At 50.5% G+C, this 42,311-nt stretch carries 38 protein-coding genes and 1 rRNA gene (1 of these 39 running past the window's edge); 24 read left to right on the top strand and 15 right to left on the bottom strand.

The window, feature by feature from the left end:
* Positions 1–129, top strand: the 3' end of a protein-coding gene (gene degQ, locus A1SC_RS08615; RefSeq protein WP_016262601.1) for a serine endoprotease DegQ. The gene continues 1,239 nt to the left of window position 1, outside the view; only the last 129 of its 1,368 coding nucleotides appear in the window; its start codon lies off the left edge, out of view; the stop codon is at positions 127–129.
* Positions 130–218: 89 nt separating this feature from the next.
* Complete coding sequence (degS, locus tag A1SC_RS08610; protein WP_000497718.1) at positions 219–1,286, top strand: outer membrane-stress sensor serine endopeptidase DegS; 1,068 nt, start codon at positions 219–221, stop codon at positions 1,284–1,286.
* 62 nt (positions 1,287–1,348) lie between these two features.
* On the opposite strand, the gene mdh is transcribed toward degS, so the two are convergent.
* Positions 1,349–2,287, bottom strand: coding sequence for a malate dehydrogenase (mdh, locus tag A1SC_RS08605; RefSeq protein WP_001517183.1), 939 nt, complete (start codon positions 2,285–2,287; stop codon positions 1,349–1,351).
* Between the two features lie 434 nt (positions 2,288–2,721).
* On the opposite strand from mdh, the gene argR reads away from it, so the two are divergent.
* Together argR and yhcN are read left to right on the top strand one after the other, a co-directional pair.
* On the top strand, positions 2,722–3,192 hold the full coding sequence (gene argR, locus A1SC_RS08600) for a transcriptional regulator ArgR (protein WP_001257843.1): 471 nt from the start codon (positions 2,722–2,724) through the stop codon (positions 3,190–3,192).
* A 361-nt stretch (positions 3,193–3,553) separates the two neighbouring features.
* Positions 3,554–3,817: a peroxide/acid stress response protein YhcN gene (gene yhcN, locus A1SC_RS08595; protein WP_000695690.1), complete on the top strand. Its 264-nt coding sequence runs from the start codon at positions 3,554–3,556 to the stop codon at positions 3,815–3,817.
* A gap of 55 nt (positions 3,818–3,872) precedes the next feature.
* On the opposite strand, the gene A1SC_RS08590 is transcribed toward yhcN, so the two are convergent.
* The 4 genes from A1SC_RS08590 to aaeX form a co-directional block, all read right to left on the bottom strand.
* Complete coding sequence (locus tag A1SC_RS08590) at positions 3,873–4,145, bottom strand: barstar family protein (protein ID WP_001028998.1); 273 nt, start codon at positions 4,143–4,145, stop codon at positions 3,873–3,875.
* Between the two features lie 264 nt (positions 4,146–4,409).
* Positions 4,410–6,377: a p-hydroxybenzoic acid efflux pump subunit AaeB gene (aaeB, locus tag A1SC_RS08585; RefSeq protein ID WP_000510989.1), complete on the bottom strand. Its 1,968-nt coding sequence runs from the start codon at positions 6,375–6,377 to the stop codon at positions 4,410–4,412.
* 5 nt (positions 6,378–6,382) lie between these two features.
* Positions 6,383–7,315, bottom strand: a complete 933-nt coding sequence (gene aaeA, locus A1SC_RS08580; RefSeq protein WP_000854025.1) for a p-hydroxybenzoic acid efflux pump subunit AaeA — start codon at positions 7,313–7,315, stop codon at positions 6,383–6,385.
* Between the two features lie 7 nt (positions 7,316–7,322).
* A complete protein-coding gene (gene aaeX, locus A1SC_RS08575) occupies positions 7,323–7,526 on the bottom strand; it encodes a p-hydroxybenzoic acid efflux pump operon protein AaeX (protein WP_000051841.1) in 204 nt (67 codons plus the stop codon).
* Between the two features lie 182 nt (positions 7,527–7,708).
* Here aaeX and aaeR point away from each other — a divergent pair, with 182 nt between their 5' ends.
* Entirely contained in the window at positions 7,709–8,638 is a 930-nt protein-coding gene (gene aaeR, locus A1SC_RS08570) for an HTH-type transcriptional activator AaeR (protein WP_000440306.1), read from the top strand.
* Positions 8,639–8,719: 81 nt separating this feature from the next.
* Here aaeR and tldD read toward each other — a convergent pair whose 3' ends face one another.
* The 8 genes from tldD to csrD form a co-directional block, all read right to left on the bottom strand.
* A complete protein-coding gene (gene tldD / locus A1SC_RS08565) occupies positions 8,720–10,165 on the bottom strand; it encodes a metalloprotease TldD (protein ID WP_001517185.1) in 1,446 nt (481 codons plus the stop codon).
* 155 nt (positions 10,166–10,320) lie between these two features.
* Positions 10,321–14,121: an AsmA2 domain-containing protein YhdP gene (gene yhdP / locus A1SC_RS08560; protein WP_016262602.1), complete on the bottom strand. Its 3,801-nt coding sequence runs from the start codon at positions 14,119–14,121 to the stop codon at positions 10,321–10,323.
* Positions 14,122–14,188: 67 nt separating this feature from the next.
* A complete protein-coding gene (gene rng, locus A1SC_RS08555) occupies positions 14,189–15,658 on the bottom strand; it encodes a ribonuclease G (protein WP_000123205.1) in 1,470 nt (489 codons plus the stop codon).
* On the bottom strand, positions 15,648–16,241 hold the full coding sequence (gene yhdE / locus A1SC_RS08550; protein WP_001517187.1) for a nucleoside triphosphate pyrophosphatase YhdE: 594 nt from the start codon (positions 16,239–16,241) through the stop codon (positions 15,648–15,650). Before yhdE ends, rng begins: the two co-directional genes overlap by 11 nt.
* 8 nt (positions 16,242–16,249) lie before the next feature.
* Complete coding sequence (mreD, locus tag A1SC_RS08545) at positions 16,250–16,738, bottom strand: rod shape-determining protein MreD (protein ID WP_000135266.1); 489 nt, start codon at positions 16,736–16,738, stop codon at positions 16,250–16,252.
* Entirely contained in the window at positions 16,738–17,808 is a 1,071-nt protein-coding gene (gene mreC / locus A1SC_RS08540) for a rod shape-determining protein MreC (protein WP_000802529.1), read from the bottom strand. The genes mreD and mreC overlap by 1 nt, the downstream gene beginning before the upstream one ends.
* A 65-nt stretch (positions 17,809–17,873) precedes the next feature.
* Positions 17,874–18,917, bottom strand: coding sequence for a rod shape-determining protein MreB (gene mreB / locus A1SC_RS08535; protein ID WP_000913396.1), 1,044 nt, complete (start codon positions 18,915–18,917; stop codon positions 17,874–17,876).
* Positions 18,918–19,221: 304 nt separating this feature from the next.
* Entirely contained in the window at positions 19,222–21,162 is a 1,941-nt protein-coding gene (gene csrD, locus A1SC_RS08530) for an RNase E specificity factor CsrD (RefSeq protein WP_016249262.1), read from the bottom strand.
* A 151-nt stretch (positions 21,163–21,313) separates the two neighbouring features.
* On the opposite strand from csrD, the gene A1SC_RS08525 reads away from it, so the two are divergent.
* From A1SC_RS08525 to A1SC_RS08470, 12 genes are all read left to right on the top strand, one after another.
* Complete coding sequence (locus A1SC_RS08525; RefSeq protein ID WP_001148445.1) at positions 21,314–22,288, top strand: acrylyl-CoA reductase (NADPH); 975 nt, start codon at positions 21,314–21,316, stop codon at positions 22,286–22,288.
* Between the two features lie 97 nt (positions 22,289–22,385).
* Positions 22,386–23,390: a protein-methionine-sulfoxide reductase catalytic subunit MsrP gene (msrP, locus tag A1SC_RS08520; RefSeq protein WP_016249263.1), complete on the top strand. Its 1,005-nt coding sequence runs from the start codon at positions 22,386–22,388 to the stop codon at positions 23,388–23,390.
* Positions 23,391–23,990 carry a protein-methionine-sulfoxide reductase heme-binding subunit MsrQ gene (msrQ, locus tag A1SC_RS08515; RefSeq protein WP_001240070.1) on the top strand — a complete coding sequence of 200 codons (600 nt, stop codon included), beginning with the start codon at positions 23,391–23,393 and terminating at the stop codon, positions 23,988–23,990.
* A 398-nt stretch (positions 23,991–24,388) separates the two neighbouring features.
* A complete protein-coding gene (gene accB / locus A1SC_RS08510; protein ID WP_000354618.1) occupies positions 24,389–24,859 on the top strand; it encodes an acetyl-CoA carboxylase biotin carboxyl carrier protein in 471 nt (156 codons plus the stop codon).
* 10 nt (positions 24,860–24,869) lie between these two features.
* The gene (gene accC / locus A1SC_RS08505) at positions 24,870–26,219 is read left to right on the top strand and encodes an acetyl-CoA carboxylase biotin carboxylase subunit (protein ID WP_000884623.1); all 1,350 of its coding nucleotides are present in this window, start codon (positions 24,870–24,872) and stop codon (positions 26,217–26,219) included.
* A 108-nt stretch (positions 26,220–26,327) separates the two neighbouring features.
* Entirely contained in the window at positions 26,328–26,570 is a 243-nt protein-coding gene (locus A1SC_RS08500) for a YhdT family protein (protein WP_000381177.1), read from the top strand.
* The gene (gene panF / locus A1SC_RS08495; RefSeq protein WP_001175693.1) at positions 26,560–28,011 is read left to right on the top strand and encodes a sodium/pantothenate symporter; all 1,452 of its coding nucleotides are present in this window, start codon (positions 26,560–26,562) and stop codon (positions 28,009–28,011) included. Before A1SC_RS08500 ends, panF begins: the two co-directional genes overlap by 11 nt.
* 11 nt (positions 28,012–28,022) lie before the next feature.
* Complete coding sequence (gene prmA / locus A1SC_RS08490) at positions 28,023–28,904, top strand: 50S ribosomal protein L11 methyltransferase (RefSeq protein WP_001517191.1); 882 nt, start codon at positions 28,023–28,025, stop codon at positions 28,902–28,904.
* A gap of 328 nt (positions 28,905–29,232) precedes the next feature.
* The gene (gene dusB, locus A1SC_RS08485) at positions 29,233–30,198 is read left to right on the top strand and encodes a tRNA dihydrouridine synthase DusB (protein ID WP_001219652.1); all 966 of its coding nucleotides are present in this window, start codon (positions 29,233–29,235) and stop codon (positions 30,196–30,198) included.
* A gap of 25 nt (positions 30,199–30,223) precedes the next feature.
* On the top strand, positions 30,224–30,520 hold the full coding sequence (gene fis / locus A1SC_RS08480; protein WP_000462905.1) for a DNA-binding transcriptional regulator Fis: 297 nt from the start codon (positions 30,224–30,226) through the stop codon (positions 30,518–30,520).
* An 85-nt stretch (positions 30,521–30,605) separates the two neighbouring features.
* Positions 30,606–31,490 (top strand): adenine-specific DNA-methyltransferase, encoded by an 885-nt coding sequence (gene yhdJ, locus A1SC_RS08475; protein ID WP_001258882.1) that lies wholly within the window; start codon positions 30,606–30,608, stop codon positions 31,488–31,490.
* 83 nt (positions 31,491–31,573) lie between these two features.
* Positions 31,574–31,753, top strand: a complete 180-nt coding sequence (locus A1SC_RS08470; protein ID WP_001517193.1) for a DUF2556 family protein — start codon at positions 31,574–31,576, stop codon at positions 31,751–31,753.
* Positions 31,754–31,755: 2 nt separating this feature from the next.
* On the opposite strand, the gene envR is transcribed toward A1SC_RS08470, so the two are convergent.
* Complete coding sequence (envR, locus tag A1SC_RS08465; protein WP_001129527.1) at positions 31,756–32,418, bottom strand: acrEF/envCD operon transcriptional regulator; 663 nt, start codon at positions 32,416–32,418, stop codon at positions 31,756–31,758.
* A gap of 395 nt (positions 32,419–32,813) precedes the next feature.
* On the opposite strand from envR, the gene acrE reads away from it, so the two are divergent.
* The 7 genes from acrE to A1SC_RS08430 all read left to right on the top strand — a co-directional run bounded on the left by acrE (position 32,814) and on the right by A1SC_RS08430 (position 42,143).
* Positions 32,814–33,971 carry a multidrug efflux RND transporter periplasmic adaptor subunit AcrE gene (acrE, locus tag A1SC_RS08460; protein WP_001517194.1) on the top strand — a complete coding sequence of 386 codons (1,158 nt, stop codon included), beginning with the start codon at positions 32,814–32,816 and terminating at the stop codon, positions 33,969–33,971.
* 11 nt (positions 33,972–33,982) lie between these two features.
* Positions 33,983–37,087: a multidrug efflux RND transporter permease subunit AcrF gene (gene acrF / locus A1SC_RS08455; protein WP_016249267.1), complete on the top strand. Its 3,105-nt coding sequence runs from the start codon at positions 33,983–33,985 to the stop codon at positions 37,085–37,087.
* Between the two features lie 251 nt (positions 37,088–37,338).
* On the top strand, positions 37,339–37,560 hold the full coding sequence (locus tag A1SC_RS08450) for a lipoprotein (RefSeq protein WP_000825670.1): 222 nt from the start codon (positions 37,339–37,341) through the stop codon (positions 37,558–37,560).
* Between the two features lie 429 nt (positions 37,561–37,989).
* On the top strand, positions 37,990–39,015 hold the full coding sequence (locus A1SC_RS08445; protein ID WP_000738562.1) for an amino acid ABC transporter substrate-binding protein: 1,026 nt from the start codon (positions 37,990–37,992) through the stop codon (positions 39,013–39,015).
* 67 nt (positions 39,016–39,082) lie between these two features.
* Complete coding sequence (locus tag A1SC_RS08440) at positions 39,083–40,264, top strand: amino acid ABC transporter permease (protein WP_000019641.1); 1,182 nt, start codon at positions 39,083–39,085, stop codon at positions 40,262–40,264.
* Between the two features lie 9 nt (positions 40,265–40,273).
* Positions 40,274–41,377 carry an amino acid ABC transporter permease gene (locus tag A1SC_RS08435; RefSeq protein ID WP_001517195.1) on the top strand — a complete coding sequence of 368 codons (1,104 nt, stop codon included), beginning with the start codon at positions 40,274–40,276 and terminating at the stop codon, positions 41,375–41,377.
* A gap of 7 nt (positions 41,378–41,384) precedes the next feature.
* On the top strand, positions 41,385–42,143 hold the full coding sequence (locus A1SC_RS08430) for an amino acid ABC transporter ATP-binding protein (protein WP_000078317.1): 759 nt from the start codon (positions 41,385–41,387) through the stop codon (positions 42,141–42,143).
* A gap of 63 nt (positions 42,144–42,206) precedes the next feature.
* Here the strand turns inward: A1SC_RS08430 and rrf are convergent.
* Positions 42,207–42,311 (bottom strand): 5S ribosomal RNA (rrf, locus tag A1SC_RS08425).

Consider the following 42,311-nt stretch of genomic DNA (forward strand, 5'->3'; position numbering starts at 1 on the left):
ATCATTGGCGTAAACCGCGATCGGGTGAACTCAATTGCTGAAATGCGCAAAGTGCTGGCAACCAAACCGGCCATCATCGCCCTGCAGATTGTACGCGGCAATGAAAGCATCTACTTACTAATGCGTTAATGTCGCAAACCGGGCATCAGGCTGACGTGTGATGTCCGGTTAACTCGTGGTATGCTGCTGCCGTTCCCTTTATTAACGACGCCTCCATCATGTTTGTGAAGCTCTTACGTTCCGTTGCGATTGGATTAATTGTCGGCGCTATTCTGCTGGTTGCCATGCCTTCGCTGCGCAGCATTAACCCGCTTTCCACGCCGCAATTCGACAGTACCGATGAGACGCCTGCCAGCTATAATCTGGCGGTTCGCCGCGCTGCGCCAGCAGTAGTCAACGTCTATAACCGTGGTTTAAATACGACCTCACACAATCAGCTTGAGATCCGCACGCTGGGATCTGGTGTGATCATGGATCAACGCGGTTATATCATCACCAACAAACACGTGATCAACGACGCCGATCAGATCATCGTCGCCTTACAGGATGGTCGTGTTTTTGAAGCGTTACTGGTGGGATCTGACTCTCTGACCGATCTGGCAGTGCTTAAAATTAATGCCACTGGCGGTTTACCCACTATCCCAATTAATGCTCGTCGCGTACCGCACATTGGCGATGTGGTGCTGGCGATCGGTAACCCGTACAACCTCGGACAAACCATTACTCAGGGGATTATCAGCGCCACGGGTCGAATCGGCCTGAACCCAACCGGACGGCAAAACTTCCTGCAAACCGATGCCTCCATTAACCACGGTAACTCCGGCGGCGCGCTGGTTAACTCGCTGGGCGAATTGATGGGCATCAACACGCTGTCGTTTGATAAGAGTAACGATGGCGAAACGCCGGAAGGTATCGGCTTTGCAATTCCCTTCCAGTTAGCGACCAAAATTATGGATAAGTTGATCCGCGATGGTCGCGTGATCCGTGGCTACATTGGTATCGGTGGACGCGAGATTGCTCCTCTGCACGCCCAGGGTGGCGGCATCGATCAACTGCAAGGGATCGTGGTTAATGAAGTGTCACCTGATGGCCCGGCAGCTAACGCGGGTATCCAGGTCAACGATCTGATTATCTCTGTGGATAACAAACCGGCCATCTCTGCTCTGGAGACGATGGATCAGGTAGCAGAAATTCGCCCTGGTTCGGTGATCCCGGTTGTAGTGATGCGTGACGATAAGCAGTTAACGTTGCAGGTTACGATTCAGGAATATCCGGCGACCAATTAAGGCCGGAGTTAAGCACAAAAAACCGGAGACGTTGCTCCGGTTTTTTATTATCTACTAATCAATTATTTATTAACGAACTCTTCGCCCAGAGCGATATCTTTCTTCAGCGTATCGAGCATACCTTCCAGCGCGTTCTGTTCAAATGCACTCAGAGTGCCGATAGATTTACGCTCTTCCACGCCGTTTTTACCCAGCAGCAGCGGTTGAGAGAAGAAACGTGCGTACTGACCGTCACCTTCAACATAGGCACACTCTACTACGCCTTTTTCGCCCTGCAGCGCACGAACCAGAGACAGACCAAAACGTGCAGCCGCCTGGCCCATAGACAGAGTTGCAGACCCGCCACCGGCTTTCGCTTCAACCACTTCAGTACCCGCGTTCTGGATACGTTTGGTCAGATCAGCCACTTCTTGCTCGGTAAAGCTGACGCCAGGAACCTGCGACAGCAACGGCAGAATGGTAACGCCAGAGTGACCGCCAATAACCGGCACTTCTACATCACCCGGTTGTTTGCCTTTCAGTTCCGCAACAAAGGTGTTGGAACGAATGATATCCAGCGTAGTGACGCCAAACAGCTTGTTTTTGTCATAAACACCGGCTTTTTTCAGCACTTCTGCAGCGATAGCCACAGTGGTATTAACCGGGTTAGTGATAATACCAATGCACGCTTTCGGGCAGGTTTTCGCGACTTGCTGTACCAGGTTTTTCACGATCCCAGCGTTAACGTTAAACAGGTCGGAACGATCCATACCCGGTTTACGCGCTACGCCAGCGGAAATAAGAACAACATCCGCACCTTCCAGCGCCGGAGTCGCATCTTCACCAGAAAAACCTTTGATTTTCACAGCAGTAGGGATATGGCTCAGATCGACGGCCACACCGGGAGTGACTGGAGCGATATCATACAGGGAGAGTTCTGAACCTGAAGGCAGTTGGGTTTTTAACAGTAATGCAAGCGCCTGGCCGATACCACCAGCAGCGCCGAGGACTGCGACTTTCATCCTAAACTCCTTATTATATTGATAAACTAAGATATGTTGCTCCGCTGCCGCGACCTTAATCCACAAATTCACAGTTTACAATGACCACTTCTCAAGAATGTGTAGTCACGCAAATTTGGCGTTTATGCATTTAATTGACGTAATCAGGGAGCTAACTTACGTAATTAACAGCCGCTTATGCATCAGAGCTACATTCCAACAGGTGGTGACAATATACCCTACCGTTCAGCCAAAACAATATCAATTTGATAACAATTAATTTACTTTTAAGCGAAATTTACGCGCCGTGACACAGGCATGTTTCTCAATAACGAAATTTGATAAAATCCCGCTCTTTCATAACATTATTTCAGCCTTCTCCAGGGCAGACTGTTTGCATAAAAATTCATCTGTATGCACAATAATGTTGTATCAACCACCATATCGGGTGACTTATGCGAAGCTCGGCTAAGCAAGAAGAATTAGTTAAAGCGTTTAAAGCGTTACTTAAAGAAGAGAAATTTAGCTCCCAGGGCGAAATCGTCGCCGCATTGCAGGAGCAAGGCTTTGACAATATTAATCAGTCTAAAGTCTCGCGGATGTTGACCAAGTTTGGTGCTGTACGTACCCGCAATGCCAAAATGGAAATGGTTTACTGCCTACCTGCTGAACTGGGCGTACCAACCACGTCCAGCCCGCTGAAAAATCTGGTGCTGGATATCGACTACAACGACGCTGTTGTGGTGATTCATACCAGCCCCGGCGCGGCACAGTTAATTGCGCGTCTGCTGGACTCTTTGGGCAAAGCAGAAGGTATTCTTGGCACCATTGCTGGTGATGACACCATCTTTACCACCCCTGCCAAAGGTTTCACCGTCAAAGACCTGTATGAAGCGATCTTAGAGCTGTTCGATCAGGAGCTTTAATCTCTTGCCCCGTCGCTTCTGGCGGCGGGGAAAATGTTGCAGTCCCCTGTCCCCCTTGTTTTCCCTGCCATTTATTTAACGAATAGTGCGTTTCTTGAGACAAAAAATTCACACATCGAATACATAAAGTAAAAAACGCACATTATGCAAAAAACATATCTTATTGAAATTAATGCCATTTACTATAAATCACCCTATTTTTAATTCCAATTTGTTATAAAGGTTAAAATTTTTAACAATTTACATTCAATAGAAACAGTTAGCGTGGTATTAATTAGCTCAATAATTAGTGTATACTTGATTTTGTGATATGGGTCACGAAACAAAGACCCAACTAAAAGATTATGTCGAGGTAAAAATCATGAAAATCAAAACCACTGTTGCTGCATTAAGCGTACTTTCTGTTCTCTCTTTCGGTGCATTCGCTGCCGATTCCATTGATGCTGCACAAGCACAAAATCGTGAAGCTATCGGTACTGTATCCGTAAGTGGCGTTGCCTCTTCACCGATGGATATGCGTGAAATGCTGAACAAAAAAGCGGAAGAGAAGGGCGCAACGGCCTACCAGATTACTGAAGCTCGTAGCGGTGATACCTGGCACGCCACGGCTGAACTGTACAAATAAACCCTCATCGTCTTGTCCGACGAGATTGCCTCCGGTTCGGAGGCTTTTTTTTGCGCTAATGGCGAACATTAAAACGCAAATGTCCTTCCAGCTCTTCTTCTGCCTCATCAAACAACAGTATTAACGCGCCAAAACGGCGACGCGTTTTCTCTCCCAGATGAACAAACTCAATCTCCAGCGGTAGTGGCAGGACATCGTTCATTAACACATCCCACAGAGAGTCGAGATCGCGTACCTTATCTTTCGCCAGACCAAAGGTTTGGCGAAAGTCGCGATAAAAGTCCTCCTGACTCTCAATCTCATCAAAATCAAAGCTATAGATATTCATCTGTTGCCACCATCACGTTTCGCGGCGAGTTCTGCCGATCATCGCTAAGTATAGCCATGAAAAAACCGACGCTTTTGGCGTCGGCTCAGATGATTGACAAAGTGCGCGTTGTTGATGTCGGATGCGGCGTGAACGCTTTATCCGGCCTACCAGGGTGTGCAAATTCAATATAATGCAATTTTGTAGGCCTGATAAGCGTAGCGCATCAGGCAATTTGGAGTATATCAGCAATATCAACTGACACCTTTTGCCGTCGGTTTTGACTTAACTATCGGTCAGCGCATGTTGATACTTATGGAGCATACTGGTAAGCCGATACACCGGTTCTGTAACCTGCGGCGGTGCTTGCCAGATGCGTAACTTTTCCTGGTAAATCTCCAGTTCTTCCAGCAACTGCCCGAAGTAACGACGGCGTTTGTCATCGCTACGGGCAGAAATAACGTGGTCCGCGGTACGTCGCATTTGTCGGTGGAATGCCGATAAATCATCGTTAACCGGGATCGGCGCATCGCGCAGGCGCTGGTGTGCGATAATCATCGTCAACGCCAGGCGAAATTTCGGTAAATCGCCGGGAAATTTATTCATCAGCAAAAACAACTGCTGATAAAGCGCCGGCAGATGGTTCTCTTTACGACGCGCAACATTGGTGGTCATTGCGGAAACAGCAGCAGAAACAAACTGATTAAGCAGTACGCGTCCGGTTCGATCACGCGATTTATCCCGCACTAAAAGAATGACAATAAACGCCAGCACACAGCCGACAATTTGCCCCAACGCGCTGTCGAGAAACTGGCTGAACTGAAAGGTCATCGGGTTATCCAGCACAATAATGTTAATGGTACTGGCTAACGCTCCCATCGATCCCAGCCGCCGTTTCTGCACTTCGATACCGAGGAAGAATCCCAGCACCGCCAGACTAAGGCAAAGCAGCAACATACTCTGTTGGGTATTGGGGATAATCACCAAAAAGTAGAGCAGCCCTAACGGCAGCGCCGCCAGCGTCCCGTAGATAAAGTCGATCGCTACCATGCGTGGATTAGGCAAACGCATTGCCAGCGAGGTCACTACTGCGATCATTACCATTGCACCACTGCCAGAGGTCCATCCGGTCCACAGCCAGAACAGCGTCCCCAGAATGCAGGAAAGTGTTGTGCGCCAGAAATTGACCATCGCATGATGACGCTCGGCTGACTCTACTTTTACTTCCGGCTCGCCTTGCAGGATCTCTTCTTCGGTCGCGTTGATTTTGGTGTTGCTGATGACGCCTCGCTTGAGCAACTGATAGCGCGTTGCCGCCGCGACCCAGCTATAAATGGTGATGGGCGTTTCGCGCTCCCCGGTCCAGGCAATAACTCTCCGCAGGCGCTTTAGCTGCTTATGGACGTCCTGCGCAGTTTCTACCGGCGTGTCAAAAAATTCGCGGAAAGTATCTGTGATCAATTCCGGGCGCGAATTCTGAATCAGCCAGGTTTCGCAAGACTGAGTGATCAGCGTCAGCGACAGCGTATTGATCGCTTTTAAACGTCGATTGGCGCGTGCCCAGCGGGAAGATTCCATATTCAGGTTGCTGCGCATTCCTTGCAGCGCCGTGGTGCGTCGAACCAGGTCACCCCAGGCTTTATCGACGACTTCACCATCGCCATGTTTGATACACAGTTGCATTAACTGATATTGCGCCACCAGCAAACTTTCCAGTTCACGATCCACCTCTTGCTTAATCGATCGCGGAGAAAAGAGCAGATCCGCCACAATAGCGCACACAATACCCATGACGATTTCGCTGCAACGTTCAACAGCAAACTGCGGCGTAAGTAGCGGTTCCGGCTGAATGGTGATCACAATGATCAGCGCGGTGTAACCCGCCAGCCCCCACGCATAGGAGTTTTCTACTCGTACCAGCGAAGAAATCCAGGTACAAAAACCGGCCCAGATACAGCACACCAGAATCATCAACAATGGCGCGCGGATCATCGCAATAATGATCACCAACCCGGCAATACAGCCTATAAATGTGCCGATGATGCGCAAAAAGCCGCGATAGCGAATAGCGCCCGAGTACGGTTCTCCACCGGCTGCAAAGGCCGGACCTGCGGCAACAATCGCCGCTGTCAGTACCGCCCAGCGTGGCGTTTCAAGCTGAAAATGAAAACCAACAAACAGCGCCAGCACAATGGCGGTCGCCAGTTTTACCGCGAAGCGAATATGTTGGTTAGCAATGGAGAAAATACCCATCGTGATTAACCAAACTCGCGCAGGCGATGAGCCATTTTTCGGAAGAACGAATCCTGACTTTCGTCGCGATCTTGTTTACCCGTAACCACCACAGTGGCGGTAGTCCCGGCAGGCCAGATGTTATCTTGCTGGTTGTCGAGACGAATACGTACCGGAACACGCTGCGCCAGACGCACCCACTCCAGGTTAGAGTCGATAGTCGCCATACCTTTGTCATCACGCGTGCTGCTGGCGTTAGTGACTCCGGCAGCAACGCTATCGACCGTACCTTTCAGCACTTTATTGCTACCAAGCGGCGTGATCTCTGCGCGATATCCTGGATGTACACCTTCCAGTTTGGTTTCTTCCATATAGGCCAACACATAGAAGGAGTTCTGTTTCACCAGTGCAACGGCCGTTGATCCCCGCGTAATAAATTCACCGGTATAGACGTTGAGGTTGGTCACCCAGCCATCTGCTGGCGCGCGGATCACTGTGCGTTCAAGATCCAGTTTTGCCAGATCGCGGGTCGCCTGCGCTTTCGCTAACTGATGCAGGACCGTTTGCAGCACGTTGTTGGCCTGGTCGATCTCTTCGCGAGACATCGCCTGTATGCCGAGACGGTTACGACGTCCGGCCTCCTGGCGCTTTTCCTGTGCCAGCACCTGATAATAAGCAACGTCGGCTTGTGCTTCCTCGAGCGCCTTTTGATAGCGCGGCTGGTCGATGGTGAACAGTACCTGCCCTTTTTTCACCAACTGGTTATCATGAACATTCACTTGGGTAATGAGACCGGAGACATCCGGCGCAATTGCCACCACGTCGGCGCTAAAGCGCGCGTCACGCGTCCACGGAGATTCGGTGTAATAGACCCAGGCATTAAAAATCGCGATGAAGGCCAGAATGACTAATACGACCGTAATGGCCGTACGGGAGAATTTTCTTATTAGTGTTTTCACTTCAACCTCAAACGAACAGTCGCGATATCAAATAAAACAAACAGCAATAGAGCGCGGTGTTGAACAACGCCGGATGCCAGACAAAGTCGTAGATACCTGTTGGCACAAGTACCCGGCGCACTAGCCAAAAAATCGCCAGTGATAAAAGCAATTCGAAAAATATCGGTGGGAAGGACAGCCCAAACACCACGATAACGGGAAACAGACTCATGTTGACCTTGGTTGTATAGAGAGAGCAGGCGTCATTATTTTCAGCATCTGTCGCCGCAGAGAAGGGCATGGAAAGCCGGGCGAGAGCAACATTGCTGTAGATTAATATTTAATATATTAGCGTAACTGTTATGCTGTTATCTATATTATGTGATCTAAATCACTTTTAAGTCAGAGTGAATAATGGAACGACTAAAACGCATGTCGGTTTTTGCCAAAGTAGTTGAATTTGGCTCTTTTACCGCCGCCGCCAGGCAGTTACAGATGAGCGTATCATCCATCAGTCAGACGGTATCTAAACTGGAAGATGAGTTGCAGGTTAAGCTACTAAACCGCAGCACGCGTAGCATTGGCCTGACCGAAGCGGGTAAAATTTACTATCAAGGCTGTCGCCGGATGCTCCATGAAGTGCAGGATGTTCATGAGCAACTGTATGCTTTCAATAACACGCCCATCGGCACGCTACGTATTGGCTGTTCTTCAACTATGGCACAAAATGTTCTCGCGGGGCTGACGGCAAAAATGCTGAAAGAGTACCCGGGCTTAAGCGTAAATCTGGTCACGGGCATTCCTGCACCTGATCTGATTGCCGATGGCCTTGACGTGGTGATCCGCGTTGGCGCATTACAAGATTCCAGCCTGTTTTCCCGCCGCCTGGGCGCGATGCCAATGGTGGTGTGCGCCGCCAAAAGCTATCTCACACAGTATGGCGTACCGGAAAAACCAGCCGATTTAAGTAGTCATTCATGGCTTGAATACAGTGTGCGCCCGGACAATGAATTTGAACTGATCGCTCCGGAAGGGATCTCAACGCGCCTCATCCCACAAGGGCGATTTGTCACTAACGATCCGATGACGCTGGTTCGCTGGCTAACTGCTGGGGCGGGGATCGCCTACGTGCCGCTGATGTGGGTGATCAATGAGATCAATCGCGGGGACCTGGAGATCCTGCTGCCGCGTTACCAGTCAGATCCTCGCCCGGTTTATGCGCTATATACCGAAAAAGATAAGTTGCCGTTAAAGGTGCAGGTAGTGATCAACTCATTAACGGATTATTTTGTCGAGGTAGGAAAACTTTTTCAGGAGATGCACGGGCGTGGGAAAGAGAAGTAATTCCTTAGCGCAGGTCGAATAAGGCATTCACGCCGCATCCGGCAACCGATGCCTGATGCGACGCTTACCGTCCTGGACAGATTACGCTGTACCACCAACAGTCAGGTTATCGACTTTCAGCGTCGGCTGACCTACGCCAACCGGCAGGCTCTGCCCTTCTTTACCGCAGACACCCACGCCGTTATCCAGTTTCAGGTCGTTGCCCACCATCGAAATCTGCTGCATGGTTTCGATACCGGAACCAATCAACGTTGCGCCTTTCACCGGCTTCGTCACTTTACCGTTTTCAATCAGATACGCTTCTGAGGTGGAGAAGACAAATTTACCAGAGGTGATATCTACCTGACCGCCGCCAAAGTTCGGCGCATAGATACCGTACTCAACGGATTCAATGATTTCCTGCGGTGTCGATTTACCCGGCAGCATGTAGGTGTTGGTCATACGCGGCATTGGCAGGTGAGCGTAAGATTCACGGCGACCATTGCCGGTCGGCGTCATACCCATTAAACGCGCATTGAGTTTATCCTGCATGTAACCTTTCAGGATCCCGTTCTCAATCAACACGTTGTATTGACCTGGTGTGCCTTCGTCATCAATCGCCACCGAACCACGGCGATCAACCATCGTACCGTCATCAACCACGGTACACAGTTCAGAAGCCACCAGCTCACCGAGCTGGCCACTAAAGACCGATGTACCACGGCGGTTGAAGTCGCCTTCCAGACCGTGACCGACCGCTTCATGCAACAACACGCCCGGCCAGCCAGCGCCGAGAACAACCGGCATAGTCCCCGCAGGCGCGGCAACGGCGGAAAGATTGACCAGTGCCATACGCACTGCTTCTTTCGCCCATGCATCAGCGCGAACTTCACCATCGAGGTCAGCAAGGAAGAACTCATAACCGAAACGACCGCCGCCGCCGCTGGCACCACGTTCGCGTTTACCATCTTCTTCGACCAGAACGCTCACGGAAAGACGCACCAGAGGGCGGACATCCGCCGCCAGGGTTCCGTCAGTCGCCGCGACCAAAATTAATTCATAGACGCCGCTCAGGCTGGCAGTCACTTCCTGTACGCGCTTGTCCGCTTCGCGGGCAACTTTATCGACGCGGCGCAGGATATCCAGCTTCTCTTCGCGGCTCATGCTTTGCAGCGGATCAAGCGAGGTATACAGCGGGCTATGCTCTACCGCGCCCAGTGTTTGTACTTTGCCATCGCCACTATCACGGACGATGGTGCGCGCCGCTTGCGCGCTCTGCTCCAGCGCCAGCAGGCTGATTTGGTCTGCGTAAGCAAACCCGGTTTTTTCACCGCTGATTGCACGCACGCCAACACCCTGATCGATGTTGTAAGAACCATCTTTGATAATGCGGTCTTCTAAAACCCAGGACTCGTGATAGCTCGACTGAAAATAGAGATCGCCATAATCAAGGCGACGTTCGGCCAGTTGACCGAGGATCGCGAACAAGTCCTGATGTTTCAGGCCGTTCGCCGCTAGCAATTGTTCACTTACCAGGTTCAGACTCATCGTTTTTGCTACTCGTTAGTTACTGCGGTAGAGGATTTTTTACGGCTGCCGGGTGCGGCGTAAACGCCTTATCCGGCCTGCGGTTTGTTCCGGTTCGTTGGTTTTATGGCAACGATTATCTTATGAGATTGGGGCAATTACATGCCCTCGTCAAATCATTGCGCTTTTTCTTTACGCGGCTGACGCAACACTTCGTTGATTTGCGGAGCATCCAGCGGACCAGAAATGCGATAGCGCAAAATGGAGACCTTACTCCACAGCGGCCCCAGCACTTTACTGGCGGCAAACACTGCCGCGCCGACAATCGGGTTAACCGCAAAGGCCGCAGCCACACCCACTGTCGCAGAAATCTCTGGCGCGACAACCGCTTCCATATTGAGATCGCGACGCACCAGATTTACCGATCCTTTCATGGCGATATCCGCTTCCAGGCCATCCACCAGCGTGTCGTCAGTGTGCATAACGCCGTCTTTAATCCACGCGGTGCTGCGAATGGAGTCAAAATAGAACCCTTCGCCAAAGGTATCCCTGAAATCAAAGCGCAGCTTACGCATCAGGGCATCAACACTCAATAAGCGCAGCAACTGTCCGGCATGTCCGGTGCTAATTTCGGTAATTTCACCTTTGCCCAGTTGTGTATGAATGATGCCGTTCAATGTCGCCTCGTCTGGCTGCCACGGCGATTTACGCCAGTGCAAATCGTAATCCACATTAAATGATGACTGGCGTATTGGCGTCGTAACACCAAAAAATTCTGCGGCAGCATCAATTTTCTGTCCGCGCAGTTTTCCTTTCAGCGATGTCCGTTGATTTCCGGGATTATTAACCCATTCACCATCAGCAGTGAGCCGCGAGAAACCGGTATCAATCAGCCCGTTGGTCAGGGTTAACGTATCGCCGGAAATGGTGATATCACTGTCGATGCGGCCGAATTTTTGCCCCCATAACCAACATTCTGCGCAACGTATTTGCGCATCCGGCCAGCCACGGAAGCTGATACGCTCCGTTGTCGGGAAAGGTGATGACGGCGTTGAATCACCACGAGTTTTTGCCACGCTCGGGTTGTAATAGAGATATTTGATATTCGCTAACCACGGTGCGTTATTACGCATCGCCAGCGTAGCGTTGATTTCACGCCCTTGCGCCTCGACCTGCGTACCATTTGCCATCGGTTGCGAAACAATGCTCAGGTTATTCCATTGCTGATTTCCCAGCGACAACATCGGTGTACGTAGCGTAATGTGCTGAGGGAAACTCGCTGCGCTGCCAACTTTTTCCGTTGCGCCTTTCTGGAACAAGGCCAGCCACTCGGCACCGTTCATCGGCGGCATATTGAGTTCAACACCACTTTGCTCCGGTAACGGAGGGAGCGTTTTGCTGTCTGCCGCCCAGATGGCGCGATCGAGCGTCAGCTTTTGACCGAGCAACCAGCGGCTATTGAAATGGTTATCCGCGCCTGCCTGTCCGGTTAATTCAAAGCTGTTGAGATTGCCGTTGACCTTAACGTTAATTGGCAACGGTTCGCCAGCAGGTTTGGCTAACGGTGAAGGTAAGTGACTGCTCACATTCTTCAGATCGCCGTTCAGTTCAACGTTATACGTTGCGCCAGCTTGATAAGGTAGCTCAATGCCCACTTTACCATCCCATGCCATACTGCCGCTTAACGCTTCATTCAGCGCTTCAGGCAGAACGCCAGTTTTCGCTGGTTGCCAGTTGCCGTTGAGATTCACCGCAACCTGGTAGGCTTTCGCCCCTTCTTTGGTGGAAAAATCCACGTTCAGTGGCTGGTTAAACCAGTTTGCGGTTAGTGATTCGCTTTGTAGATCGCCATTGATAAAGCTGAATTTGCCGCTCAAATTTTTCAGAGTGCTATCAAGCGGTTTGATAAACAGACTGTTGTTACGCAGCGTCACTTCGCCTTTCGCTGTAACCAGCTCGCCGTCCAGCGGGATATCGAGATGTAAGCGAGCATTCACATCGCCGTCGAGCTGGAGTTCTTGCAGGGTCGCCCCCAGCGAATCCTTCAGCGGCGTCTCATCAAAATAAGGGCCAACAGCTTTGCCCGGACCTTTTATGTCAGCATCAATCAGCAACTTTTCTTTCGAGTAGTCAGGGATCACTGCGGTGAGATTGCTGGCACGCACGCCACCCAGATTAACGCCATCGGTTTTCATCCATAAACCGTCGTTAATAAAGTCCAGTTCAATATCGAGATTAGTTAATGCTGGCCAGTCCGGCTGGAAAGCAAACTTCGCATTACGCAGCGGCACCAACACCTCAAACTGACCTTCGTTGTGTTTGTATGGAAAAAGATGCGGATTGCCGCCATAAACCAGCGTCGCGTTCTCCGCCTCACCACCCTGAATCGCCCCACTTAAGTAATCAACCAGGTCTTTACCCATCAGGTTTTCCGGGAAATAGCGCCAGGCTTGCGAACCATCATCGGTACTGATGCCAGCCAGAATGCCAAGCCAGGGTTCATCATTAGCCGGTTGCAGGTAGCGGAAACCACCACGCGCATGGACGGCTTTGGCTTTGACATCAATATTGCGGCCATCGAGCTGAAAACCCTTATCGTTATTCAGCCAGCTTAAGGCCGCCTTGCCGTCGACAATTTCCAGCGGCGCACGAAATACCGTTTCGTAAGGCATTTTCGCCTGCTTCATGGAAGCGGTAAGCAAACCATTTTCTACGCTACCGGAAAGCGTCCCGGAGAAATGTTCCGCCCCCGGTAGTAATTTCCATTGCTTCCAGGCCAGATCGCTCCACGATGCCTGAAAGCGGGTCTTTTCTGCAGCCTGAAGCGGGATATCCAGCGCCAACGTGTTGATCTTGCCGCTCGGTTGCGTGGAACGCCAGATATCCCCCAAAGCAGGTGAAAGTTTCGCTGCCAACGGGCGTATGCCTTCCAGCCCAGCCAGTTCCAGATTGCTGGCGCGAATACGTAGTTCGTCACTGCGTTTATTATTTTTCCCACCAACGTCCTGTTCCGGTATCCAGGCCAGCGTCAATGCCCCGCTTGGCCAGGGTTTGCCGTCCATAGTGATACGAGTATCAGGAATAGAAAACTGCCAGCCCGGATTTTCACGCGTAATATGTGCGGTCAGATTATCCACCGACAGCGAATGCGTTTTCTTCTCACCCAACCAGCTTGCGCCGCCCTGTTTCAGCCAGACGTCGCCACCGGTCACATCGCCTTTGTCGATCGTCATCCAGCCTTCCAGCGAGAACTGCGCCGTTTCCAGCGAAATGTTGTCCTGCATCCATTTACCCAGCCACGGTTTCAGGTCGATATCATCAGCCTGTAGCCATACGCGACCGTTGCTTAACAACCCCTCGTCATCACGCAGATCCATCCGCACCTGCATCACGCCGTGCTGTCCGGTAAGACTGGAGAGACTTACCTGGCCTTCCGCACGGTGCCGACGCGGATCGTTAAGCCAGGTAAGTTGCGGGATCGCCAGTTCAGCACGCTGGCCTGATGGCGTCAGAAAGCTGACTTCGCTATCGCGGAGATCGAAGTGATCGAACTGGCGTAGAAAAAGATCGCTGATGTGGCTGGCTTCCAGGCTGTCATTACCGCTGTCGCTGGAAATTGGTGTATTGGTGCGAAAGCGCAGTTGCCAGAAAGTGAGATCGCGAAACTGCCAGCGCATATGCAGCAGGCTCTGCCAGACATCCAGCGCCAGGGTGACGCGTTTAACCGAAAACTCACCGCCATCTTTTAGCTCTGCACGAATGTCGCGTGCTTCAAGCGTCGGACCAAAATTCTGCCAACTGGCAGAGAGTTGACTGGCAGCCACCGGCATTCCGGTAGCAGATTCTATTTTGTTGAGGATTTCCGGACGCCAGGCATCGAGGTACGGTAAAGCAATACGCAGGCCGCTGACCAGCAGCGCAGCGATCACAACGAGCGCGGCTCCAGTAAGCAGTAAAATCCCCGGCAATCGCCTCACCCGTCACTCCTTGTCTGCTAAAAATGTGACTCAAAAACCCTTTGCCGGATGGCGACCCAGCATCTGTTTACATCATAACGACATCAAACTGCTCCTGGTTATAGAGCGGTTCAATTTGTACTTTAACCTGTTTGCCAACGAAAATTTCCACTTCCGCCAGTGAGTGCGACTCTTCGCCTTTCAAGGCTTCGGCTACTGCCGGAGAAGCATAGACCAGGAAACGGTCAGAGTCGTAAGCATGGTGCACACGAACGATTTCTCGCATGATTTCATAACATACGGTTTCCACCGTTTTCACCGTTCCGCGACCGTGGCAGGTTGGGCATTCATTACACAGTACGTGCTCAATACTTTCGCGGGTTCGCTTACGCGTCATCTCCACCAGTCCCAGCGCCGAGAAACCGTTAACGCTGGTTTTTACCCGGTCTTTGCTCAACGCCTGTTCCAGTGAATGAAGCACGCGACGACGGTGATCTTCATTATTCATGTCAATGAAATCAATGATGATAATCCCGCCCAGGTTACGCAACCGTAACTGGCGAGCAATAGCCTGCGTCGCTTCAATATTGGTATTGAAAATGGTGTCGTCCAGATTGCGATGACCGACAAACGCCCCGGTATTAATATCCACAGTAGTCATTGCTTCGGTCTGATCGATAATCAGATAGCCACCGGACTTCAGCTCAACTTTGCGCTCCAGCGCCCGCTGAATTTCATTTTCTACATCAAAGAGATCGAAAATCGGCTGGCGGCCCGTGTAATGCTCCAGCTTGCTGGTCATCTCAGGAATGTATTCCGAGGTAAACTCCAGCAATGCTTCGTAAGTCAGACGCGAGTCAACGCGAATACGGTCCAGTTCGGCATCAGCAAAATCACGCAGGACACGCTGTGCCAGCGCCAGTTCGCCATACAGTTGATAACGAGTCTGTGGGCGCTTTTTACGCTCCATCACTTTAGTCCACACGCGCTTCAAATAAGCGGCATCGGAAGCCAGTTCTGCTTCGCCAACACCTTCCGCTGCGGTACGGATGATAAACCCACCCTGCTCGTCACAATACTCTGCGACCACTTTTTTCAGGCGTTCACGTTCGGATTCACTTTCAATGCGTTGGGAAACCCCAACGTGGGATGCGCCAGGCATAAACACCAGATAGCGAGACGGCAGCGTGATATCTGTGGTCAGGCGCGCGCCTTTGGTGCCCAGAGGGTCTTTCACCACCTGTACCATCAGATCTTGCCCCTGGCGGACCAGTTCCGAAATGTCGCGTACCGTGAACTGCTTTTGTTCCTCGCCCGCCACACATTCGGTGTGCGGCATAATGTCAGAAGCGTGTAGAAACGCGGCTTTCTCCAGCCCAATATCTACAAAAGCCGCCTGCATACCCGGAAGTACACGACTTACACGACCCTTGTAGATATTGCCTACGATTCCGCGTCGCGCCTCACGTTCAATATGAATTTCCTGCAGAATGCCGCCATCAATATACGCCACTCGCGTTTCCGAAGGCGTTACGTTTACCAACAATTCAGCCGTCATGTTTATCCCTTTTCTCACGCAGTGCGTTAAAATTACTTAATAATTCATACGTTTCAACCAGCGGTAAGCCGACTACGGCGTGATAGCTGCCATTTATCTTCCTGACAAAACAACCACCCAGCCCCTGAATACCGTATGCACCTGCTTTATCTAACGGTTCACCGCTGGCGACATAGCCCGCGATGTCTTCACCTGTTAACATTCTGAAAGTCACATCGGTAACCACCAGGCAATCGAGAATGTGCTGGCTGTCGGCCAGCGCCACTGCTGTCATTACCTGATGGGTCTGTCCCGATAATTTGCGTAACATCTGCGCCGCATGTTCTGCGTCGCGCGGTTTCTCTAACACTTCTCCGTTCAGGATCACGATAGTATCCGCCCCCAGCACAGGCAAATCCTGCGCTGCTTGCTCGACGCCCGCTTGCGCTTTTTCGCGCGCCAGACGCACAACATACTGCTGCGCGCTCTCCTGCGGATGACGCTGCTCCTCAATGCCCGTAACAATACGTTCGAAAGTGAGGCCAAGTTGCGCAAGTAACTCCTGACGACGTGGAGAACCGGAAGCTAAATACAGAGAAGTCATAGAAACCTTTATTGCACTGCAAACTGCTGACGGATTTTGCGCATCAGCAAGAAAATCCACGGCCAGAGCACACCATTGACTACACTACTCCAGAACACTTCGGGTCTGAAAGAGACGTTGATCACCAAAAACTCTGACCAGAAAACAATAATATCCACTACCAGCGAAAGCAACATGACGACCAGCGCCTGCTGCCATAATGCCAGGTTGCGGAAAAGCTGGAATTTCAGCGCTACCAGATAAGCAATGATACTCATCGACAACGCCCGTACACCGAGCGTAGAACCGCTGATCAGATCCAGTATGGCACCCATCACAAAACCTGTGCCCACATTTACGCGATGGGGCAAGGCCAGGATCCAATACAATAAAATGAGTAATACCCAGTTTGGCCGGAAAACGATGAGGTTATCCGGCCAGGGCATAATTTGTAGTAACAACGCGATGAGGAAAGAGAGCCAGATAACCCAGCGTCCCTGGCTACGATATCTCGCCACTATTGCCCTCCCGGCGCACGTGCAGGCGGTTGAGCACCACTTTGCGGCGGCGTAACCCCTTGTGGAGAGCGGTTAGTGGCAGTACCCGTTGCTGGTTGCTGCGGATCTGGCTGGGTAATTCCCGTTGCCGGTTCCGGAAGTTTTGGTCCCATTGCATCTGGCGAAGGCAACACCTGCGGCATCATTTGCATCAGGCGTTCATTAGCAACGCGATGCACTTCTTCCGGCGTCATTGGATTAGCGCCGTTACGATCCGCGCCCCACAGCAGCAACAGATAACGCAAACGTTGCAGACCCGCAGTCGGACGAGCCTGAATCACGGTATAAGCGCGCTGGGTATCGAGCTTCACGGAAGAGACGACCGCCACCGGATAACCTTCCGGGAAACGACCACCAAGACCAGATGTCACCAATACATCACCAACACGAATATCAGTATTCGCTGGCAGATGCTCAAGTTGTAAATCATCAGTACAACCGTTACCCGCTGCAATTACGCGGATATCGTTACGAAGTACCTGAATTGGCAGCGCATGGGTCGCGTCACAGATCAGCAGCACGCGGCTGGTCAGTTTTGCGACCGCTACCACCTGACCAACAACACCTTTATCGCTGATGACCGGCTGACCTTCATAAACCCCGTTAACGCTGCCTTTGTCGATAACAACCTGATCGCTGTACGGATCGTTAACCGTAGAGATAACCTGGGTCACCATCTTCTGCTCATCCTGACGCAGCGGAGAACCCAGCAGCTCGCGCAGACGCGCGTTCTCCTGTTTGTATTGTCCAAGCATCAGCAGCTCGCTGTTTTTCAACAGCAGTTCTTGACGTAACGCCCGGTTTTCAAGTTCTAGTTGATCGCGCGAGGCCAGCGTCTGCGATACGCCATCCAGCAATTCTCGAGGAGCATTAGAAATAAAGTAGAAAGGACTGACGGCGGTATCCATATAAGTACGGATTTGACTAAACGTCCCCAGGCGACTGTCGGCAATAATAACGCCGAGCGCCACCAGCACCGCCAGAATAAGGCGAATCTGTAGCGACGGGCCACGGCTAAAAATTGGCTTCATAAGTTATGCGTATTCTCGTATCAGATCAGGCAGGGTAAACAGACGCTTCCCCTGCCTGCATCCGATTACTCTTCGCTGAACAGGTCGCCGCCGTGCATGTCGATCATTTCCAGCGCCTTGCCGCCACCACGCGCCACACAGGTCAGCGGGTCTTCAGCAACAACAACTGGAATGCCGGTTTCTTCCATTAACAAACGGTCAAGGTTACGTAGCAACGCACCACCGCCAGTGAGCACCATTCCGCGCTCGGAGATGTCGGAAGCGAGTTCCGGCGGACACTGTTCCAGCGCAACCATCACCGCGCTAACGATGCCGGTCAGCGGCTCTTGCAGCGCTTCAAGGATTTCGTTGGAGTTCAGCGTAAAGCCGCGTGGCACACCTTCTGCCAGGTTACGGCCACGAACTTCGATTTCACGGACTTCATCGCCCGGATAAGCAGAACCGATTTCGTGTTTGATACGTTCTGCGGTCGCTTCACCGATCAAAGAGCCATAGTTACGGCGAACGTAGTTGATGATCGCTTCGTCGAAGCGGTCACCACCGATACGTACAGAAGAGGAGTAAACCACGCCGTTCAGAGAAATAACGGCAACTTCAGTAGTACCGCCACCGATATCAACCACCATTGAACCGGTTGCTTCAGATACCGGCAAGCCTGCACCGATTGCTGCGGCCATCGGTTCTTCAATCAGGAAGACTTCGCGGGCACCTGCGCCCTGCGCGGATTCACGAATAGCACGGCGCTCAACCTGGGTAGCACCAACCGGCACACAAACCAGAACACGCGGGCTTGGACGCATAAAGCTGTTGCTGTGCACTTGTTTGATAAAGTGCTGGAGCATCTTTTCAGTCACAAAGAAGTCAGCGATAACGCCATCTTTCATTGGGCGAATGGCAGCGATATTGCCCGGCGTGCGGCCCAGCATCTGCTTCGCGTCATGACCTACTGCAGCTACGCTTTTCGGTGAACCGGCACGATCCTGACGAATGGCCACCACGGAAGGCTCATTCAATACGATGCCTTGTCCTTTTACATAAATAAGGGTATTCGCAGTACCCAGGTCAATGGACAAGTCATTGGAAAACATGCCACGAAATTTTTTCAACATACTAAGGGATAATCCTGAAAGCTGGGGCGGAAAAGAAAATCCGCTTACTTTACCAACCACACGCAGCAGCGACAAGGCGCAAAAATCATCTGCTGCGGTGAAAATTAGTGCAGTTTGTTTCCTTTGTTACAAATCTCTACCTGAGTCCAGAGAGGCTAAATGCATCAGTAGCATTCCTCGCCTGTTTGCAACTGCGTAAGGTCATTCATCTGCATATGTGCTGCAACAATCTGGCGAACAGACAAGCACGCTCCCGTGAAACGCAGCGCGCATTATTCTACGTGAAAACGGATCAAACGGCAGGTTAAACCGAGTATCTTTGTGAATATTTTTTCACGTTAGTATCAAGTGGCTGTGAGGACGCGAAAAAATCCCCCTGTCCACCTAAAACCCCGCGCTGAATCAGGGTCTGCCACTCGCTTCGCGAACGTACGCCCGTAGCGTAAACCTGAGTGTTGGTCCCGGAACACGCTTCTACCATGCTCTGAACCAACAATTGATTCTCTGTTCGCTTCTCAATGTTTCTTACCAGCCCCGGATGGAGCTTGAGTAATTCAACATTAAGTTCTTTGATCCAACGGGTACTTACCAGCGTCAATCCGGCCTGGTTGACGGCGACCCGAACCCCTAAAGCATTCACTAAACGAATAACAGGTTGCAAGCGACCGATATGTTGACCAACATCAGCCTCTGCAAGTTCAATAATTATGCGTTTTCGTTGCGATTTTTCACATTGCATCAACGTATCGCGTAGCCAACGCTGGAAACGTGGACGAATCAACGACTCAACGGTGACCTGAATCGCCAGATTTTCTTGCGGCCAATAGCGTAGCAGCGGGATGAGGCGACTGACTTGCAGGCGGTCATACTCTTCCGATAAGCCAAACTGCAACACCATCGGCATATATTCCGCCGAGCTGACCTCTTCATTACCATCAAAGATGCGGCACATCAGCTCGCGGTGATGAACCTGCCCCTCACGGGTAACCGCCGGTTTCTGATAAAGACGCGGGCCGCCGCGGCTAAGCATTTGCTCAATGAGCGTACGCCAACGAACGTTACCGCGCCCTTTTTCAGGTAACGAGTCATCGTAAATGGCCCAACTGTTGCCGCCTTGTAATCCCGCATTGCGCGTAGCGGATTCAGCATGTTCCATCACCTGTTCGGTATCCTGCCCACTACGCCAGGCACAGATGCCGATGTGAATCATATCATCACGATCGAGCATTTTATTACTCGGTAAGGTATCAACCGCCTTGATCAATTGCCCGGCAATGCTCTCCGCCTCTTTTAATGTCCGGTGTGGCAACAGCACGGCAAAATCGCTACGGTGATAACGTGCCAGCAGCGACCCCGGATAGCGCATCATAAATGTCGATAACAAATTTGTCAGGGTAAAGAGTTGTTCTTCAACCTGACTGTGCCCCCAGGTGTCGCTCAACATATTGAAATCCGGCAGGCGGATCATCATCACGATCCCGTGAGTCCCTACTTTCTCCTGATCTTCCAGTAACGTTGCCAGTTGGTTGTCGAAAAAGAGGCGGTTATTGAGGCCAGTTTTAATATCCTGCGCAGCATAGGAACGAATCAGCGTATCGAGACGACTGTGCTGTTCGCGCGCATTCTGAATTTCGCAAAGCAGCGTATCCAGTGCACTGCTGGCCCCTGGCGGCCATTCATAGATGGTGCCCAGCACATTCGTGCCGCGCTCACCGTTTAAGATACGAGTGGCGCGGGTTTCCAGCAGTTCTTGCCCGGCAAGTTGCCGTTGCAACCAGCGTACAGCCAGGAAGAGCATAATAATGATAAATCCAATCGCACCAGTGAGCGGTGCAGTGGTCATCAGCGAGTGGAAATAGTTGCCCATCGGGTCCTGATACACCAAATGCAGAGACATCCCTGGATGTTTAATCAACGGTACAGTCAGCTCGCGAAACAGATCGCTAGTACCAACCGGACGGTAGCTGCCATTGCGGGACTGGGTATAAACCTGTTTTTTATCGTGCAAAAGATCCACGCGAACGATATCCGCCGACATCATCAGTTCGCTGATTTGTGGCCTCAATGTGCTGAAGTCATTCGACACAAGATGGGTATCGATCGCCGTCGCCACTGCCTGAACACGATGACTAAACTTATACTGAATGGCGTTGTAGAAACTAAGCGAGCAGCCCAGCAGAGTCACAAAAATTGTTAACCCGGTGAGCAGCGTGACAAAGGCCGAAAATTTCGTCGTTAATCTCATCCTTGTGTTAACTCCGATAGTGAGGACGCGGGCATACCAGCAAATCAGATTTATCTCGCAATTTATTGCGCTTCATCGGCTTTGCTTTTCCATTAGCGAGTATAGTCTTCAGAAATTATTTTCCAATCCATCATGCACATGAGGACCTCTTATGCAGGCGTTACTTTTAGAACAGCAGGACGGCAAAACCCTCGCATCTGTACAGACTCTGGACGCAAGTCGCCTGCCGGAAGGCGATGTGACGGTCGATGTCCACTGGTCGAGCCTGAATTATAAAGATGCGCTGGCGATTACCGGTAAAGGAAAAATCATCCGCAATTTTCCGATGATTCCTGGCATAGACTTCGCAGGAATCGTACGCGCCAGTGAAGATCCTCGTTTTCATGCCGGTCAGGAAGTGTTACTCACCGGTTGGGGCGTTGGTGAAAACCACTGGGGCGGGCTGGCACAGCAGGCGCGCGTGAAAGGTGACTGGCTGGTTGCCATGCCGCAAGGTCTGGACGCGCGTAAAGCGATGGTTATCGGTACTGCCGGGTTTACCGCCATGCTGTGCGTAATGGCGCTGGAAGATGCCGGTATTCATCCGCAGGATGGCGAAATTGTCGTTACGGGCGCCAGCGGCGGCGTCGGCAGTACGGCCGTAGCACTGTTGCATAAGTTGGGTTATCAGGTCGTTGCCGTTTCTGGTCGTGAAAGTACCCATGAATACCTGAAAAGGTTAGGTGCCAGCCGTATTTTGCCGCGCGATGAGTTTGCTGAATCCCGTCCACTGGAAAAACAGCTTTGGGCTGGCGCGATTGATACTGTTGGCGACAAAGTGCTGGCGAAAGTACTGGCACAAATGAACTACGGTGGCTGTGTGGCAGCCTGTGGTCTGGCGGGTGGCTTTGCCCTGCCAACCACGGTAATGCCGTTCATTCTGCGTAATGTCCGTTTACAAGGGGTGGATTCAGTCATGACGCCACCAGAACGCCGCGCGCAAGCCTGGCAGCGTCTGGTCGCAGATCTACCGGAATCATTCTATTCGCAGGCAGCAAAAGAAATTTCGCTGGCAGATGCTCCGAAGTTTGCTGAAGCCATTATTAATAACCAGGTGCAAGGGCGCACATTGGTAAAAATAAGCTAAGATTTCGCACAAAATAATTTACATATCGTTAACGAATTTTAGCAGCACTTTGACATTCTCCCTGCCATAGTAATCAGGAGCATACCGGGAGTCTGTTATGAAAAAAATTCGTCAACTTACAGAAGCCGATGTCACTGCCGAATCGGCTTTTTTTATGCAACGTCGGCAGATTCTGAAAACGTTAGGCATCAGCGCTGCTGCACTTTCTCTACCAACCACTACTCATGCCGACCTGCTTAGCTGGTTCAAGGGTAACGATCGCCCGCCCGCACCAGCCGGAAAGCCATTAGAATTCAGCAGGCCTGCCGCCTGGCAAAATAACCTGCCACTGACGCCGGAAGATAAAGTTTCCGGCTATAACAACTTCTATGAGTTCGGACTGGATAAAGCCGATCCAGCGGCAAATGCCGGCAGTCTGAAAACTGATCTGTGGACGTTGAAAATCAGCGGTGAAGTCGCTAAACCGTTAACCCTCGATCATGATGCACTGACCCGTCGTTTCCCGCTGGAAGAGCGGATTTATCGTATGCGTTGCGTAGAAGCATGGTCGATGGTGGTGCCGTGGATTGGTTTTCCGCTGCACAAATTGCTGGCACTGGCAGAACCGACCAGTAACGCGAAATACGTCGCCTTCGAAACCATTTATGCGCCGGAACAGATGCCAGGCCAGCAGGACCGGTTTATTGGCGGCGGCCTGAAATATCCTTATATAGAAGGATTACGTCTCGACGAAGCGATGCATCCGCTCACACTGATGACCGTTGGTGTTTATGGCAAGGCGTTACCGCCGCAAAATGGCGCACCGGTACGGCTGATTGTGCCGTGGAAATATGGCTTTAAAGGGATTAAATCGATTGTCAGTATTAAGCTGACCCGGGAGCGTCCGCCAACCACCTGGAATCTGGCTGCGCCCGATGAATACGGCTTTTATGCCAACGTCAATCCGCATGTTGATCATCCCCGTTGGTCGCAGGCTACCGAACGGTTTATCGGTTCAGGTGGCATTCTTGATGTACAACGTCAGCCAACGCTGTTGTTTAACGGATACGCCGATCAAGTGGCGTCGCTTTATCGTGGACTGGATTTACGGGAGAATTTCTAAGTGCGACTGACAGCAAAACAAGTGACATGGCTGAAAGTTTGCCTGCATCTTGCCGGATTTTTGCCGTTTGTCTGGCTGATGTGGGCAATTAACCACGGTGGATTAAGTGCCGATCCGGTGAAAGATATTCAGCATTTTACCGGTCGGACTGCGCTGAAATTCTTGCTGGCGACCTTGTTGGTTACGCCGCTGGCGCGCTACGCTAAACAACCATTATTGATTCGCACTCGCCGCCTGTTGGGTTTATGGTGTTTCGCCTGGGCAACGCTGCACTTAACCAGTTATGCCTTGCTGGAGCTGGGAGTGAATAATCTGACGTTATTGGGTCAGGAATTAGTCACCCGACCTTATTTAACGCTCGGAATTATCAGTTGGCTGATTTTACTGGCTTTAACATTCACTTCCACGCAGGCGATGCAGCGAAACTTAGGCAAACGCTGGCAACAATTGCATAACTTCGTCTATCTTGTCGCGATCCTGGCCCCCATACATTATCTGTGGTCAGTAAAGATTATCTCACCACAGCCAATCATCTACGCTGGGCTGGCTTTACTGCTTTTAGCCTTACGTTATAAGAAGTTCCGTCAATGGTGGCGCTAATTTCATGAACTGTGCGGCTTGTTGCAAAATACGCGGCGTTGAAAGTTATTTACATGTTAGCTGTTGATTATCTTCCCTGATAAGACCAGTATTTAGCTGCCATTTGCTACGAAATCGTTATAATGTGCGACCTCGTTCTCCCTGACGCAGTTTTTGAGCTGCGGAAAAGGTGACAATGGCGAAACGAAGGTATATTTTGTTTTTTGCCGGAGAATGGCAGCAGATCGCTGCACAATGTCCGTCAAGTCTCACATTGACACTCTGGGGCAAAATAGACCGGCGTCCCGGCTGGCTGGAATTTATCGCTATGCATACAGCTACTGTCGGGGCATACGCTTTACAGACGGCGGTGAAACGCCTGTCACAATCACACTAAACAAAGAGTACGGAACCCACTCATGGATATTCGTAAGATTAAAAAACTGATCGAGCTGGTTGAAGAATCAGGCATCTCTGAACTGGAAATTTCTGAAGGCGAAGAGTCAGTACGCATCAGCCGTGCAGCACCTGCCGCAAGTTTCCCGATGATGCAACAAGCTTACGCTGCACCAATGATGCAGCAGCCAGCTCAGTCTAACGCAGCCGCTCCGGCGACCGTTCCTTCCATGGAAGCGCCAGCAGCAGCGGAAATCAGTGGTCACATCGTACGTTCCCCAATGGTTGGTACTTTCTACCGCACCCCAAGCCCGGACGCGAAAGCGTTCATCGAAGTGGGTCAGAAAGTGAACGTGGGCGATACCCTGTGCATCGTTGAAGCCATGAAAATGATGAACCAGATCGAAGCAGACAAATCCGGTACTGTGAAAGCAATTCTGGTCGAAAGTGGACAACCGGTAGAATTTGACGAGCCGCTGGTCGTCATCGAGTAACGAGGCGAACATGCTGGATAAAATTGTTATTGCCAACCGTGGCGAGATTGCATTGCGTATTCTTCGTGCCTGTAAAGAACTGGGCATCAAGACTGTCGCAGTGCACTCCAGCGCGGATCGCGACCTAAAACACGTATTACTGGCAGATGAAACGGTCTGTATTGGCCCTGCTCCGTCAGTAAAAAGCTATCTGAACATCCCGGCAATCATCAGCGCCGCTGAAATCACTGGCGCAGTAGCAATCCATCCGGGTTACGGCTTCCTTTCCGAAAACGCCAATTTTGCTGAGCAGGTTGAACGCTCTGGCTTTATCTTCATCGGCCCGAAAGCAGACACCATTCGCCTGATGGGTGACAAAGTGTCGGCAATTGCCGCGATGAAAAAAGCTGGCGTCCCTTGTGTACCGGGGTCTGACGGCCCGCTGGGCGACGATATGGATAAAAACCGCGCCATTGCTAAACGCATTGGTTACCCGGTAATTATCAAAGCTTCCGGCGGCGGCGGCGGTCGCGGTATGCGCGTAGTGCGCAGCGACGCTGAACTGGCGCAATCCATCTCCATGACGCGTGCGGAAGCGAAAGCTGCTTTCAGCAACGATATGGTTTACATGGAGAAATACCTGGAAAATCCTCGCCACGTCGAGATTCAGGTACTGGCGGACGGCCAGGGCAACGCTATCTATCTGGCTGAACGTGACTGCTCCATGCAGCGCCGTCACCAGAAAGTGGTCGAAGAAGCGCCAGCACCGGGCATTACCCCGGAACTGCGTCGCTACATTGGCGAACGTTGTGCCAAAGCGTGTGTTGATATCGGCTATCGCGGAGCAGGTACTTTCGAATTCCTGTTTGAAAACGGCGAATTCTATTTCATCGAAATGAACACCCGTATTCAGGTAGAACACCCGGTTACTGAAATGATCACCGGCGTTGACCTGATCAAAGAGCAGTTGCGTATCGCTGCCGGTCAACCGCTGTCGATCAAGCAAGAAGAAGTTCATGTTCGCGGCCATGCGGTGGAATGCCGTATCAATGCCGAAGATCCAAACACCTTCCTGCCAAGCCCGGGCAAAATCACCCGTTTCCACGCACCTGGCGGTTTTGGCGTGCGTTGGGAGTCTCATATCTACGCTGGCTACACCGTGCCGCCGTACTATGACTCAATGATCGGCAAACTGATTTGCTACGGTGAAAACCGTGATGTGGCGATTGCACGCATGAAGAATGCGCTGCAGGAGCTAATCATCGACGGTATCAAAACCAACGTTGATCTGCAGATCCGCATCATGAACGACGAGAACTTCCAGCATGGTGGCACTAACATCCACTATCTGGAGAAAAAACTCGGTCTTCAGGAAAAATAAGACTGCAACAGCGTCAAAAGGCCGGATTTTCCGGCCTTTTTTATTTCTGGGGATCGGCAAGCCCCATAAGGTACAATCCCCGCTTTCTTCACCCATCAGGGACAAAAAATGGACACTCGTTTTGTTCAGGCTCATAAAGAGGCGCGCTGGGCGCTGGGGCTGACCCTTTTGTATCTGCTTGTTTGGTTAGTAGCTGCTTACTTACCTGGCGTTGCCCCCGGTTTTACCGGTTTTCCGCGCTGGTTTGAGATGGCCTGCATCCTGACGCCGCTGCTGTTTATTGGACTGTGCTGGGCGATGGTGAAATTTATCTATCGCGATATTCCGCTGGAGGATGACGATGCAGCTTGAAGTGATTCTACCGCTGGTCGCCTATCTGGTGGTGGTGTTCGGGATTTCGGTTTATGCGATGCGTAAACGGAACACGGGCACTTTCCTGAATGAGTATTTCCTCGGCAGCCGCTCTATGGGCGGTATTGTGCTGGCGATGACGCTCACCGCAACCTATATCAGCGCCAGTTCGTTTATCGGCGGACCCGGCGCTGCTTATAAATACGGGCTGGGCTGGGTATTGCTGGCGATGATTCAGCTACCTGCTGTCTGGCTTTCGCTCGGTATTCTCGGCAAGAAGTTCGCTATTCTCGCGCGCCGCTACAATGCGGTAACGCTGAACGATATGCTGTTTGCCCGCTACCAGAGCCGTTTGCTGGTGTGGCTGGCGAGTTTGAGTTTGCTGGTAGCATTCGTTGGTGCAATGACCGTGCAGTTTATCGGCGGTGCGCGTCTACTGGAAACCGCTGCTGGCATTCCTTATGAAACCGGCCTGCTGATTTTCGGCATCAGTATTGCGTTGTATACCGCCTTTGGTGGCTTTCGCGCCAGTGTGCTGAACGACACTATGCAAGGGCTGGTGATGCTGATTGGCACCATTGTGCTACTGGTCGGCGTGGTCCATGCTGCTGGCGGCTTAAGCAACGCAGTAGAGACGCTACAATCCATTGATCCGCAACTGGTAACACCACAAGGCGCTGATGATATTCTGTCGCCTGCCTTCATGACTTCGTTCTGGGTTCTGGTGTGCTTTGGGGTGATTGGCCTGCCGCATACCGCGGTGCGCTGTATCTCTTATAAAGACAGCAAAGCGGTACATCGGGGGATCATCATCGGTACAATTGTGGTGGCGATCCTGATGTTTGGTATGCATCTGGCTGGCGCGTTAGGCCGCGCGGTGATCCCTGATCTCACCGTGCCGGATCTGGTGATCCCAACGTTGATGGTAAAAGTGTTGCCGCCGTTTGCTGCCGGGATCTTCCTTGCCGCCCCAATGGCCGCGATTATGTCGACGATCAATGCCCAATTGCTGCAAAGTTCCGCTACGATCATTAAAGATCTCTATCTGAATATCCGTCCGGAACAAATGCAAAACGAGACGCGTCTGAAGCGGATGTCGGCGGTGATTACGTTGGTTCTCGGCGCGTTGCTGCTGCTTGCCGCCTGGAAGCCGCCAGAAATGATCATCTGGTTAAATTTGCTGGCCTTCGGTGGTCTTGAAGCCGTCTTCCTGTGGCCATTGGTGCTGGGCCTTTACTGGGAACGCGCTAACGCCAAAGGCGCGCTAAGCGCGATGATCGTCGGCGGCGTGCTGTATGCCGTACTTGCAACCCTAAATATTCAGTACCTGGGCTTCCACCCTATCGTGCCCTCGTTACTGCTAAGTTTGCTGGCTTTCCTGGTCGGAAACCGTTTCGGTACATCCGTCCCGCAAGCTACCGTTTTGACTACTGATAAATAAAGAGTTTTGCCATGCCTTGGATCCAACTGAAACTGAACACCACCGGCGCGAATGCAGAAGATCTTAGCGATGCGCTGATGGAAGCCGGTGCCGTTTCTATCACTTTTCAGGATACCCACGATACGCCAGTGTTTGAGCCACTGCCGGGCGAAACTCGCCTGTGGGGCGACACCGATGTGATTGGTCTGTTTGACGCAGAAACAGACATGAATGAAGTTGTGGCGATTCTGGAAAACCATCCGCTACTCGGCGCGGGCTTCGCGCATAAAATCGAGCAACTGGAGGATAAAGACTGGGAACGCGAGTGGATGGATAATTTCCACCCGATGCGCTTTGGCGAACGTCTGTGGATCTGTCCAAGCTGGCGCGATGTACCAGACGAAAATGCTGTCAACGTGATGTTAGATCCGGGTCTGGCGTTTGGTACGGGCACTCATCCAACCACCTCTCTGTGCCTGCAATGGCTCGACAGCCTCGATTTAACCGGTAAAACGGTCATCGACTTTGGCTGTGGTTCCGGCATTCTGGCTATCGCGGCGCTGAAGTTGGGCGCAGCAAAAGCTATTGGTATTGATATCGACCCACAGGCCATTCAGGCCAGCCGCGACAATGCTGAACGTAATGGTGTTTCTGATCGACTGGAACTCTATCTCCCGAAAGATCAGCCTGAAGCAATGAAGGCCGACGTGGTGGTCGCTAACATTCTCGCAGGCCCGTTACGTGAACTGGCGCCGTTAATCAGCGTCCTGCCGGTTTCAGGCGGTTTACTGGGCCTTTCCGGTATCCTGGCAAGCCAGGCAGAGAGCGTTTGTGACGCGTATGCCGATAGCTTCACGCTCGACCCGGTTGTGGAAAAAGAAGAGTGGTGTCGCATTACCGGTCGTAAGAATTAACCTTCACAATGCGGCATAGTGGTGTAGCGCGAAGTGCGAGCAACATCACAAAAGGCACGTGAATTTGCTGGTTTTTTGAGCAAATTCACGTGCCTGAATTTTCATTCATAAAGAAAAATTGAGAACTTACTCAAATTTCTTTGAGTGCAAATTTTAGTCACTTGTTTCTAATGTGATGATTTTTATGACTAATTATTCCGCGGCGTTCATTTTAAATGCAATTCTTTGATCCATCTCAGAGGATTGGTCAAAGTTTGGCCTTTCATCTCGTGCAAAAAATGCGTAATATACGCCGCCTTGCAGTCACAGTATGGTCATTTCTTAACTCATGCGCATCGGACAATATCAGCTCAGAAATCGCCTGATCGCAGCGCCCATGGCTGGCATTACAGACAGACCTTTTCGGACGTTGTGCTACGAGATGGGAGCCGGATTGACAGTATCCGAGATGATGTCTTCTAACCCTCAGGTTTGGGAAAGCGACAAATCTCGTTTACGGATGGTGCACATTGATGAACCCGGTATTCGCACCGTGCAAATTGCCGGTAGCGATCCGAAAGAAATGGCGGATGCTGCACGTATTAACGTGGAAAGCGGTGCCCAAATTATTGATATCAATATGGGTTGCCCGGCTAAAAAAGTGAATCGCAAGCTCGCAGGCTCAGCCCTCTTGCAGTACCCGGATGTCGTTAAATCGATCCTTACCGAGGTCGTCAATGCAGTGGACGTTCCTGTCACTCTGAAGATTCGCACCGGTTGGGCGCCGGAACACCGTAACTGCGAAGAGATTGCCCAACTGGCTGAAGACTGTGGCATTCAGGCTCTGACCATTCATGGTCGTACACGCGCCTGTTTGTTCAATGGAGAAGCTGAATACGACAGTATTCGGGCAGTTAAGCAGAAAGTTTCCATTCCGGTTATCGCGAATGGCGACATTACTGACCCGCTTAAAGCCAGAGCTGTGCTCGACTATACAGGGGCGGATGCCCTGATGATAGGCCGCGCAGCTCAGGGAAGACCCTGGATCTTTCGGGAAATCCAGCATTATCTGGACACTGGGGAGTTGCTGCCCCCGCTGCCTTTGGCAGAGGTTAAGCGCTTGCTTTGCGCGCATGTTCGGGAACTGCATGACTTTTATGGTCCGGCGAAAGGTTACCGAATTGCACGTAAACACGTTTCCTGGTATCTCCAGGAACACGCTCCAAATGACCAGTTTCGGCGCACATTCAACGCCATTGAGGATGCCAGCGAACAGCTGGAGGCGTTGGAGGCATACTTCGAAAATTTTGCGTAAACAGAAATAAAGAGCTGACAGAACTATGTTCGAACAACGCGTAAATTCTGACGTACTGACCGTTTCTACCGTTAACTCTCAGGATCAGGTAACCCAAAAACCCCTGCGTGACTCGGTTAAACAGGCACTGAAGAACTATTTTGCTCAACTGAATGGTCAGGATGTTAATGACCTCTATGAGCTGGTACTGGCTGAAGTAGAACAGCCCCTGTTGGACATGGTGATGCAATACACCCGTGGTAATCAGACCCGTGCTGCGCTGATGATGGGCATCAACCGTGGTACACTGCGTAAAAAACTGAAAAAGTACGGCATGAACTAATTCAGGTTAGCTAAATGCTTGATTAAAAAGGCGCTACTCGGCATGGGGAAGCGCCTTTTTTATAGGCGTCACAAAGGGAGTGACCATGAGAACAGGATGTGAACCCACCCGGTTTGGCGATGAAACAAAAACGATCATTCAGGGTGATGCATTAGCCGAGCTAAAAAAAATCCCCACCGGGAGCATCGATCTGATCTTTGCCGACCCGCCTTATAACATCGGCAAAAATTTTGATGGTCTGATCGAAGCATGGAAAGAAGATCTGTTTATTAACTGGCTATTTGAAGTGATTGCAGAGTGCCACCGCATCCTTAAAAAACAGGGCTGCATGTACATCATGAACAGCACCGAAAACATGCCCTTTATCGATATCCAGTGTCGCAAACTTTTTACCATCAAAAGTCGCATCGTCTGGTCATATGACAGTTCTGGGGTACAGGCGAAGAAACACTACGGCTCCATGTACGAACCTATCCTGATGATGGTGAAAGACGCAAAGAACTACACATTTAACAGCGATGCTATTCTGGTAGAAGCCAAAACCGGATCGCAGCGCGCGTTGATCGATTATCGTAAAAATCCTCCGCAGCCTTACAATAATCAAAAAGTACCGGGCAACGTCTGGGATTTTCCGCGCGTGCGTTATTTGATGGATGAATATGAAAACCATCCGACGCAAAAGCCGGAAGCATTGCTGAAACGCATTATTCTCGCCTCTTCAAACCCTGGAGATATCGTTCTCGACCCGTTTGCGGGCAGTTTTACCACCGGCGCGGTCGCCGTCACAACCGGGCGAAAATTCATTGGTATTGAGATTAACAGCGAGTACATCAAGATGGGGCTCCGACGACTGGGTATCGCGTCACATTACTCCGTGGAAGAGCTGGCGAAAGTAAAAAAAAGAAAGACCGGCAACCTGTCAAAACGATGCCGGGTCAGCGAAGTTGACCCCGATCTCATTGCAAAGTAAAGGAAGTGTAAGCCTGGTTTTCAGATTATTCATTTCGTGTATATTTCCTGCCAGACTTGGTTAAACATGCACAGGCTCAGGTAATGATTCGCAAGTATTGGTGGCTCGTCGTTTTCGCTGTCTCCGTTTTTCTGTTTGATACTTTACTGATGCAATGGATTGAGCTGTTGGCTACAGAAACAGACAAATGCCGCAATATGAATTCGGTTAATCCACTTAAACTGGTTAACTGTGACGAACTGGATTTCTACAACAGAATGTAAGCTTATACGATATCTAATTCATTTGTTTTATGAATTAGTTTTGCTACATTTTTATCTGGTATGAACATTCTTAATACGTTATCGACTAAGGCGGGTGCGTGTTTATAAAGATCGTAACCCGCCATATTCATTAACCAGTTTTTGACAATTCCGCAGAAAGCACCCTCAATAATAATCATCACTACATCTAAATCGAGATTATTTTCCACACAGCCTTGTTGCTGACATGCCTGCAATATTTCGCGCAGAATCTGCGGATTAAACCCCATCTTCTCGCGTATTACGGCCTCTGCCAGCATCTCATCATTAAATTCACATTTGTGATATAAAATTTGCAGTAATGCTTGTTGGCGTGGAATTTCGGCAATATATTGCAAGCCAACAATCAGTTTTTCACGCAATTGCTGAAACGGGTTATGCTCTGCCCCTGCCGTCAACCGCTCCTGAATTAACTCCCGCAATGAAGGCTGTTGCAGCCACATCTCATTAAACAGTTGGGTCTTGTTTTCGAAATGCCAGTAGATAGCGCCACGCGTGACGTTGGCAGCGTCAGCGATATCATTGAGCGTCGTCTTGCTTACACCATGCTGCGCAAACTGGGCGATGGCGGTTTCAATCAGTTCTTGCCGGGTCTTCAGAGCTTCAGCTTTGGTTCTTTTTGCCATGATTAATTATTCAGGAAATAAATACATTAGACATAAAGGAAATAATGAAAGGTAATGTATCACCCAATATTTATTTATACGAGAGGCTAAAATTCACCTGCTATAAATCGTCAAATAAACAAAATCCATTATTGACGTAGAATACATTTATTTAATGAATGTACGTTTCAATTTGCGTCAAAACAATTCCTCTCCCTTCAATTCACATCAAAACAAAACATTAGAACACGAATCTATTTTTGTGTTTATGTGCCTTGAGAGGCCAGTATTCATAACTATTTATTACATCGCCGGACGATAATTTGTAGGATAGCGAACTGTATTTTTATTTCTGCGAGTTAACGCGTTGCCTTTTTCTGGCAAATAACGCGCTTTTGTTTTTTTGAGGAATAGTAATGACGAAATATGCCAGGTTTTTCCTCCTGCCCCCCTTTATCATGATCTCCGCAGCGTTAATCGCGGGTTGCAACGATAAGGGAGAAGAGAAAGTTCACGTCGGTGAACCGCAGGTTACCGTTCATGTTGTGAAAACTGCCCCGTTAGAAGTTAAAACTGAATTACCTGGCCGTACCAACGCTTTCCGTATTGCCGAAGTTCGCCCACAGGTTAACGGGATCGTACTAAATCGTAATTTCACTGAAGGCAGCGATGTGCAAGCAGGTCAGTCCCTGTACCAGATTGATCCAGCGACCTATCAGGCAAGTTATGACAGTGCGAAAGGTGAACTGGCGAAAAGTGAAGCCGCCGCTTCCATCGCGCATTTGACGGTAAAACGTTACGTTCCGCTCGTGGGCACAAAATACATCAGTCAGCAGGAGTACGATCAGGCCATTGCTGATGCCCGCCAGGCCGATGCCGCCGTGATTGCCGCAAAAGCCACGGTCGAAAGCGCCCGCATCAATCTCGCTTATACCAAAGTAACCGCGCCAATTAGCGGACGTATCGGCAAATCGACTGTGACCGAAGGTGCTCTCGTCACTAACGGGCAAACGACTGAACTGGCGACTGTCCAGCAACTCGATCCTATCTACGTCGATGTGACCCAATCCAGCAACGATTTTATGAGGCTGAAGCAGTCCGTAGAGCAAGGAAATTTACATAAGGAAAACACCACCAGCAACGTAGAGCTGGTCATGGAAAACGGTCAAACTTATCCCCTGAAAGGCACACTGCAATTCTCCGATGTGACCGTGGATGAAAGCACTGGTTCCATAACCCTACGTGCGGTTTTCCCTAACCCACAGCATACGCTTCTGCCGGGTATGTTTGTGCGCGCCCGGATTGATGAAGGTGTACAACCTGATGCCATTCTTATTCCGCAACAAGGCGTCAGCCGCACACCGCGTGGCGATGCAACCGTGCTGATTGTGAATGAGAAAAGTCAGGTTGAAGCGCGTCCAGTCGTTGCCAGCCAGGCGATTGGCGATAAATGGTTAATTAGCGAAGGGCTGAAATCTGGCGATCAAGTCATTGTCAGCGGTCTGCAAAAAGCGCGTCCGGGAGAACAGGTTAAAGCCACGACCGATACCCCCGCAGATACTGCGTCGAAGTAAGGCAATCAGACATGGCAAACTTTTTTATTCGACGACCGATATTTGCATGGGTGCTGGCCATTATTCTGATGATGGCAGGCGTACTGGCGATCCTACAATTACCTATCGCCCAATACCCAACCATTGCGCCGCCTGCGGTTTCTGTTTCGGCAAACTATCCGGGTGCTGATGCACAGACCGTACAGGATACGGTGACGCAGGTTATCGAACAGAATATGAATGGTATCGATAACCTAATGTATATGTCCTCCACCAGCGATTCCGCCGGTAGCGTAACAATTACCCTCACTTTCCAGTCAGGGACAGATCCAGATATCGCGCAAGTCCAGGTGCAGAACAAACTCCAACTTGCCACGCCGTTGCTGCCGCAGGAAGTTCAACAACAGGGGATTAGCGTTGAAAAGTCCAGTAGCAGTTATTTGATGGTGGCAGGTTTTGTCTCTGATAATCCCAGTACCACTCAGGACGATATCTCGGACTATGTGGCCTCTAACGTTAAAGATACGCTTAGCCGCCTGAATGGCGTTGGTGACGTGCAACTCTTTGGCGCACAGTATGCGATGCGTATCTGGCTGGACGCCGACCTGCTAAACAAATATAAACTGACACCGGTTGATGTGATTAACCAGTTGAAAGTGCAGAACGATCAGATAGCTGCCGGGCAACTGGGCGGAACACCAGCGTTGCCTGGGCAACAGTTGAACGCCTCGATTATTGCTCAGACCCGGTTAAAAAATCCGGAAGAGTTCAGCAAAGTCACCCTGCGCGTGAACAGCGACGGTTCAGTGGTTCGCCTGAAAGATGTCGCCCGTGTTGAGCTTGGTGGTGAAAACTATAACGTCATCGCCCGTATCAACGGTAAACCGGCAGCGGGTCTGGGTATTAAACTAGCCACTGGCGCGAACGCCCTCGATACGGCGAAAGCCATTAAGGCGAAACTGGCAGAATTACAGCCATTCTTCCCGCAGGGAATGAAGGTTCTCTACCCTTATGACACCACGCCATTCGTCCAGCTTTCTATTCACGAAGTGGTAAAAACGCTGGTTGAAGCCATTATCCTGGTGTTTCTGGTGATGTATCTGTTCTTGCAGAATATGCGAGCAACGCTGATCCCCACCATTGCTGTGCCCGTAGTGCTGTTAGGGACGTTTGCCATCCTCGCCGCTTTTGGTTACTCCATCAACACACTAACAATGTTTGGAATGGTGCTTGCCATCGGGCTGCTCGTCGATGATGCGATAGTGGTGGTAGAGAACGTCGAGCGCGTGATGATGGAGGATAATCTCCCGCCAAAAGAAGCGACGGAAAAATCGATGTCGCAAATTCAGGGCGCACTGGTGGGTATTGCGATGGTGCTGTCAGCGGTTTTTATTCCGATGGCATTCTTCGGCGGTTCCACAGGGGCAATTTATCGCCAGTTTTCTATCACCATTGTTTCGGCAATGGCGCTTTCCGTACTGGTGGCATTGATTCTCACCCCTGCATTATGCGCAACGCTACTCAAACCAGTCTCTGCCGAACATCACGATAAAAAGAGCGGTTTCTTCGGCTGGTTTAATACCACTTTCGATCATAGCGTTAACCACTATACCAATAGCGTTGGCAAAATCCTCGGTTCCACAGGGCGATATTTACTGATCTATGCGCTGATAGTTGCCGGAATGGTAGTGTTGTTTTTACGTCTCCCTTCTTCCTTTTTGCCGGAAGAAGATCAGGGGGTCTTTCTGACCATGATTCAACTTCCTGCTGGCGCGACGCAAGAGCGGACGCAAAAAGTGTTGGATCAAGTGACGGATTACTATCTGAAGAACGAGAAAGCGAACGTTGAAAGCGTCTTTACGGTTAACGGATTTAGCTTCAGCGGCCAGGCACAAAACGCCGGGATGGCCTTCGTCAGCCTGAAACCGTGGGAAAAGCGTGGTGGCGATGAAAACAGCGCGGAAGCAGTTATCCACCGTGCCAAAATGGAGCTGGGCAAGATCCGCGACGGTTTTGTCATTCCGTTCAATATGCCAGCCATTGTTGAACTGGGCACAGCAACGGGATTCGACTTTGAGTTAATCGATCAGGCCGGTCTGGGGCACGATGCCCTAACCCAGGCCCGCAACCAGTTGCTTGGTATGGCGGCGCAACATCCTGACAGCTTAGTCAGTGTACGTCCCAATGGTCTGGAAGATACCGCGCAGTTCAAACTTGAAGTTGACCAGGAAAAGGCACAGGCATTAGGCGTTTCGCTTTCTGATATCAATCAGACCATTTCTACGGCGTTGGGCGGAACTTACGTTAACGACTTCATCGACCATGGACGGGTAAAAAAAGTGTACGTTCAGGCTGATGCAAAATTCCGTATGCTGCCAGAAGATGTCGATAAACTTTATGTCCGCAGCGCCAACGGTGAAATGGTGCCATTCTCTGCCTTTACCACTGCACATTGGGTGTATGGTTCTCCGCGACTGGAACGCTACAACGGCCTGCCTTCAATGGAGATTCAGGGGGAAGCCGCGCCAGGAACCAGTTCCGGTGATGCGATGGCGCTGATGGAAAATCTTGCGTCAAAATTACCTGCCGGCATTGGTTATGACTGGACGGGGATGTCGTATCAGGAACGCTTATCGGGTAACCAGGCTCCTGCCCTGGTAGCAATCTCCTTCCTGGTGGTTTTCCTGTGCCTTGCGGCGCTCTATGAAAGCTGGTCAATTCCCGTCTCGGTTATGCTGGTCGTGCCATTAGGGATTGTCGGCGTACTGCTGGCTGCAACACTCTTTAATCAGAAAAATGACGTTTATTTTATGGTGGGCTTGTTAACGACAATTGGCTTATCAGCCAAAAACGCCATTTTGATTGTTGAGTTCGCCAAAGACCTGATGGAGAAAGAAAGTAAAGGCGTTATCGAAGCAACGCTAATGGCGGTGCGCATGCGTCTGCGACCTATCCTGATGACATCCCTCGCATTTATACTCGGCGTGTTGCCGCTGGCTATCAGTAACGGTGCCGGGAGCGGCGCTCAGAACGCAGTGGGTATCGGTGTAATGGGTGGCATGGTCTCTGCAACATTGCTGGCTATTTTCTTCGTGCCGGTGTTCTTTGTCGTGATCCGCCGTTGCTTCAAAGGGTAAATCAGAAACATAAAGGCGTCTTCGACGCCTTTTAAATTTTCTGGAAAAATGAGAATAATTAATAGGATAAGCATTATTTTTCCTATAACCAGCAACTCATTTGCACCTTCTCCCTTCACTATTTTTACAATTCACATAATTTGTCATTATTCATCCTAAAAGAATTATAACTACCAATGATAAAATAATATCCAGATCGTTAATAAGAGAATTCACTTATTAAGCGATAGCGTTATTATTGAGGTAACATCATGAAAAGATTAATTTCTGTGGCATTGCTCACCGCATTGCTGGCGGGTTGTGCTCACGATTCCCCTTGCGTTCCGGTTTATGACGATCAGGGCCGTCTGGTTCACACCAATACCTGTATGAAAGGTACGACGCAGGATAACTGGGAAACTGCCGGAGCTATTGCTGGCGGGGCAGCGGCTGTCGCTGGCCTGACAATGGGGATTATTGCTCTGTCAAAATAACTAAACAGAGCGCGGACTTCCGCGCTCTGTTTAACGATACAGAATCTTTCTATACGTTAAACATTGCTATATTCCGCTGGCTAATTCCCTTTTAATTAAGCATTTTATCTCGTCGCTTGCCTTTCTATCGAAATAACGCATGAATTTATTTTTCAATAACATCATCCCTTCTGATACTCACGCTAATAATCATTATTCTGCTTAGTAAAATACGCGTAAATATTTTGCGCCAAAATGTGGCGCATGTTTCATTTTCGCACCATTGCGGGGCGCTGTTTCTATTATTTCCTGTCTACACTCTGCTTATTGCGTCGCGGAATCGTGCGCAAAAACTGGCACTACTTTTGCTTATAAGAGGATGGCCACAGACAGGTAAAAAACGTTTCCCAAACGTTCTATAACGATAATTTTCGCCTTACAGGAAGCATTATGAAAAAGATGATGATAGCCACACTGGCTGCCGCCAGCGTGCTGCTTGCCGTTGCAAATCAGGCGCATGCTGGCGCGACGCTCGATGCTGTAAAGAAAAAAGGTTTTGTGCAATGCGGGATCAGCGACGGATTACCGGGGTTCTCTTATGCTGATGCAGACGGTAAGTTTTCTGGTATTGATGTTGATGTTTGTCGTGGTGTTGCCGCTGCTGTATTTGGCGACGACACGAAAGTGAAATATACGCCGCTCACCGCAAAAGAACGCTTTACTGCATTGCAATCCGGAGAAGTGGACTTACTCTCCCGTAATACGACCTGGACTTCATCTCGCGACGCAGGCATGGGAATGGTATTTACTGGCGTCACTTATTACGACGGCATTGGTTTCCTGACACATGACAAAGCAGGGTTAAAAAGCGCGAAGGAACTTGATGGCGCAACTGTCTGTATTCAGGCGGGTACGGATACCGAACTCAACGTTGCCGATTACTTCAAGGCAAACAATATGAAGTACACGCCAGTGACTTTCGATCGCTCTGACGAATCAGCGAAGGCACTGGAGTCTGGTCGCTGCGATACTCTGGCTTCGGATCAATCACAACTGTATGCCTTGCGTATCAAATTAAGTAACCCTGCCGAATGGATTGTTCTGCCGGAAGTTATCTCTAAAGAACCGCTTGGCCCGGTGGTTCGTCGTGGCGATGACGAATGGTTTTCTATTGTGCGCTGGACCCTGTTCGCCATGCTGAATGCTGAAGAGATGGGCGTTAATTCACAGAACGTCGATGAAAAAGCAGCAAATCCGGCAACACCAGATATGGCGCACCTACTGGGTAAAGAAGGCGATTACGGTAAGGATCTGAAACTGGATAACAAGTGGGCCTACAACATCATCAAACAGGTAGGTAATTACTCGGAAATTTTTGAGCGCAACGTCGGCTCCGAAAGTCCGCTGAAAATTAAACGGGGTCAAAATAACCTCTGGAATAACGGTGGCATCCAATATGCACCGCCCGTGCGTTAAGTAAGTGTGAGGTAACGAGCGTCGCTACAGCGGCGCTCTCTTTAGCGTTATGGTTTTCGAGGTTTCTATGTCTCATCGCCGCCCAACTGTTAAAGGCTCACTCTCCTTTGCCAACCCTGTGGTTCGCGCCTGGTTATTCCAAATCCTTGCCGTTGTTGCCGTCGTCGGCATTGTTAGTTGGCTATTTCACAATACCGTGACGAATCTAAGCAATCGTGGCATTACATCAGGGTTTGCCTTTCTTGATCGTGGCGCTGGCTTCGGTATCGTCCAGCATTTGATCGATTACCAGCAGGGCGATACCTACGGACGCGTTTTTATTGTCGGTTTGCTCAATACGCTACTGGTTTCAGCATTGTGTATTGTGTTCGCTTCTGTTCTGGGCTTCTTTATTGGATTAGCGCGACTTTCAGAGAACTGGTTACTGCGAAAGTTATCCACAATTTATATTGAGATCTTCCGTAATATTCCGCCGCTGTTGCAAATCTTCTTCTGGTACTTTGCCGTGTTGCGCAATTTGCCCGGACCGCGACAGGCAGTGAGTGCGTTTGATCTGGCCTTTTTGAGCAATCGCGGGCTTTACATTCCCTCACCGCAACTGGGAGATGGATTTCTTGCGTTTATCGTGACCGTTGTGATGGCTATAGCCATTTCTGTTGGGCTATTTCGCTTCAACAAAACGTACCAGATAAAAACCGGTCAACTACGTCGCACATGGCCTGTCGCCGCTGTGATGATCATTGGTTTACCTTTGCTGGCGCAATGGCTTTTTGGCACAGCACTTCACTGGAACATTCCAGCCCTACAAGGGTTTAACTTCCGCGGTGGTATGGTGCTGATCCCTGAACTGGCTGCCTTAACGTTGGCGCTTTCGGTCTATACCTCTGCATTTATCGCTGAGATTATCCGCGCAGGGATTCAGGCTGTGCCTTATGGCCAACACGAAGCAGCCCGATCGCTGGGATTACCCAATACTGTCACACTACGTCAGGTGATTATTCCGCAGGCGCTGCGGGTGATTATTCCTCCGTTAACCAGCCAGTATCTCAACATCGTCAAAAACTCTTCTCTTGCCGCCGCTATTGGCTATCCGGATATGGTTTCACTGTTTGCCGGCACCGTGCTTAACCAGACCGGGCAGGCCATCGAGACGATAGCCATGACCATGTCGGTCTATCTGATTATCAGCCTGACTATCTCACTGCTGATGAATATCTATAACCGCCGTATCGCAATCGTTGAACGCTAAGGAGTCATGATGACGAAAGTATTGCTGTCTCATCCCCCGCGCCCGGCGAACCATAACCCAAGCCGCGTTATAGTTTGGGCGCGCAAAAATCTGTTCTCAAGCTGGAGTAATAGTCTGCTGACTATTGGTTGCCTGTGGCTGATGTGGGAATTGATTCCACCGTTGCTGAACTGGGCTTTTTTGCAGGCTAACTGGGTTGGGTCAACCCGCGCAGACTGTACAAAAGCAGGTGCCTGCTGGGTCTTCATCCACGAGCGATTTGGCCAGTTTATGTATGGGCTTTACCCACACGACCAACGCTGGCGAATTAATCTGGCATTACTGATTGGCCTGATTTCGATTGCACCAATGTTCTGGAAAATACTCCCGCATCGCGGTCGCTATATTGCGGTATGGGCGGTGATTTACCCGCTTATTGTCTGGTGGCTAATGTATGGTGGTTTTCTTGGTCTTGAGCGAGTTGAAACCCGGCAATGGGGTGGGCTAACACTTACTTTGATTATTGCATCAGTTGGGATTGCAGGGGCGCTGCCGTGGGGGATTTTATTGGCGTTAGGCCGCCGTTCTCATATGCCGATTGTGCGTATCTTATCCGTCATTTTTATCGAGTTCTGGCGTGGCGTACCGCTGATCACCGTGTTGTTTATGTCGTCAGTGATGCTGCCGTTATTTATGGCAGAAGGCACCAGCATCGACAAACTGATCCGTGCATTAGTCGGAGTGATCCTGTTCCAGTCCGCTTATGTTGCGGAAGTGGTGCGAGGTGGATTGCAGGCGCTCCCCAAAGGTCAATATGAAGCTGCAGAGTCGCTGGCGTTGGGTTACTGGAAAACCCAGGGGCTGGTTATTCTGCCACAGGCACTGAAACTGGTTATTCCAGGGCTGGTAAACACCATCATCGCACTATTCAAAGATACCAGTCTGGTGATCATTATCGGGTTGTTCGATCTTTTCAGTAGCGTTCAGCAGGCAACCGTTGATCCCGCCTGGTTGGGCATGTCGACCGAAGGGTACGTCTTCGCGGCACTGATCTATTGGATCTTCTGTTTCAGTATGTCGCGTTATAGCCAACATCTGGAAAAACGTTTTAACACCGAGCGTACACCGCATTGAGGACACTATGAGCCAAATTTTACTGCAACCTGCTAACGCGATGATTACGCTGGAAAATGTTAACAAATGGTATGGGCAATTCCATGTCCTGAAGAATATAAATTTAATCGTGCAACCGGGGGAACGAATCGTTCTGTGTGGCCCTTCTGGTTCCGGGAAATCGACAACCATCCGTTGTATTAATCACCTGGAAGAACATCAACAGGGAAGAATCGTAGTGGATGGCATCGAACTTAACGAAGATATCCGCAATATTGAGCGTGTCAGGCAAGAAGTAGGAATGGTCTTTCAGCATTTCAATCTCTTCCCACATCTGACCGTTTTACAGAACTGTACCCTGGCGCCGATTTGGGTACGCAAGATGCCGAAGAAAGAGGCTGAAGCTCTGGCGATGCATTACCTTGAGAGAGTACGAATTGCCGAACATGCACAGAAGTTTCCCGGACAGATATCCGGTGGTCAGCAGCAACGCGTTGCCATAGCTCGTTCACTCTGCATGAAACCCAAGATCATGTTGTTTGATGAACCCACGTCGGCGCTCGATCCGGAGATGGTGAAAGAAGTGCTGGATACGATGATTGGACTGGCACAGTCGGGTATGACAATGCTGTGTGTAACGCATGAGATGGGATTTGCCCGCACTGTTGCTGACAAGGTCATTTTTATGGATCGCGGAGAGATTGTTGAGCAGGCCGCGCCGGATGAGTTTTTTGCACATCCGAAATCGGAACGCACACAGGCGTTTTTATCGCAGGTAATCCATTAAATTGGATATGGTTTCAAAATGCAAAAAGGCCATCCTTCCGGATGGCCTTCTGCTTTATTTGATGTCTGGCAGTTCCCTACTCTCGCATGGGGAGACCCCACACTACCATCGGCGCTACGGCGTTTCACTTCTGAGTTCGGCATGGGGTCAGGTGGGACCACCGCGCTA

The sequence above is a fragment of the Escherichia sp. KTE52 genome (assembly GCF_000408325.1).
GTDB lineage: Bacteria > Pseudomonadota > Gammaproteobacteria > Enterobacterales > Enterobacteriaceae > Escherichia > Escherichia marmotae.

Coding starts and splice junctions, on each gene's coding strand:
- degS (WP_000497718.1), top strand. CDS start 219: ATGTTTGTGAAGCTCTTACGTTCCGTTGCGATTGGATTAATTGTCGGC.
- mdh (WP_001517183.1), bottom strand. CDS start 2,287: ATGAAAGTCGCAGTCCTCGGCGCTGCTGGTGGTATCGGCCAGGCGCTT.
- argR (WP_001257843.1), top strand. CDS start 2,722: ATGCGAAGCTCGGCTAAGCAAGAAGAATTAGTTAAAGCGTTTAAAGCG.
- yhcN (WP_000695690.1), top strand. CDS start 3,554: ATGAAAATCAAAACCACTGTTGCTGCATTAAGCGTACTTTCTGTTCTC.
- A1SC_RS08590 (WP_001028998.1), bottom strand. CDS start 4,145: ATGAATATCTATAGCTTTGATTTTGATGAGATTGAGAGTCAGGAGGAC.
- aaeB (WP_000510989.1), bottom strand. CDS start 6,377: ATGGGTATTTTCTCCATTGCTAACCAACATATTCGCTTCGCGGTAAAA.
- aaeX (WP_000051841.1), bottom strand. CDS start 7,526: ATGAGTCTGTTTCCCGTTATCGTGGTGTTTGGGCTGTCCTTCCCACCG.
- aaeR (WP_000440306.1), top strand. CDS start 7,709: ATGGAACGACTAAAACGCATGTCGGTTTTTGCCAAAGTAGTTGAATTT.
- tldD (WP_001517185.1), bottom strand. CDS start 10,165: ATGAGTCTGAACCTGGTAAGTGAACAATTGCTAGCGGCGAACGGCCTG.
- rng (WP_000123205.1), bottom strand. CDS start 15,658: ATGACGGCTGAATTGTTGGTAAACGTAACGCCTTCGGAAACGCGAGTG.
- yhdE (WP_001517187.1), bottom strand. CDS start 16,241: ATGACTTCTCTGTATTTAGCTTCCGGTTCTCCACGTCGTCAGGAGTTA.
- mreC (WP_000802529.1), bottom strand. CDS start 17,808: ATGAAGCCAATTTTTAGCCGTGGCCCGTCGCTACAGATTCGCCTTATT.
- mreB (WP_000913396.1), bottom strand. CDS start 18,917: ATGTTGAAAAAATTTCGTGGCATGTTTTCCAATGACTTGTCCATTGAC.
- csrD (WP_016249262.1), bottom strand. CDS start 21,162: ATGAGATTAACGACGAAATTTTCGGCCTTTGTCACGCTGCTCACCGGG.
- A1SC_RS08525 (WP_001148445.1), top strand. CDS start 21,314: ATGCAGGCGTTACTTTTAGAACAGCAGGACGGCAAAACCCTCGCATCT.
- msrP (WP_016249263.1), top strand. CDS start 22,386: ATGAAAAAAATTCGTCAACTTACAGAAGCCGATGTCACTGCCGAATCG.
- accB (WP_000354618.1), top strand. CDS start 24,389: ATGGATATTCGTAAGATTAAAAAACTGATCGAGCTGGTTGAAGAATCA.
- accC (WP_000884623.1), top strand. CDS start 24,870: ATGCTGGATAAAATTGTTATTGCCAACCGTGGCGAGATTGCATTGCGT.
- A1SC_RS08500 (WP_000381177.1), top strand. CDS start 26,328: ATGGACACTCGTTTTGTTCAGGCTCATAAAGAGGCGCGCTGGGCGCTG.
- panF (WP_001175693.1), top strand. CDS start 26,560: ATGCAGCTTGAAGTGATTCTACCGCTGGTCGCCTATCTGGTGGTGGTG.
- prmA (WP_001517191.1), top strand. CDS start 28,023: ATGCCTTGGATCCAACTGAAACTGAACACCACCGGCGCGAATGCAGAA.
- dusB (WP_001219652.1), top strand. CDS start 29,233: ATGCGCATCGGACAATATCAGCTCAGAAATCGCCTGATCGCAGCGCCC.
- fis (WP_000462905.1), top strand. CDS start 30,224: ATGTTCGAACAACGCGTAAATTCTGACGTACTGACCGTTTCTACCGTT.
- yhdJ (WP_001258882.1), top strand. CDS start 30,606: ATGAGAACAGGATGTGAACCCACCCGGTTTGGCGATGAAACAAAAACG.
- A1SC_RS08470 (WP_001517193.1), top strand. CDS start 31,574: ATGATTCGCAAGTATTGGTGGCTCGTCGTTTTCGCTGTCTCCGTTTTT.
- envR (WP_001129527.1), bottom strand. CDS start 32,418: ATGGCAAAAAGAACCAAAGCTGAAGCTCTGAAGACCCGGCAAGAACTG.
- acrE (WP_001517194.1), top strand. CDS start 32,814: ATGACGAAATATGCCAGGTTTTTCCTCCTGCCCCCCTTTATCATGATC.
- acrF (WP_016249267.1), top strand. CDS start 33,983: ATGGCAAACTTTTTTATTCGACGACCGATATTTGCATGGGTGCTGGCC.
- A1SC_RS08450 (WP_000825670.1), top strand. CDS start 37,339: ATGAAAAGATTAATTTCTGTGGCATTGCTCACCGCATTGCTGGCGGGT.
- A1SC_RS08445 (WP_000738562.1), top strand. CDS start 37,990: ATGAAAAAGATGATGATAGCCACACTGGCTGCCGCCAGCGTGCTGCTT.
- A1SC_RS08440 (WP_000019641.1), top strand. CDS start 39,083: ATGTCTCATCGCCGCCCAACTGTTAAAGGCTCACTCTCCTTTGCCAAC.
- A1SC_RS08435 (WP_001517195.1), top strand. CDS start 40,274: ATGACGAAAGTATTGCTGTCTCATCCCCCGCGCCCGGCGAACCATAAC.
- A1SC_RS08430 (WP_000078317.1), top strand. CDS start 41,385: ATGAGCCAAATTTTACTGCAACCTGCTAACGCGATGATTACGCTGGAA.